This is a genomic window from Faecalibacterium sp. Marseille-P9312, from assembly GCF_902497445.1.
Taxonomy (GTDB): domain Bacteria; phylum Bacillota; class Clostridia; order Oscillospirales; family Ruminococcaceae; genus Faecalibacterium; species Faecalibacterium longum.
Genome location: NZ_CABVEW010000004.1, coordinates 57,672 through 114,098, shown reverse-complemented (window position 1 = coordinate 114,098; position 56,427 = coordinate 57,672). Strand labels below are relative to the sequence as shown.

The window sequence follows — 56,427 nt, the reverse complement described above, 5'->3', positions numbered from 1 at the left end:
GCGGAGGAAGTTCTCAAGGAAGGGCTCGACGCCGAAGTTGGTCAGCGCAGAGCCGAAGAACACGGGGCTCAGCTCGCCGCGCAGCACGCGGTCGAGGTCAAATTCCTCGGCAGCACCGTCCAGAAGCTCAATTTCGTCCACCAGCTGCTGGTGCAGGTAGGGGGTCAGCAGTTCGTCCAGTGCGGCATCGCCCAGCTCAGCCTCGGTCTCCTCGACCTTCTTGACGCCGTTGGCGCGGCCGTCGCTGGAGAAAGCAAGCACTTTGCGGGTGTTGCGGTCGAACACGCCCTTGAACTCCTTGCCGCAGCCGATGGGCCAGTTCATGGGGTAGGTCTTGATGCCCAGAATCTCCTCGATGTTCTCCATCAGCTCGAAGGGGTCGCGGGCCTCGCGGTCCATCTTGTTGATGAAGGTGAAGATGGGGATATGGCGCAGGGTGCAGACCTTGAACAGCTTGATGGTCTGGGCCTCGACGCCCTTTGCGGCGTCGATGACCATGACAGCCGAGTCGGCTGCCATCAGGGTGCGGTAGGTGTCCTCCGAGAAGTCCTGATGGCCCGGGGTGTCCAGAATGTTCACGCACTTGCCTGCGTAGTTGAACTGCAGCACCGAAGAGGTGACAGAGATGCCGCGCTGCTTCTCGATGTCCATCCAGTCGGACACGGCGTGCTTTGCGCTCTGCTTGCCTTTGACAGAGCCTGCCTGATTGATGGCTCCGCCGTACAGCAGCAGCTTTTCGGTCAGCGTCGTTTTGCCGGCGTCGGGGTGGCTGATGATAGCAAACGTCCGGCGGCGCTCGATTTCTTCACGATTAGTCATAAAAGTTTCGTTCTCCTGAGATGCGGCCCCGCGAAGGGCCGGGTGGATGTATCAGCAAACAATAGGGTCTGTTTACATGGGAAACTCTCCTATAAAATTACATACAACGCTTATTTTAACAGAAAATCCACATGGATGCAAGAGTTTTTGCTATTTTTTCAGAATAAGGCAGGGCAGGGGCGCGGTGTCGGCCCAGTTGGCAAAATCGCACACCAGTACGGTATATTTTTCCAGCGGGAGAGCCCGCAGCCAGCCGAGGATGCTCTGCTTTTCGTCCGTGCCGATGACGCGGCCGCTGTAGAGGATGGCGCTGAGCACGCCGCCGGTGCGCAGCGCCGCGAGGGCGGCTTCCAGCGCAGGGATGCTGCTGTCTGCTGTGGAGAAGACGCTGTGGTCGGCCCCGGGCAGCCAGCCGAAGTTGAACATCACGATGTCCGCCGTGCCGGGCCGGACATACTGTAAGAGGTTCGCGTGGCTGTCGCAGATAAGCTCTGCCGTAAGGCCCTGCTTTTTGAGCCGGGCGCGGGTGGAGGCGATGGCCTCGGGCTGGATGTCGAAGCCCAGCACCCGGCCTTCCGGGCTGGAAAGGCGGCAGAGGAACGCCGTGTCGCCGCCGTTGCCGCAGGTGGCGTCGATGCAGAGCTTCGGGTGGGGGAGATGGGCGGCAAGATAGTCCTGCACGAAGCGCACCGCCGTCAGATCGGGGGTGCGGCGGCGGACGAGCCGCCCATCCTCAGGCGCAAAGCCGAATTTCTGCCAGAACAGCCCTTCGCCCTCGTCGGCGGGCAGGGGCGCGGTGAACACCGTCGCAGCCTCCCGGTCATAACCGCCGAACCGGCGCAATATCTCTTTTAACAGGTAGGAGCCGTAGCCCTTCCGCCGCCACTGGGGCAGGACGGACAGGGCTGTGATGTCCGCGCCTTTTGGGGTGGGCGTGACGCCGCACCGGCCGATGATGTCGGCCTCTTTATAAAGGGCAAAGCCCGTTTGCGTGACGCTGATTTTCATAGAAACTCCTTAGACTTTATTTCACACATTCTTCACTGGGGAAACGATTGATTTTCACAATTAGCAGATAGAATAAAACCGTGCCGGAGAGGAGCGGAAAAGCTCTTCCCCCGGCCGAAGTTGTTTTCATAGCCGGAGAGTGCCGAATGGGCGAGGATTTTTGCCGGCAGGCAAGGCGCTTTCCCGAAGCAATCCTAGGCGGATTGCAAGGGAAAGCAACGCAGTATGCGGGCAAAAAGACCGCTCAGACGGTGCGCAACGGTTATGAAAACAACTTCTAATCCCTTAGAAAGGAAGTAATCACGATGGATGAAAACAAATGGGAATATGACTATTCCTCTTCCAATAATCCTGCCGGTGATACCGGCTACCCCAATGTGGGGTCCAGCGGCATGAACACCGCAAACACTGCTTCTACCTTCAGCGAGAACACCCAGCCTTCCGGCGGCACAACGCCGCCCCCCGCAGGCCCGCAGAACACAGCCCCTGCCGCGCCGAAGAAGCCTGAGAAGTCTAAGAAGAATGCAGGCAAGGCTGTAAAGGGCATCGTCGCTCTGGTGCTGGCCGCAGCCATGGGCTTTATGGGCGGCTTTGTGGGCGCACGCTTCGGCGGAAATAACAAGGTCATCATCCAGCAGGTGGAGCGGTCCGACAGCTCTTCGGCAGACTCTGAGAGCGCGGCCGAAGGCACGACTGTTTCCAGCGGCATGACCACCGCACAGGTGGCCAAGACCGTCAGCCCCAGCGTCGTGGTCATCACCACCGAGCAGGTGGTCTACTCCCAGTGGTCCTGGTACGGCCAGAGCCAGGTGGAGAGCGGCGCCGGCAGCGGCGTCATCATCAGCTCGGATGGCTACATCCTCACCTGTGACCATGTCGTGAGCGGCGCGTCCAACATTACCGTCACCATCGGCGACAAGGACTACCCTGCCACCGTCGTGGGCGAGGATTCCACCAGCGACATCGCCGTCATCAAGATCGATGCCGACGGCCTGACTCCCGCCATCGTGGGCGACAGCGACAAGCTGGCCGTGGGCGACAACGTGCTGGCCGTGGGCAACCCGCTGGGTGAGCTGGGCGGCACCGTCACCAGCGGCATCGTCAGCGCCCTGAACCGCAGCGTCTCCATCCAGAGCTCCAGCTCTGTCAACACCATGTCCCTCATTCAGATGGATGCTTCTGTCAGCCCCGGCAACTCCGGCGGCGGCCTGTTCAACATGAACGGCGAGCTGATCGGCATCGTCAACGCAAAGTCTTCCAGCTCTGACGCTGAGGGTCTGGGCTTCGCCATCCCCATCAACGACGCCATCAAGGTGGCGCAGGACCTGCTGGAGAACGGCTACGTCACGGGCCGTCCCTACATGGGCATCACTTATCTGGCTGTCACCGACGCACAGACGGCGGCACAGCTGGGCGTCAACGCCTACGGCATCTACGTCGTGGACGTCGTGTCCGGCGGCCCTGCCGATAAGGCTGGCCTCAAGGCCGGCGACCGCATCGTCAGCATCGACAACACTGAGGTGGCCCAGAAGACCGACCTTGGCACCCTGATGCAGGAGCACTCTGCCGGTGACACCCTGTCCATCACCGTCGCCCGCGACGGTCAGATGCAGACTGTCAGCCTGACGCTGGGCGAAAAGAACGCCTCCAACAGCGGCAATGGCACCAACGGCGCATCTCGTCAGGAGAAGTCTGCCGAGTCTGCACCTCAGCAGGACCCGCAGGGCTAAATCAGGACATGATTGGGCGGCTCGCCGCGTAAAGCGGCGGGCCGCTTTTTTATTATACCTGGCCGAAAATCGTTGCACTGTATGGCAGCAGTGTCACTTCGCCGCCGCAGACCCGGCTGGGGCCTTTCCAGAGCGCAGACGATACGCCGTCGCTCAGCAATTTCCACTGGCCGTCGGGCAGGTGGACCCGCTTTTCTTCCTCCGTGGGATTGTAAAAGACGCAGAGCGCCCGCCATGCCGCGCCGTCGCCGGGTGCGGCGGGCAAAGTCCAGCCCACGAGGGGATGTTCCAGCGAGAAAAATCGGATAGCCGCCGGGCTGGCCGCGTCCGAGGCGCTCAGGCGGGGGAACTGCGCCCGCAGGCCCAGAAGCCCCCGGTAATAGTCCACCAGTCCGTGGAACTGCGCGGCCCGCTTCCAGTCCAGACGGTTGAGGGAGGGCGAAGAGCGGTAGGTGTTGCCCTGACCTTTTTTGGTGCGGGCGAACTCCTCGCCGGCCTGCAGGAAGGGCATCCCCATGCAGGTGAGATAGATGCCCGCCGCCAGCCGGTTCTGGGCCAGCGCCGCCGAGTCGGCGGCAGTGTACTCGGGACGGGCGTACCGGACGAGCATCAGCTTATCCCAGAGAGTGAAATTGTCGTGGGCAGAGACATAACTGACGATCTGAGGGGGCGAAGGGGGGGGCAGCTTGTCGCTGCGGCCCCACGCGGCCACGGCCCCGCCGATGTCCCAGAAGCTGCCCGGCCTGCCCTCGACGTAACCCGGCTCCCGGGCGTCAAAACAGCCGCCCTTGATGACGTCGCGGGTGTTGTCGCAGAAGATGCCGATGCGCTCGGACAGCATGGCGAGGTTCGCCTTATTGGCCTCGTACCGGTGGAGTTGGCTTCCGCCGCCCTGCCACGGCTCACCGTACATCAGGATGCTTCTGCCGCCCGGCAGAGCGTCCAGCGCGGCCCGCAGTTCGTTCATGGTGTCCACGTCATAGAGGCCCATGAGGTCGAAGCGGAAGCCGTCGATGTGATATTCCTGCGCCCAGTAGAGCACCGAGTCGATGAGGTATTTCCGGGCCATGGGCCGCTCGCTGGCAAACTCGTTGCCGCAGCCGCTGCCGTTGGAGAAGCTGCCGTCTGGGTTCTGCCGGAAGAAATAATAAGGCACCGTGCTGTTCAGCGGGTTCTCATTGCGGTACATATGATTGTACACCACGTCCATGATGACGCCGATGCCCGCCGCGTGGAGAGAAGCGATCATCTCCTTGCACTCCCGTACCCGGACTTCGCCTTTCGCGGGGTCGGTGGAGTAGCTGCCCTCGGGGACGTTGTAGTTGGTGGGGTCGTAGCCCCAGTTGTACTGCCGGGTGAGGGGGCGGCTCTCGTCCACACTGCCGAAGTCGAAGATGGGCATCAGCTGCACATAGCCCACTCCCAGCCGCTTGAGGTAGTCGAGGCAGGTGGGGAAGGTGCCGGCGGAAGAAAGGGTGGTCCCCTTCTGGGTAAAGGCCATAAATTTGCCCCGCCATGCATTCCGAACGCCGCAGGCCGGGTCTTGCGAGAAGTCACGGACGCTGACCTCCCACACCGTCCGGCGGGAGGCCGGGACGATGACCCGGTGGTCGTGGCTCCAGTCGGGCGGGTCGATGCGGGGCGCGTCTAAAATCATGCTCCGCAGGCCGTTGACGCCTGCCGTCCGGGCGTAGGGGTCGCCCGTCTCGTATGCTGTGCCGTCCACCTCGACGGTAAAGGTATAGTAATGTCCGTGCTGGTCGCCGGGCAGATAGACCGACCAGACGCCCTGCCCGTTCTGTTCCAGCGGCAGGGTCCCCATGCAGGCCCCGCCGTCGCCCCGGCGGTAGAGGTTGACCGATACCTTCTGCGCCGTGGGCGCCCAGAGCCGGAGCCGGGTGCCGGAGGGGTTATATTCCGGCCCCAGCGGGCCGCTGTAGCTTGTCTGCCGTGCAAAGGCGCTGCTCTCAAACAGCGTTTTCCACTCTGCGGGCGTTTTCATTTCGTTCCATTCCCTTCGCATATCAAATCAATATAAAATTAGTGTACCCGCCTGCCCGTGGATTTTCAAGACTTTTCTTGCAAAAGGGGGCAAAGTACACTATACTGGGAAAAAACGCAGGACGGAGGCAGGCAGATGGCATACACCGACGATTGGGAGAACTTGATGAACGGAGTGTTCGGCCCGGGAGGAAAACTGCGCTTTGATACGCAGAAAACGCCGCCGGAAAAGCCCGGCCTGCCCGATATGAACGCAGCCCTGCTCGAGCAGCAGAAAAAGCTGGACGAAATGCTGAAAAAACAGAACGCCGAGCTGCGCAGAGACACCACACAGGAGGCGCTGGCCCAGAGCCGGAAGATGCTCGAGGATATGGAGGCCGACGGCCTGCTGGCCAAAGGCACCACCGAAGTCAGACAGGAGCATCTGGGCAGCTTTGAAGGGCTGGCCGCTGAGGTGAAAAAGACGGTGCTGGGGCAGGACGCCTTCGTGGACGGCGTCGTGCGGGCGATGCGCCGGCCTTTCGTGCTGGGGACGGAGGCCCCCACGGCCCGGAACGTCATCCTGCTCTGCGGTGCGCCCGGCACGGGGCGGCATTTCACTCTGACGGAGACGGCCCGCTGCATGGCCGTCCGGGGTCTTTTGCAGAGCGATAAGCTGGCCGTTATGGATCTGGCGCTTTACCCCAACTCAGGGGCTGAAAAGCTCTTTTTGCAGGATCTGTATGCCGCCCTCCACGCGCCGGGCGAGATCCTGGTCTTTGAGCACTACGAGAGCTGCTACCCGGGCTTTTTGAGGACGCTGGCAGACCTCGCCGTCAAGGGCAGTGCGCCCCTGTCCAGCCGGTATCTTGTCAACAAGGAGGGCATCCTCGTGGACGCCGGAACGGCGCTTGCCCCCGGGGCTGTGAGCCGCATCACCCCCTGCGGCAAGTACCTCGTTTTCTTCTCCCAGAAGGGCCGGGAGGCGCTGGCTGACAAGTTCGGTGCGGCCTTCGTCTCGGCGCTGGGCGATGTCTGTGAGACCAGCGCCTTTGCGCGGGAAGCCCTCGCCGCGCTGGCAGCCCAGCAGCTCAACGCGCTGGCCGCAAAAGTGAAGACCCGCCTCGGCCTGACTCTGTCGGCGGGCGCGGATGTGCGGGACTATGTGGCGGCCCAGTGCAGCCCGAAGCAGGGTGCGGAGGGGCTGACCGCCTGCTGCGATAAGATATTCCGCGCTCTGAGCGAATACTGTCTGCAAACAGATGCCGCGCTTACCGGAACGATCACACTGACTGCCCGGGAGGACGGCCTGGACTTTGCCCTCAACGACGCCGGACCCCAGAAGCTCTTCGACCTGCTGCCCGCCGCCTATACCGGCGCAGTGGAAGAAATCAGGAAAGAGCTGAACGACCTCGTGGGCCTTGCACCGGTGAAGGAATACGTCTTCGGTCTTGCCGATAACATTCAGGTGCAGCAGCGCCGTGCGGCGGCGGGCCTCAAGACCGCCAGCCTCTCGATGCACATGATCTTCACCGGCAACCCCGGCACCGGCAAGACCACCATCGCCCGGCTCGTGGCAAAGTACCTCAAAGCCATCGGCGCCCTCAAGGGCGGGCAGCTGGTGGAGGTGAGCCGGGGAGACCTCGTGGGCCGCTACACCGGCCACACCGCCCCCCTGACCAACAGCGTCATCCAGAGCGCGCTGGGCGGCGTCCTTTTCATCGACGAGGCCTACAGCCTCTACCGGGGCGAGCAGGACAGCTTCGGTCTCGAGGCCATCGACACGCTGGTGAAGGGGATGGAAGACCACCGCGACGAGCTGGTGGTCATCCTTGCGGGCTACACCGGGGAGATGGAGACGTTCCTGACCGCCAACAGCGGCCTTGCCAGCCGCTTCCCGAACAAGATAGAGTTCCCGGACTACACCGCCGATGAGCTGCTGAACATCACGAACGTGCTGGCAAGGGGCAAGGGCTACAGGCTGGCCGAGAGCTGCACGGAACCGCTGCGGGGCTACTACGAGCGCCGGCAGGCAGAGGACGCCCGCACGGCGGGCAACGGACGTCTCGCCCGCAACACGCTGGAAAAGGCCATCTTCAACCAGAGCCGCCGCCTCGTGGCAGAGCCTGCGGCGGAGCTGGATGTCATCCTGCCCAGTGATCTGGAGCTCTGATGATAAAAACAAACGCTGGCACGAGCGTGCCAGCGTTTGTTTTTTACAGATTTTCCATCCGCAGCAGGTAGTAGAGCACCTCGATAAGGACGTTCGGCGAGAGCAGCGATGCCGCATGGCTGCCCTCGATGAGCCGCTGTTCGCGGTTGGAAGCCGTCATCACATAGTCGGCCAGCTGGGCCAGCGGGCCGTGGCTGTCGCAGGTGATGAGCAGCACCGGTACATTCCGCCCTTTGGCGGCAGCGGACACCTCTTCCAGCCTGGCGCTCTGCCCGGAGGCCGAGAGCACGATGAGGATGTCTTTGGGGGTCAGCGTCTGAGCAAAGGCAAGGTTCTTCTCGTGGACTGCGCTGGAAACGCACCGCTTGCCCAGGTGGCTGAACCGGATGGAGGCATCGAAGGCCACCGGCAGGCCGCCGCCCTCAGAGACCACCTCCATGACCTCGCAGCTGCGTAGCAGAGAGAGGATCTGCCGCAGCTGGCGGGTATCAATGGCCTGAATGGTGGCCCGCAGCTCCTCTTCGCGGTTTGCCAGAATGTTCAGAAGTGCCTGATGCAGCTCGTCCTGCCCTTCGTCCCGCATACGCTGGGCTTCCTGCTGCTCCATGGCGTCCCGTGCCAGCGCCAGCTGGAATTTGCGGTAGTTCTCGAATCCCAGTTTGTGGCACAGCCGGGTGATGGTGGCCTCGGACGAACAGCTCAGCCGGGCCAGTTCTGCTGACGTACACATCGACGCCCGCTTTACATCTGCAAGGATGCAGTCCGCAATGCGCCTCTCGGCGCTGTAAAGCTGGATGCCGGAACATAGCAGAGTTACTACGCTTCCGGGGGCTTCGCACATAAGTGATCCCTCCTCGCATTATGCGCAAGACACAATTTATTCTTGAGTTCTACTTGAGATTGTAGCAGTTTGAACGAAGAAAATCAATTCAAATTCCCATAAATTTTCAGTGTTGACGGAAATTGACTTTTTCTGCCGATTTTTGTATCCTGCACGGTTTTGCCGCAGGAAGCGCAAAAAATGCCCCTCCGCAGAGTGCGGAGAGGCATCGGGAACCAAATATTCAGCGCAGCTTAGTGCAGAAAGGCGTTTCAGCAGCCTTCCTTCTCAGCCAGCTTGCGGCCCATCAGCACGCCCATGACGGAGGCCATCATCAGGCCGCGGGTCCAGCCGGAAGAGTCGCCGAGGCAGTGCAGGCCCTTGATGTTGGTGTCGAGGTTCGAGTCCATCTTGACCTTGTTGGAGTAGAACTTCAGCTCAGGGCTGTACAGCAGGGTCTCGTTGGCGGCGAAGCCGGGGACGACCATGTCCAGCATCTTGATGAACTCGATGATGTTGGTCATGGCGCGGTAGGGCATGGCGGCGGTGATGTCGCCGGCCACGGCGTCCTTCAGGGTGGGCTTGACGTTGGACTGGGCCAGCTCCTTCGCCCAGGTGCGCTTGCCGTCGAGGATGTCGCCGTAGCGCTGCACCATGATGTGGCCTGCGCCCAGCATATTGGTCAGCTCGCCCACCTTCTGGGCGTAGGCGATGGGCTGGTTGAAGGGCTCGGTGAAGTTGTGGGAGACGAGGATGGCGAGGTTGGTGTTTTCGCTCTTCTTCTCCTTGAAGCTGTGGCCATTGACCACGGCCAGGTCGTTGTCATAGTTCTCCTGTGCCACGAAGCCGCCGGGGTTCTGGCAGAAGGTGCGGACCTTGTTCTTCCAGGGCTTCGGGTAGCCGATGAGCTTGGACTCATACAGCACCTTGTTCACCTTTTCCATGACCTCGTTGCGGCACTCGACGCGGACACCGATGTCCACGGTGCCGGGCTTGTGGGCGATATGGTGCTCTGCACAAATTTTCTCAAGCCAGTCTGCGCCGCGGCGGCCGGTGCCGATGACCACGGTGTCGCCGTAGACGGCGCGGGGCTCCCCGTTGCCCTGACGCAGCAGCACGCCCTTGCACTCCTCGTCTTCGAGGATGATGTTCTCGCACTCGGTGGAGAAGAGCATCTCCACGCCGTTGTCAGCCAGATAGTTCTGGATGGCGAGATAGAGCTGCTGTGCCTTCTCGGTGCCGAGATGGCGGATGGGGCAGTCCACCAGCTTCAGACCGGCGTGGATGGCGTTCTTGCGGATCTCCTTGATGTCCTCGCCGGTGTAGATGCCCTCCACATGGGGGTCAGCGCCGAACTCGAGGTAGATCTTGTCGGTGTAGTCGATGAGCTCCTGCGCAAATTCTTCGCCGATGAGGCTGGGTAGGTCGCCGCCGACCTCATAGGAGAGGCTCAGCTTGCCGTCGGAGAAGGCGCCTGCACCGGAGAAGCCGGTGGTGATGGCGCAGGTGGGACGGCAGTTGACGCAGTGGCCGATCTCGGCCTTGGGGCAGTGGCGCTTTTCCACCGGCTTGCCTTTTTCCACCAGCAGGATGTGCTTCTTGCTGCCGCGGCGCAGCAGCTCCACAGCGGTGAAGATGCCAGCAGGGCCGGCACCAACGATGATGAGATCGTACTTTTCCATAACTCTTTTTATCCTTTATGTTGAATTGATTTTGGGTTTCGTTTTTCAGCAGAGGGTTAGTCTGCGGTCAGCGTCCTTGCCCTCTCCGTCTGCTCCCGCTGGTCGCATCCACCTCTCCCAAAGGGAGAGGCAAAAATCTTCCGGCAGGCCAGAGGCTCTCCCTTTGGGAGAGCTGTCACCGAAGGTGACTGAGAGGGCAAGCCCGCTAACGTTATTTGTTCTCCTGCTCCACCTCGGCGCTCTCATCCACATAGTCGAGCTCCACAGCGGTGGACTCCACATCTGCGTGGGAGACATCCGGGGCGATGACGCCGTCGCCGTTCAGATCCTGGCCGGTGATGGCTTCCAGCATGGACTGGGTCTCCGGATGCAGCTTTATAAAGCGCCGGACGGCCAGCATGGTGTACAGGGCGCTCAGCAGGTTCAGCGCACCTTCCAGGATGAGGATGAGGCCGATGGCCATCACCAGCGTCTCCATGGTGCCGAAGGGGTCCACCACCATCACGATGCCCAGCGCGACGCTGAGCACGGCCAGCAGCAGAAAGATCTTCCAGCTCGAATACTCGCACCGGCGCAGCTCGAGAGCGTTCTGGATGCGGCCCAGACTGTCAAAGATGACGAACAGGCCGAACACGATGGGCAGCACCCGCACCACCACATCGCTGCGGATGATGAGGAATGCGCCCAGCGCCAGACAGACCAGCCCCGAGATGAGGGTGAGCTGGCTCTGGAACACGCCGCGCTCTACGACAAAATACCGCACCAGCTGCACTGCCGCGCAGGCCAGCACTACGCCGCCCAGCGCGCAGCAGACCACGTTGAGGGCCGTGCCAGGCACCATCAGCAGGAAGATGCCCAGCGCCAGATAGAGCAGGCTCATGAGGATAAGGTTCCACTTCAGCTTTTTTGCCATAGAGTTCACGTTCCTTTCAGGTTATACGGCCGCGTCCTGCTTTTCGGAGAGCGGGACGATGACGGTACGGTTGATGCGGGCCATGAAAACGAGGCTCAGCGCAAGGCTGACCACCTCCGCGATGATGAAGGCCCACCAGACCATGTTCACCTCGCCGGTGCGGCTCAGCAGCCATGCAGCGGGGATGAGCACCACCAGCTGACGGCAGATGGAGACGGTCAGGCTGAACACGCCGTTGCCCAGCGCCTGGAACACCGAGCTCAGCACGATGCCGGCACCCGCCAGCAGGAAGTGGGGGCAGATGATGCGCAGCGCCGGGACGCCGATGGCCAGCATGGCGTCGCTGGCGGCGAAGAGACCCAGCAGCTTATCCGGCAGGAACTGGAAGATGCAGAAGCCCACCAGCATGATGCACTCGGCATAGAAGACTGCGAGGCGGATGGTCTTTTTGACCCGCTCCGGCTTCCGTGCGCCGTAGTTGTAGCTGATGATGGGGACCATGCCGTTGTTCATGCCGAAGATGGGCATGAACACGAAGCTCTGCAGCTTGAAGTAGACGCCGAAGACGGCGACAGCCGTGGCCGAGAAGGCCATCAGGATCTGATTCATGAAGAAGGTCATCACGCTGCCCACGCACTGCATGGCGATGCTGGGCAGGCCGACGGTGTAGATGCGGCCGATGGCCTTGGCGCTGGGCCGGAAGCCCCGGAAGCTGATCTGGATGTCGGGGTTCTTATTGAGATTAAAGTACAGCGTCATGCCCGCGCCGCAGAACTGGCCGATGACGGTGGCCGCGGCAGCGCCGGTGGTGCCGGACAGGGCCTCGCCGCAGTAGCCGAAGATGAAGATGGGGTCGAGAACGATGTTCACGACAGCGCCCACCAGCTGGCTTATCATGCTCAGATGGGTGCGGCCGGTGGCGGCCAGCAGCTTCTCGCCCATGGTCTGGGTAAAGAGGCCGAGGCTGAGCACGCAGCAGAGCTGCAGATACTGGATGCCCTGCCGGGCGATGTCCATGTCCGAAGTCTGTGCGTAGAAGTAGGGTTTCATGCAGGTGAGGCCGATGACGAGGAAGACGGCGTAACTGCACAGGGACAGGAAGATGCCGTTCTCGGCGGTCTTATTGGCCCGTTCCTGGTTCTTTTCGCCGAGGCTTTTGGACAGCAGGGCGTTGACGCCCACGCCGGTGCCGACGCCCACGGCGATCATGACGTTCTGCAAAGAGAACGCCAGCGAAACGGCGGTCAGGGCGCTCTCGCTGACGTGGGACACGAAAATCGAGTCCACCACGTTGTAGAGGGCCTGCACCAGCATGGATACCATCATCGGCACGCTGAGCTTGATGAGCAGAGGATTGATGTCCATGGTACCCATGATGTTTTCCCGCTCACCGGCGGGAGAGGATAAGGGTTGCTTGTTTTCCACGATTTCTCCTTTTGATGTTGATAACTTGGGGATGCAGAGTTCTTCTATGCCGCAAACGTGGGCAGAGCGCAAAAGCACCCCACCCACGCAGCATCATTATTTATTTTGCCCTTTCCGGGGCGGCGGGCATCAGCCCTCCATGGCCTTCTCCTTGGCCTCTGCGGCGGCAAGGATCATCTTCACGCAGGCGTCATGGCCCAGTGCGGCGTTGATGGCGAGGTCATAGTTGTGGGCATCGCCCCAGCGGTTCTGGGTGTAGTAGTTGTAGTAGGCGGCACGGTTGCGGTCGGTCTTGTCGATCTCGTCCTTGATGCCCTTTTCGTCCTTGGCCTGCAGCATGTTGTTCTCCTTGCCGTAAGCCAGACGCCACTCCTTGGGGGCGTAGACGAAGATGCGCAGCACGTCCTTGCGGTCGCGCAGGACATAGTCGCCGCAGCGGCCCACGATGACGCAGGGGCCTTCGTCGGCCAGCTGCTTGATGATGCGGCTCTGCAGGATGAAGACCTGGTCGCCCAGCGGAAGGTCATTGCCCATCGTATACAGGCTGTACAGCAGGCTGTGGGTGTGCCGCTTCTCGCTGGCGGCCACGGCCTCCTCGGACAGTCCGGAATTCTTGGCGGCCATCGTGATCAGTTCCTTGTCGTAGAGCTTGATGCCCAGTGCGCGTGCCACGTCCTTGGCGATGTAGCGTCCGCCGGTGCAGTACTCACGGCCCAAAGTGATGATCGTCTTTGCCATAATATGTTCCTCCCATGTTGATGATTTATCCCAAAAAGCTCTTGGCTGTGCTGCCTCTCAGGAGACAGAAGGCGCGGTGCTTTGGTTTGCTTCCGATAGCGGCAGCGCGGGCGGCGGAGGCGCAGGCAGGCGCACCTCTGCAAACTGCATGGTGCCGGTATGGTCCACGATGTAAACGCTGCACCGCCCGCCTGCGGCGGTCTGCTCGGGCGGGAAACGGAAGCCGCCGGTCCGTGTCCGCTCCATCCGCCGGAAGGTGCGGTGGGCTGTGGTGGCGTGGGCTACTCCGTCGTGGGGGCTGCAGGCCGCCCAGCCGGAAAATTCGGCCGGGAGCAGCCGCCGCTGGCCTTTCTGGGCCAGATACCAGCAGTCATCCTCGGCACTGTACACAAAGTCGCAGGAGACCCGCCGGGGGCGGTTGGCCTCGGTGTCCCGGGGCTTGGGGCGGAGAGCGATGGCCCGCCCGGTGAAGTAGCGGGCAAAATCCGTCACCGCCATCGTGCAGTTCACGGCCCCGTCGCTGTCGGCGGTGGGGTCGTTGAGCAGGACATAATCGGCGAGGACCGCGTCGTCGTGGCCGAAGCCCCGCAGACCCATCCAGACCCCGATGGGGTCCCGCTGGCCCCGGATGCGGCGCTCGATGCGCACGGCCACAGAACAGCCGTCGTGTATCTGCTCCCGCAGGTCCTGCAGGTCCATCCACGCCTGCCAGCAGGGAAAACCGCAGCAGCCCGCTGCCGCAGCGGCGAAAGCGCCGTTGCTGGTGCTGCCGGTGGTCTTGTCTTCCATGACGTAGGCCACCTCTTCGGGCAGGATGTCCTCGCCCCAGCGGTTCATCAGGGCCGCCATCACCAGCGGCAGGTCCATGTCCCGGCCAAAGCTGGGGTCATGGGCCGAGAGGCAGTATTCCGGTAAGTACAGGCGGCGGTTGATGGGGTGGCCGCTCTGCTTATCCCACGCAAGGGGGCGGACCGCCGCCGCCAGCAGCCGGAGCGCCGGGGTGACTTTATCGTCGTTGGTCGAAAGATTGACCTGAAGCTGGACGCCGGTGCCGCCGCCGGGCAGCGCCACCGTCACGGTGTCGCCCATCAGGAAGATGAGGCCGTCGTCGCTGTGGGTGCTGATGCTGGCCCGGGGGTAATCCGGCGCCCACTTGCCAAAGCTCATCCAGCCCGTCCAGCTGCCGCCTGCGTAGACGCGGCAGCGCACCTCCACCATCGTGTTCTGGGGCGCATGGGCGTTCCAGCTGACGTTCAGGTTGCAGAAGGCCGGCATGGCGAACTCGGGCGTCGTGTAGCTGCCGTATTGCAGGTACCGCCCGGCCACGCTGTCCAGCACGACGCTGCCGTTGTCCAGCGCTACATTATCGAGCTGTCCGCGGGAAAATGTCTCCGTGCCCTGCAGCACCAGATTGTTCCGCTGTTCCATTGCACGCATCCCCTTTCCGCGTCGATGTGTCGTTTATTCCTCGTCGTCGCTGCGCTCCTCGGCCATCTCAGCTTCATATTCGGCGTCGTGGAGCCTGCGGATGTTCTCCTCGATGTGGAACACCCGGTCAAGGTCGCCGTAGACGATCTGGCTGGTGATCTCCACCTGGAACCAGAAGCCGAACACCAGCATGAGCAGCAGGCCCAGCGGCATACAGAGGATGACGAGGCCCCAGAACAGTACCGTCACGAGAGACGCAGCCAGTGCGTGGGGCAGGAAAGCGATCATGCAGTTGACGCTGTTCTTGAGCGTCTGGCCGAAAGGCTGGTCCAGCAGGACCACCTGGGGCCACATGTAGGAGAACAGCATGTGGAAGATGACGAGGTTGAGCACCGTGGCCACCCACATGCCTACGCCGACGTTGGTACCGTGGTAGAGCAGGTTGAAGCAGAAGTACACGAGGAAGACCTGCACCGTGACCACGACGCAGTAGAGCACGCCCGGCAGGATGCTGGCTTTGAAGTTCTGCTTGAAAGCCTTGCGGTAGGTGGTCCACCAGTAACCGGCCTCATCGCGCAGAGCGCGCAGGACGGTGTCGTACATGCCTGCCAGCACCGGACCGGCCAGGATGCCGCCCACGGCGGCACTGAGCACCATGACGGGCAGACTGTTCATCAGGAAGCCGATGTACACCAGACAGATGACGGGCAGAAAGCCCAGACAGGTGAGCAGGTTTGCAAGGAACATCCCGCTCATATCCCGGCCCACCAGTTCGAAGAAGCGGCCTACGCCGGTCTTGCGGGGGGCGTCCTTTTCGACGCCCGGCCCGGACTTGAAATCGTTTGCAGAAGGGAACAGACTCATGTTGTGTGAATATCCTCTCTCGCTGTCCCGAAAGACGGCTTACATTGCACAGCACGGTTTTGGCAGGAAACGCCATTGTGCTGGCTTTCTGATTATAAATATACCCGGATTTTGTGGATTTTGCAAGCCGCAAAGCCCTTTAAATGTAAAAAAAGTATTTCCTCTCCCTTTTTGGGGCGGAGTGTGATACAATAGAAACGGCTTTTTGAGCCAGAAGGAGGTATCGCTCTGTGAGCATTTTCCGCACCATTGCGTTATTCGTTTATCTGTTCGGGTACATGATCGTCCATTACAGCGTGCTGTGCAAAGCCGAGCGTGCGCTGGCCGCAGGCGACACCGAGATGGTGCGCCAGCTGGTAAAAAAGCACATCCCCCATTGGAGCAAAGGCATCCTGAACGTCACCGGCGTCCGGCTCAGCGTCGAGGGACTGGACAACATCCCGAAGGATGGCCCCTGCGTCTTTGTGGCGAACCACCGCAGTTATTATGACATTCCGCTGCTGCTGGCCGGCCTCGATGAGCCCTATGGCATCCTCGCCAAGGAAGAGCTGGGAAAAATTCCTCTGCTCAACCGCTGGATGAAGCTGCTGGGCTGCGTTTTCGTCCAGCGCGACGATGTCCGCGCCTCGGTGCGCGCGTTGAACGACGCCACCGCCATCGTGGAGAGCGGCCGGAGCTTCATCATCTTCCCCGAAGGCACCCGCTACAAGGGCGAAGAGGGCGGTGCCGGTGAGTTCAAGGCCGGTGCCTTCCGCATCGCGGTCAAGACCGGCGCGCCGGTGGTGCCGGTGGCCATCTCCGGCGCACGGGGCCTGTTCGAGGCCCACGGCAACCGTGCCACCCCCGGCACGGTATACGTCCGGGTGCTGCCGCCCATCCAGACGGCAGGCATGAGCCGGGCCGAGCAGAAGCAGCTGCCCGACGCCGTCCGCCAGACCATTCTGGCAGAGCTTTAAGACTTTGGAGGACACTGCCTCATGGCAAGCTACCGTTACGAGCGCGACATCGACCCGAAAGACATTGCCCCCCGCAAGGAAAGACAGTACACCCGCAAGGAGCGCTGGGCCAACTGGTGGGACTATAACCTGAAATGGGTCATCATCATCGGCATCGCCGCGGCCTTTGCGGCCTACAACTTCATCGGACAGTATTTTTTCGTCACCAAGCCCGATTATAACGTGGCCGTGGTGGCCCCCTACTATCTGCCCGAGGACACCGTGAACGCTTTGCAGGATGCACTGGCCGCCTACGGCGAAGACCGCAACGGCGACGGCAAGGTGGTCGTGACCCTCAACGTCTACACCCTCGACTACTCCGACACGGAGACCCAGACCGAGAGCGCTGCCTACCTGACCATGGCCGGAACTACCAAGCTGGCCGCCGACGTACAGGGCGGCCTCAGCTCTGTCTTTCTGCTCTGGGACCCGGCGGGCTTTGAGGAGAGCACCGGCTCGCTGCGGTATCTCGACGGCACTCTGCCCGCCGCCGACAGCGACGAGGACTGGTGGAACATGGTGTACAAGTGGGACGACTGCCCGGTCCTGGCTGGCCTCGACCTCGGTGACTACGGCCCCGACACCACCCAGAGCAGGAGTGGTTCTAGTCAGGAGTATATGTCCCAGTTCTATGTGGGAATGCGGGGCGCGTGGAACAGCGGCACTGCGGATAACCTCGCCGGAGGCGAAGAATTCTGGCAGAAGCTGACCGAAGGCGCTGTCTCCACGACAGCCCCGGAGGACTGAGCCATGCGGTACCGTGTTCTCTCCAGGGGGAAGGCAAAGCATCTCAGCATCCCTGAAAAGCCTGCCAAAAAAACTGCATCTCTGAAGGCTGCCGACCTCGACAACCCCTATGGCCGGGTGTTCGGCACCCCCCGCAGCAGGGAAGACCTGCGCAAATAAGCAAGAACGCCCTCTCCGTCATTGCCGGAGGGGGCGTTCTTTGTTTATCGGCCAAAGAGCCGCTGCGTTTCCTGCAAAAAGAAGCGGGCCGGGGTGGAGGGCGTGACGTTCTGGGGATAGACGACACAGAAGGTCCAGGACGCTTCATATTTGTCTTCCAGATAGAAATAAGCGAGCTCTTTCTGTACATTGAAAAGGGGGATATAGCTTTCCGGCGCAAAGGTGATGCCGAGGTCGTTGGACGCAAAGCAGAGGGCGCTCTGGACGCTGCTGGTCTCCAGCCGGATCTTCGGCACGATGCCTGCATGGCGGAGGATGCGGTCGGAGATCTGCCGGACGCGCTGCTGCGGGTGGGCGAGGATGAACTGCTGCTCTGCGGCCAGCGCTGGGTCGAGAAAGAGGTGCGCAAAGCCGGGTTTGGAGTAGGCTTTGCGGGTGAGGGGATTGTCTTTCGCCATCGCTATGACATAGCGGTCGTCGCTGACGCGGGTATAGCCTGCGTGCTCGCAGAGCAGAGGCAGATGCATGAGGGCCAGATCCAGCTCGTTGTTGTCGATGAGCTTTTCCAGCGTGAGGGAAGTCCCCTCTGTGATGGCAAGCTGGATGTTCGGATAGCGGTTCTGGAAAGAAAAAAGCACCTCGGGCAGAACGATGGAACCGATATGGGGAGAAGTCCCGAGGCGGAGGATGCCTTTGCGCTCGGCCTGTATCTCGCACAGCTCCTGGTCGAAGCTGCGGCCCAGCGCGATGGACTGACGGGCAAACTCGATGTATTTCTGGCCCGCGTAGGTGGGGACGAGCCCCCGCTTGGTGCGCTCGAAAAGCTGGGTCTGAAGCTGTGTTTCCAGCCGTGTGAGGAAAATGCTGAGCGCAGGCTGGGTGATATAGAGCTTTTCGGCGGCTTTCGAGAGGCTTTTTTCCTGATAGATGGTCAGAACATATTCAAAATCTCGGTATTCCATGAGACAGCTCCATTCTGCCAGAGAGGGCGTTGCGTCGCTTTTATCATAGCGCAAAACGGGAAAAATGAAAAGCAGAACTGGCCGGTGCTCTGCATCGGCCAGTTCCGGGAAGAGGAAGGAGCGAGAATGCGTTTCAGACGACGATGGTGCCGATGAGGCAGCCGAAGACGATCATGATGAGGCCGATGATCCAGTGGGGGAGGAAGTTGGTCTTCATGACGTCCTTCAGGGACATACCGGACACAGCCAGACCGAGGTAGGTGGAGGCGATGACCGGAGCCATCGTGAAGCAGGAGTCGGCGCCGACGCCGAACGCGATGGCGACGCTGGTGGCCGGGATGCCATAGTTGCCGCAGACCTCGATCAGCACGGGCAGGATGCCGTAGTACAGCGGGTCAGGAGAGACGGCCAGACCGATGAAGCCGCCCAGGAAGGCGAAGACGAGATGCAGATGCTTGGCCAGTGCGGCGGGCAGGATGTTGGTGATGAACTCTGCCATGGCGACGATCATGCCGGTGTTGTTCAGGATGCCGACCATGACACCGGCGGCCAGAACGGTGGCGACCAGAGAGATGGCTTTGGGAGCGTGTGCGGCGAGACGGGCTTCCTGCTCTTTGGGGTCAGGGAAGTTGACGACGAGGGCGAACACGCAGCCCAGCATGAAGATGAAGTAGTTGGGAAGCTTAGTGGTGAAGAGGAGCACGAAGACGACGACAGTCAGCAGGACGTTGTACCAGAGCAGCTTGGGGCGAAGGAGCTTTGCGGCGGCTTCGTCCACGACGTCGATCTTACCGGCACCGCGCTTGACTTCGACACGGGCCATGATGACGGCCAGACCGACACAGCAGACGAGGCCGCAGATCTGCAGAGGCAGATACATATGCCACAGCTCGTTGGAATCCATTGCCAGTGTGATGGACTGACGATTGAGCACGCCGCCCCAGGGCACGAGGTTCATGACGGTGATGGTGGCCGTGCAGACCATCATGATGGTGCTGATGCGGATGTTCAGCTTTTTGCACAGGGGAGCCATTGCGGGGATGACGATGAGGTAGGTCGTGGGGCTGTTGCCGTCCAGATGGCCCAGGATGGAGACGAGGACGACGACCAGAAGGATGCCCAACACCCGGCCGTTGGCGATCTTGATGAGCTTTTTGACCAGCTTATCAAACATACCGACATCGGTCATGATGCCAAAGTAGGTGATGACGAAGACGAACAGGGCGGCCATGCCCCAGGTGGTGGAGACGCCGGATTTGATGTAATCGGTGATGTCTGCGATGCCGAAGCCGTTGATGAGTGCACCGATGATGGGAAGGACGACGAAGAGGGTCACGGGGATGGCCTTTCCCTTCAGCAGGAAGTACATCAGCAGGCCTATCATGACGAAACCTGTGAGCGCGAGCAGCATTGTTTTTTCCTCCTTTTTCGTGTGGTGTTTTTATTTTTGGCGGAAGAGCGCGTCGGCTTTCCGCACAAAGTCAGCGAGACAGGCGTTGAACTTTTCCGCCTCGTACAGAAACATCAGGTGGCCGCTCTTGTAGAACTTGTGGACCTCACTGTAGCCCCGCACTTCGGCAGCAAAGCGGTCTACCATGTCCAGACCGTAGGCTTTGGACTGTGCGCCGAATACGGCGTAAGGAACGGTAATCTTTTTCAGATTGCTGAAATTATCGGTCAGGCAGAAGTCGTAGTGCAGTTCCAGCGCCGTCCAGGGCATCGTCTTTTTGCACTCGGCCTCGAACCAGGCCCGGATCTCATCGTCCATTCCCTCCGCACAGGAAACGCGGGCGATGAATTTGTCGTAGAAGAGCTTGGGGTCGTAGTAAAGAGGCAGGTAGGTGTCGAACCAGTTCTGCAGGTTATAGTCACGGCCGCGGTGGTGGTTCCAGTCGGCGTCCGAGAACGGATACAGCGAGCCGTCCATCGTCACGAGGCCGTTGAGCTTGTACTGCTCAAATTCGGCTGCATAGCTGACAACGATGGAGGAGGCCAGCGACCAGCCCAACAGGACGACGTGCTCCAGACCGAGATGGTCGATGAGCTCCTTGATGTCCTGCGCATTGCGGCGGATGGTGTTGCCCTGGCAGGTCTTGGAGGAGTTGCCCTGTCCGCGGGGGTCCATCGTGATGACGCGGAACTCTTTGGAGAGGACCTCAGCGTTTTTTTCGAAAAATTTGGTGGTGCATAAAAATCCGGGGACCATCACGATAGGAAGCCCGGAACCTCGGTCTTCGAAATAAATGTGGATGCCGTCCGAGGTGGTGAAAAAATTATCTGCGGTGATTTTCACTGAAATTGCCTCCTTTCCGTTGACAATTTCATTATAACTTGCCACAGTATAAAGTCAAATTTATGATTTTTATGTCAGATATTAGCGCAGAGTAATAGGAGGGCGCAGGGCATAAAACACAGCGCAGGCCCCGGAAACAGGAGGGTCTCCCTGTTGCAATCTCTTCGCGTTGACGGCCCTGGATTTGAAATATTATCTACCCTCAAAGAGAGCCGGGCTTGTTGTTTCCTTGTCCGGGTTATGGTATACTTACTAAGTATCATCACTGTAAGAACTGAAATTTTACCCAAAGGATGTGGAAAGATGGACACACTGGAACAAGCCCGCGCCGAGATCGACGCGGTGGACGCGCAGCTGGCCGCCCTGTTTGAGCGGCGGATGGCCGCTGTGCTCAGCGTCGCCCAATACAAACAGGCCCACGGCCTGCCGATCTTTGACGCCGCGCGGGAGGCGGTGGTGCTGGAAAAGGCTGCGGCCCGCATCCAGAACGCTGCCCTCCGGCTTTACTATAAAGACCATGTCCAGAACATGATGGATGTCGCCAAGCAGTACGAAGCCGAGGTGCTGGGCCAGAACCGCGCCGCCTATCAGGGCGTGGAAGGCGCTTTCGCCCACATCGCGCTGCGGGCGCTCTTCCCCCACGCGGAGGCCGTCAGCTGCCCGACGTGGGACGAGGTGTTCGATGCCGTCAGCCGGGGCGACACCGCCCACGGCGTTGTGCCGTTTGAAAACAGCCACGCAGGCGATGTCTCCGCTGTCCTCGACTTGTGCTACAACCACCCCGAGCTGTGGGTGGTGGACGTCTACGACCTGCCTATCTCCCAGAACCTGCTCGTCCTGCCCGGCACCCAGCTGGCCCAGCTCAAGCACGTTTACAGCCATCAGCAGGCCATCGCCCAGAGTGAGACGTTCTTAAAGCAGTTCCATCTGCCCGCCACGGCCATGCCCAACACGGCCATGGCCGCAAAGTTCGTAGCCGAGTCGGGCGACCCGTCCAAAGCTGCCATCGCCAGCGCCGAGACAGCCGCCCTCTACGGGCTGGAAGTCCTCGTCCCCAGCATCAACACCGACGGCGACAACACCACCCGCTTCATCGTCCTCAGCCGCGAAAAGCCCACCGCGGGCAACCGCTTCTCGCTGCTGTTCACACTGGACAACAAACCCGGCAAGCTGGCTGAGGTCATCCAGGTCATCGGCCGCTTCGGCTACGACATGGAGTCCATCAAGAGCCGTCCGCTGCCCCATGTCCCCTTTGATTATTATTTTTACGTCGAGCTGGTGGGCGACCCCTCCGCCGACGAGACCGCCGCGCTGCTGCGTGAGCTGGACCATACCTGCCGCACGGTGCGGCTGTTAGGAGTGTATACAAAATGAGTGGATTTATCGGCACCAAGCTCACCATGAATCTGGGTGAGCGCAGCTATGACATCATCCTGAAAAACGGCGCACTGGAAAATCTGTACCAGTTTGCCCGCCTCGACCGCCGGGTGGCGGTGGTGACGGACGCAGGCGTTCCCGCCGAGTACGCACAGCGTGTGGCCGACCAGTGCCGCGACGCGAAGATCATCACCGTGCCGCAGGGCGAGGCCAGCAAGAGCATGAAGATCCTCGAAAGCGTCCTGCGCCAGATGCTGGAGTTCAACATGGGCCGCGGCGACCTCGTCATCGCCGTGGGCGGCGGCGTCGTGGGCGATCTGGCGGGTTTTGCCGCTTCCATCTATATGCGCGGCATCGACTTCATCAACTGCCCCACCACCACCCTCTCGATGATCGATTCCTCCATCGGCGGCAAGACCGCTGTGGATCTGGGGGAGACGAAGAACATCGTCGGTTCCTTCTGGCAGCCCAAGCTGGTCATCGTAGACCCCAGCACCCTCGCCACCCTGCCCCGCCGCCAGTACATCAACGGTCTGGCCGAGTCGGTGAAGGCCAGCCTGCTGGCCGACCCGGAACTGTTCGCCATCTTTGAAAAGGGCGACATCGACGAGCAGATCGGCGAAATTATTTACCGCAGCCTCCGTTTCAAAAAGAGCATCGTTGAGCAGGACGAGACGGAGCATGGGGTGCGCAAGGCCCTCAATTTCGGCCACACCATCGGCCACGGCATCGAGGCCGTCAAGGGCGTCAAGGGGCGCCGCACCGTGGGCCTCTACCACGGCGAGTGCGTGGCTCTGGGGATGCTGCCGATGATCGAGTCCAAGGCACTGCAGAAGCGCGTCCGTGCGGTCTACCGCCGTCTGGGCCTGCCCCTGCGTACCGCCTACAACAAGGACAAGGTCTACGCCGAGATGCTCCACGACAAAAAGGCACAGGGCGGCCAGATCACCGTCATCAAGGTGCCGGGCCTGGGCTGCTGGCGCGCGGAGACCATCCCGGTGGAGGGTCTGCGCCCCCTGCTGGGCATGGAGGACTAAAGCCATGAAAAACACCTTTGGCAGCGCATTGGCGCTGACCATCTTCGGCGAGAGCCACGGCAGGGCCATCGGCGGTGTGCTGGACGGCATGGCCGCTGGTGTGCCGGTGGATGAGGAATTCATTGCCGCCTGCATGGATAAGCGCCGCGCCCGTGGCGACGGGCTTTCGACGCCCCGCGTGGAGGCTGATAACGTACAGCTGCTCTCCGGCGTCGTGAACGGTCACACCACCGGCACGGCCATCGCCCTGATGATCGAGAACCAGAACACCCGCAGCGGCGACTACGCCAAGACGGCTGACCTTCTCCGCCCAGGCCACGCGGACTATACCGCCTACGCCAAATACCACGGCTTTCAGGACGCCCGGGGCGGTGGACACTTTTCGGGCCGCATCACTGCCGCGCTGGTGGCAGGCGGTGCCATCGTGCTGGGTGCGCTGAACCGCGCCGGCATCGACATCACCACCCACATCGCCCGCTGTGCCGGCATTTCCGATACGCCCTTTGCGCTGGACGATGCCGCCGCACTGGCCGCTCAGGTGAGCGTGCTGGAAAGCAGGGACGAGGGCTTCGCCCTGCTGGATGCTTCTGTCGAAGAGCCGATGAAAACGGCCATCCGTGCCGCCGGTTCGGAGGGCGACAGCGTGGGCGGCATCCTTGAAACAGCCATTCTCGGCCTGCCCGCCGGTGTGGGCGAGCCGTATTTTGACAGCGTGGAGAGCCTTATTTCCCACATGGCGTTTTCGGTGCCTGCCGTGAAGGGCATTGAGTTCGGCACCGGCTTCGGCTTCGCCGACCTGAAAGGCTCTGAGGTCAACGATGCCTTCCGCATGAAGGGCGATTCGGTGGTCACGGCCACCAACCACAACGCGGGCATCAACGGCGGCATCACCAACGGAATGCCTGTCGTCTTCCGCACCGCTGTCAAGCCGACGCCCAGCATCTACAAAGAGCAGGAGACGGTGGATTACATTGCAAAGCAGGATGCGCCCCTCTCCATTCAGGGCCGTCATGACCCCTGCATCGTGCCTCGGGCCGCCATCGTCCAGACCTGCGCCGCCGCGCTGGCTGTGGGCGATTTGATGACCGCCCGCTACGGCACCGCATGGATGGAGCGGCCCACCGGCTACCGCAGGGAGGGACTGTGATGGAATACGGACTCATCGGCTCGAAACTGGGCCATTCCTACTCGAAGATCATCCATGAGATGCTCTGCGGCTACCACTACGACCTCTGCCCGCTTCCCACCGAAGAGGAAGCCCGGGCTTTCCTGACCAGGAGGCAGTTCAAGGCCATCAATGTCACCATCCCCTATAAGCGGCTGGTGATGGAATACTGCACCTACATCGACCCCCGTGCCAAGGCCATCGGAGCGGTGAACACTGTGGTCAACAAGAACGGCCTGCTCTACGGCTACAACACCGATCATCTCGGCTTTGCCCACCTGTGCGACGCCCACGGCGTCGATTTTGCGGGCAAAACCGTCCTCATCCTCGGCACCGGCGGCACCCACAACACCACCAGCGCCGTCGCCCGCGACAAGGGTGCGGCCAGAGTGCTCACCGTCAGCCGGACGCCGGACGCCGCCAAAGGCCAGCTCTCCTATGAAGAAGCCGTTGCCAGCGGCGCACAGATCGTCATCAACACCACCCCCGCCGGAATGTACCCCAACGTGGGCGTGTGCAGTCTGGACGTGGCAAAAATGCCCGGGCTGGAAGCTGTGCTGGACGTGGTGTATAACCCCGATAAGACGGAGCTCATCCTCCGGGCCGAGGAGGCCGGGGTCCCGGTGGCTGTGGGCGGCCTCGAGATGCTGGTGGCGCAGGCCGTGTATGCCGCCGAATACTTCCTCAGCCGGAAGTTCGACGACGCGGCAGGGGAGATCGGCCGCATCACTGCCGCACTCCGCCGTGATATGCTCAACGTGGCCCTCATCGGAATGCCCTCCAGCGGAAAATCCACGGTGGGCCGTGCATTGGCCGAGAGGCTGGGCAAAAAGTTCATCGACCTCGACGAGGAGATCGTCAAGGCCGATGGCCGCAGCATCCCCGACATCTTTGCCGCCGAGGGCGAGGACGGCTTCCGTGCGAAGGAAGCCGCCCAGACCGCCCGCTTTGCCAAAGAGGGCCGACAGCTGCTCTCCTGCGGCGGCGGCATCATCAAGCGGGGCGAGAATCTGCGGGCGCTGCATCAGAACGGCGTCGTGCTCTTCCTCGACCGGCCCCTGGATGCGCTGACGGTGGGCGGCGGACGTCCGCTCTCGTCCAGCACCGAGGCGCTGAAAAAGATGGAGGCGGAGCGCCGCCCCCTGTATCTCGCGGCGGCAGACGCCGTTATCCCGAACAGCGGCACGGTGGAGGACGCCGTGACCGCCGCAATGGAGGCACTGGATGAAATTTTTAGTCATTAACGGCCCCAACCTCAACATGATGCACTTCACCGAGCCGGGTGTGGCCGGTCAACTGGATTATAACGGTCTGCTGGATTACCTCGAGCTGTGCTGCACCCAGATGGGCATGGAAGTGGAATTTTTCCAGTCCAACCACGAGGGCGACCTCATCGACGAGATCCAGTCTGCCGCAGGCCGGGCCGACGGCATCATCCTGAACCCGGGCGGCTACGCCCACTACAGCGTCGCCATCCTCGACGCGCTGCGCCTCTGCGGCGTGCCTGCCGTGGAAGTGCTGCTCAGCGAGCCCGACGAGCACGAGCCCTTCCGCAAGACGGACATCGTCTCGTTCGGCTGTCAGGGCCACTTCATCGGCGAGGGCATCAACGGCTATCTCCACGCTGCCGCCTATCTGGCCCAGCTGCTGCGGCTGGACGGCAGTGCGCACACCCATTTAGTGATGTAAAAATCGACTCTCTTCCGCTGGAAAGCGGAGCAAAGAGGGCGTGGAAAAGAAGGATAGAAAGGAAAAATTTTATGATCATCTCCACCAAAAAGGGTGCCCCGAAGGAAGAACTCGAGAAAATCGTTGACCGCTTCGAAAAGCAGGGCCTCGACGTCACCCTCATCACCGGCAAGGACTACAATGTCTTCGGCCTCGTGGGCGATACCACCAAGATCGACGAGCGCGACGTCCTCGCCAACCCCTGGATCGACAACGTGACCCGTGTTTCCGCGCCCTATAAGCGTGCCAACCGCCTCTTCCACCCGGCAGATTCCGTCATCGACTGCGGCGGCGTCAAGATCGGCGGCAAGGAGAAGATCGCTGTCATGGCCGGCCCCTGCAGCATCGAGAGCGAAGAGCAGGCCCTCCGCATCGCACAGGGGGTCAAGGCCGGCGGCGCGACCCTCTTCCGCGGCGGCGCTTACAAGCCCCGCACCTCTCCCTACTCCTTCCAGGGCCTCGAGACCGAGGGCATCCTTGACATGGTAAAGGCCCGCGAGGCCACCGGTATGCCCATCGTCTCCGAGCTGATGAGCGAGGACCGCATCCCCGAGTTCGAGGAGTATGTGGACGTGGTGCAGATCGGCGCCCGCAATATGCAGAACTTCCAGCTGCTCAAGGCCGTGGGCAAGATGCACAAGCCCGTCCTGCTCAAGCGCGGCCTCTGCAACACCATCGAAGAGTGGATCATGAGCGCCGAGTACATCATGGCCGGCGGCAACGAGCAGGTCATCCTCTGTGAGCGCGGCATCCGCACCTTCGAGAAGTACACCCGCAACACCCTCGACCTCTCCGCTGTGCCGATCATCCACGAGAAGACCCATCTGCCCGTCATCGTGGACCCCAGCCACGCCACCGGCAAGGCAAACCTTGTGGAGCCCATGATGATCGCCGCTGTCGCCGCCGGTGCCGACGGCCTTGAGGTGGAAGTCCACTACGACCCCCGCCACGCATGGAGCGATGGCGCACAGTGCCTGACCCCCGACGCCTTTGCGCAGGCTATGGCAAAGTGCCGTCAGGTCGCATGGGCTATTGACCGGGATATGTGATATGAATGCTACGATAAAACAAGCCCCCGGCGGCATCGGCGGCACCATCACCGCGCCGCCCAGCAAGAGCATGGCGCACCGCGCGGTGCTCTGCTCGGCACTGGCCGAGGGTGCTTCCCACATCGAAAACCTTGAATTCAGCAAGGATATTTCTGCCACTCTCTCCGCCGCCGGGCAGCTCTGCGCCAAAGTGCGCACCGGTGCGGATCGTGCCGTCGTGGAGGGTCTGGGGAGCTTTCTGCCTGTCAGCGCTCCGGTGGACTGCTGTGAGAGTGGAAGCACCCTGCGCTTTCTCATCCCCATTGCCAGCCTCACCGGGCAGAAAGTGACCTTTGTTGGCCGCGGACGGCTGATGGAGCGCCCTCAGACAGTATACGAGAAGTTGTATCAGAAGCAGTTTCTCCGCTTTGAACAGTCTTCGGCGGGCCTGACCGTCGAAGGAACTCTGAAAAGCAGCGAATATGAGCTGGCGGGCGACGTGTCCAGCCAGTTCATCAGCGGATTGCTGTTTGCCCTGCCGCTGCTGGCAGGCGACAGCACCCTCCACCTTATCCCGCCGGTAGAGAGCCGCAGTTATATCGAGATGACCCGGGCGGCCCAGCGCCGTTTCGGCGTCGAGAGCCGCTGGCAGGACGAAAACACCCTCTTCATCCCGGGCGGGCAGAAATACCGGCCTTGCGATTACACGGTGGAGGGCGATTACAGCCAGGCGGCCTTCCCGGCGGTGCTGGGAGCGGTGCAGGGCGGCGTGACCCTCAAAGGATTATCCGCCGACACCCTGCAGGGCGATGCCGCGATCCTCGACATTCTGCGCCGCTGTGGTGCAAGCTTTCGCACCACCGATGCAGGCATCGTGTTCGAGAAAGCACCTCTCCACGGTGTGGACATTGACCTTGCCGACTGCCCTGACCTCGGCCCCGTGCTGATGGTCCTGGGCCTGCTTTGCGAAGGGACCACCACCATCCGCAACGCGGAACGTCTCCGTATCAAGGAGAGCGACCGCATTGCAGCCATGGAAGCCGAACTGCGGGCCTGCGGCGGCGTCCTCGAGAGCGAGGCCGGCACCATCACCATCCACGGCTGTGCAGACAGGCTCCACGCCCCCGCCGCGCCGCTTCACGGCCACAACGACCACCGTGTGGTGATGAGCCTTGCGGTGCTGGCGCTGGCCGCCGGGCTGGAACTCTCCATCGACGACGCCGAGGCCGTACAGAAGAGCTGGCCCCATTTCTTTGAAGCCATCAAGCCGTTAGGCGCGGAGGTAGAATATGCTGGATAAAACAAAGCGTTATCTTATCGTGGGCCTCGGACTGCTGGGCGGCAAATACGCCCTCGAGCTTTCCAAAGCCGGATTCCATGTAGACGGCATCAACCGCAGCGAGGGCCACTTACAGTACGCCCTCGACCACGGCTATATCGCCAGCGGAAAGACCCACGATTTCGAGGACCTCGTCTCGCAGGCCGACCACATCATCTTCGGCCTCTACCCCACGGCCCTCATCGACTGGTTCAAGACCTACGGCCATCTCATCAAGCCCGGCTGCATCTTTACCGATGTCTCCGGCGTCAAGACCGGCCTTGTGGAGCCGGTGCAGGCCATGTGTCCGGAGGGTGTGGAGTTCATCGCCAGCCACCCGATGGCAGGCCGTGAGACTTCCAGCGTCGAGCACGCCGCCGAGGTCAGCTTTGCCCCGGCCAACTTCATCATCACCCCCACCGAGAAGAACACCCCCGAGGCCGTCCAGTGGGCAAAAGAGCTGGCCGAGGTGCTGGGCTTCCGCCACATCTGCACCCTGACGGTGCAGGAGCACGACAAGATGATCGGCTACGTCAGCCAGCTCTGCCACGCCATCGCCGTCAGTCTCATGTGTGCAAACGACAACTCTTCTCTCTGCGAGTACACGGGCGACTCCTTCCGCGATCTGACCCGCATCGCCCGCATCAACGAGAAGATGTGGGCGGAGCTGTTCCTCTGGAACAAGGAGAACCTCATCGCCGAGATCGACCAGTTTGATTCCGCTCTGGACCAGCTGCGGGACGCCCTCGTGGCCGATGACCGGGACAAGCTGGAAGAGATGTTCCGTCTGTCCACCCAGCGCCGCGCCGCATTCGACAAAAAGGACTCGTGACCGTAAAGGAGGCCGCCCATGCCCAAGCAGGAGGGACAAAAATCCAAACTGTTGACGCTGCTGCATATCTTTGAGCAGCAGACCGACGAGGAGCATCTGCTGAACGTGCCTCAGCTGGTGGAGCTGCTGGCCCGGCAGGGCATCCTCTGCGAGCGAAAGAGCGTCTACAGCGACATCGACGCGCTGAACGCGCTGGGCTATGACATCCGGCTGCGCCGGGGCCGCAGCGGCGGCTATTGGATGGCGACACGGCCTTTCGAGCTGGCGGAGCTGAAGCTTCTGGTGGACGCTGTCCAGTCCAGCCGGGTCATCTCGAAAGCGTCCAGTGATAAGCTCATCCATAAGCTGGAAGGGCTGGCCTCCCAGTATGAGGGCAGTCAGCTCCAGCGTCAGGTCTATGTCGATGGCCGCCCCAAGAGCGCCAACAAAGACCTGCCCTACAGCGTGGACGCCCTCTTTACGGCCATCAACACCGGCAGGATGGTGCGCTTCCGCTACAAAAAGGCGGGACGCCCCGCGCCTTACACCATCAGCCCCTGGCAGATGGCGTGGGAGAACGGCTGCTACTACCTCATCGCCTATCAGGACGAGAAGGAGCCGGTGGGCATCCGCCATTACCGGGTGGATAAAATGGCCGGCGTCACGGTGCTGGACGAGCCCCGCCGCGGCAAAGAGCAGTTCGCGGATCTCGACCTGCCCGCCTACCTGAAAAAGCACTTCCAGATGTTCGGCGGGCCGGAGTATAGAGTCACCCTGCGGTGTACTTCCGACCTCGAATCAGCCATGCGGGAGCGCTTCGGCGCTTCGCCCATCTTCGTGCCGGAAGGGAAGGAGCATTTCCATTTCGACGTCCCCGTCTGCGTCAGCGACCAGTTCTACGGCTGGGTCTGCGGCTTCGGCGGCAAGATAGAAATCGTCTCGCCTGCCGAGGTGCGGGACGGCCTGCGGGCGCTGAACGAGCGGCTGGTAAAAATGCATCAATAATGAAACAAAAGGCCCTGAATCGTCAGATTCAGGGCCTTTTGTTGTATAAATTTTATTTGAAATTACTTTGCGTTGAACACATACCTGTCCATCCGGTGGAACGCCTCTTCAATGCGGGCGCGGGGCGAGGCCAGATTGATGCGCAGATGGCAGGGGCCGTGGAACATCACGCCGTCCTGCACGGCAGCACCGACGGCCCAGCAGGCTTTCTCCACATCCTGAATGGTCTTGCCGTGGGCGGCGCACCAGTCGGTGCAGTCCACAAAGAGCATATAGGTGCCTTCGGGCTTTGTCACATGGACACCCTCGAAGTGCTTTGCGATGTAGTCGCAGGCGAAATCCACATTGCCGGTCAGCGTCTCACAGAGCTCGTCGGCCCACTCATAGCCCTCGGGGCGGTAGGCACCGATGAGGGCGTGCATCGAGAGGACGTTCATGGAGTTGTAGTGGCAGAGGGAGGATTCCTTCTTGATGCGGTCACGCCACCACGGGTCATAAACGATGTGATAGCTTCCGATGAGACCGGCGAGGTTGAAGGTCTTGGAGGGGGCGTAGAGGGCGGCAGTGCGCATCCGGGCGTCCTCACTGATGGACTGGGTGGGGATGTGCTTGTGGCCGGAGAGGATGATGTCCGACCAGATCTCGTCGGAAACGACGTAGACATTATACTTTTTGTACAACTCCATGGCCTTTTCCAGCTCCCACCGCTCCCAGACGCGGCCGCAGGGGTTGTGGGGGCTGCACAGGATGGCGGCATGGATGTGCTCTTCGGCGAGGTGCTTTTCCATGTCGGCGTAGTCCATCCGCCAGATGCCATTTTCGTCCTGCACCAGCGGGGAGTGGACGATGTCATAGCCGTTGTCGGTCAGGCAGCGGGTGAAGCCGATGTAGGTGGGGCTGTGGACCAGCACCTTGTCGCCCCGGGAGCAGACGCAGTTCAGTGCGCTGATGACGCCGCCCAGCACGCCGTTCTCGTAGCCGATGGCCTCGGCGGTCAGACCCGTGACGTCGTTGCGGGTCTCCTGCCAGCGGATGATGGAGCCATAGTATTCGGGCGTCGGGTCAAAATAGCCGAAAGCCGGGTGCTGGACCCGCTCGATGACGGCCTGCTGGATGGTGGGCAGGCAGACGAAGTTCGTGTCCGCCACCCACATGGGGATGGCATCGAAGCCGGGCTGCGGTGCGTCGGGCGCAAAGCCTTTGCCCAGCCCGTCCACGGCGATGGAGTCCCGGCCATGGCGGTCGGGCAGGGTGGTGAAATCGTACTTCATGGAAGTTCCTCCTATGGATGCAAAAAAGGCTTTCCCCAAAGGGAAAGCCATAGGTGCAGAAGATCAGCCCTCGATGAGCTCGACGGTCTTCATCTTGACGGGGGTCTTGGGCTTGTCGTTCCAGTCGGTGGGGACGGATGCGATCTTGTCCACGACGTCCATGCCGGCGACGACCTTGCCGAAAGCGGCGTACTGGCCGTCCAGATGGGGTGCGTCCTTATGCATGATGAAGAACTGGCTGCCGGCACTGTTGGGGTTCATGCTGCGGGCCATGCTGATGACGCCGCGGACGTGCTTGATGGGGTTGTTGACGCCGTTGGCGGCAAACTCGCCCTTGATGTTCCAGCCGGGGCCGCCGGTGCCGTTGCCCAGCGGGCAGCCGCCCTGGATCATGAAGTTGGGGATGACGCGGTGGAAGGTCAGGCCGTTGTAGAAGCCCTGACCGACCAGCTTCTTGAAATTCTCACAGGTGATGGGGGCGGCTTCCTCGTTCAGCTCGATGTCGATGATGCCGCCGTCTTCCATAGTAATGCGAACCATAGTTTTAACAATGCTCCTTTTATCATAGCCCGTTTCGGGGTGGGTGCGGCAGATGCTCTGCCGAAGCTCCCCTTTAGTATACCATACCTTTTGCAGAGCGCAACGGCGCAGATGCAACCTTTTTGTAAAGAATCACCGCATTTCTACCATATCCTGCCAGAAACGCTTGGGACAGTGGGTCATCCGGCCCTTTTCGTTGTGGCGGGCCTTGATCTCCAGCGTGTCGTAGAACTGCTTCCAGAGGGCCTGAAACTCCTGTTCCCGGGCGCTGGGCGGGGGCAGCTCCAGCGGCGCGGCCAGCTCCAGAAGCTGGGCCTTGTGCTCCTGATAAAGCAATACCGCCTGATGGACTGCGTCGTATATCATGAAGTTCTCTTCCGGAAAGCGGGAGCAGAAATGTCCCCGCAGCAGAGGCAGGATATAGTTTTTGGGGTGGATGACCGCACCCAGCATCCCGTCGTGCTCCTCGAAGCGGACGAAGCCCTGAAACTTGTCCACCTCCCAGTCGAGACTCTTTTTCATCTCGTAGAGCGGGGCCACATCCGGGTGGCCCATCCGCTTGACCGTGCCGGGGCCGAGAGCGAAGGCCAGATGCAGGAAGCGGATGAGCAGCAATTCCTTATCTTCCTGCCCGGAGAGGAAATCCCGGCTGACGAGATATTCCGTCTCCCGGCCCAGTTTCCGACCAAGGGCCGAAAAGACCCGTTGCGCTCTGGAAGAGTCCGTCTCGATGTCCCGGACGGGGTAGAGGGTGGCCGTCTCCCGCTGGGGCGTCCAGACGGCGAAGGGAATCTCATGCTGGGCGAAACTCTCGAATACACAGCACAGAAAGCCCTCAAAGCTGCCATCGTAGAGGTAGACCACATCGGCGTCGTGGAGCTTCCGGGGCGGCATCACAGTGCTCTCGCCAGACATTGCACCGCCTCCTCCCGCACCATCCGCTGGGCCGCCCGGGGCGGCACGCCCTGCTCCACCAGCCGGTCAACGGCGGGCGGTGCGAACATACTCAGCTGCTCGGCCCCGGCGCTGAAGACGTTGGGGTCGATGAGCGCCCGGGTGATGCGCTCCCGTCCGGCGCTGCCCCGGCCCGGGTGCGCCCCGGAAAAGCCCCGGCAGGTGATGAAATACTGCGCCCGCTTGAGCACGACGCCCATCCGCTTCAGCTCGTCGAGGCCGAGGGCTGACAGCCGCCGGGCGTCCCGGATGCGGCGGGCGCTCTTGGGGCCGATGCCCGGCACCCGCAGCAGCATCTCGAAGGGGGCGCGGTTCACGTCCACCGGGAACAGCCCGTAGTGCTGGACGGCCCAGTTGCATTTTGGGTCGAGATAGGGGTTGAAGCTCTGGTTGTCCTTATCCAGTATCTCGTCGGCCTTGAACTGGTAGAACCGCAGCAGCCAGTCGGCCTGATAGAGCCGGTGTTCCCGCAGGAGCGGCGGCTTCGTGTCCAGCGCGGGCAGGCGGGTGTCATCCGATACCGGGATATAGGCCGAGTAGAACACCCGCTTGAGGCCGTATTTCTGGTACATCCCCTCGGACAGCTGCAAAATGTGGTAGTCCGTCTCGGGCGACGCACCGACGATCATCTGGGTGCTCTGGCCGGCGGGAGCGAACTTGGGCGCGTGGCGGTAGAGGGTCAGCTCCTGCCGGCTCTCTTCACCTGCCACCGAGATCTGCTTCATGGGCCGGAAGATGGAGTGACGGCCCTTGTCGGGGGCGAGAAGATGGAGGCTCTGTTCGCTGGGCAGCTCGACGTTGACGCTGAGGCGGTCGGCGAGGTAGCCCATCTGCTGGATGAGCTCGGGGCTGGTGCCGGGGATGGTCTTGGCATGGATGTAGCCGCCGAAGTGATATTCGTTCCGCAGCAGCCGCAGAACGGTGAGCATCCGCTCGGTGGTGTAGTCGGGGGTCCCCAGCACGGCGCTGGAGAGGAAAAGTCCCTCGATGTAGTTGCGGCGGTAGAACTCAATGGTCAGTTCTGCCAGCTCCCGGGGCGAAAAAGTGGCCCGGGGAACGTCGTTGGACTTCCGATTGACGCAATAGCTGCAGTCGAAGGCGCAGCAGTTGCTCATCAGGACTTTCAGCAGGCTGACGCAGCGGCCATCAGCGGTAAAGGCGTGGCAGCAGCCCGGCGCATAGCAGCTGCCGATGGTGCCGCGCTTCGCCGGATGGGACGCGCCGCTGGATGTGCAGGCTACGTCATATTTTGCGCTGTCGGCCAAGATGGTGAGCTTGTCCATCAGGGACTGTTCCATAGAAAGATACCTCCCAGAAGGGTATATCTCCCCCTTACCCCCACAGCTGCTGATCGGAAGCGCCGTGGGGCAGGGGAGAGACTCACCACTTGGCCTTCGTCTCGACCACGCGGCCCGCGATGTGCAGGCGGTTCAGGTCCTCACCCTTGATGACCAGCTCGTTGTAAGCGGGGTTGAAGGGCTGCAGAACGACGCAGTTGCCCCGCTGGATATACCGCTTGAGGGTGCCTTCGCCCTCGTCGCCGTAGACCAGAACGCCCAGGTCACCGTTTTCCAGCGTGTCCTGCTTGTGGACAAGGGCGAGGTCGCCGTCCTGGATGCGGGGCTCCATGCTGTCGCCGCGCACGACGAGGTAGAAGTAATTGGAGGGGTCCTTGACGCGGGCATACTCCTGCCCGTAGTCCTCCTCAAAGGCCAGTGCGCCGTACCCGGCCTTCACGGTGCCGATGACCGGGATGAGGCTCTCGGCGTAGTTGCCGAAGAAACGCTCCTCGGGGGTGGTCACGTTGGACACCGGACGGTAGAGCCCCAACAGGAAATCAGCTGTGGTGCTCAAAATCTCAGCGATGCGGGCCACCGTGGCGGGGTCGGGGGAGGATTTGCCGCTTTCCCACTTGCCGACGGCCTGCTGGGTCACCCCCAGTTTGGATGCCAGCTCAGCCTGACTGATCCCCTTCTGCTTGCGGCACTGCTTCAAAAGCTCTGAAAACGACATGGTCGTACACTCCTTTACTCCGAGGTCAATATTTTATGCTTTTATTGTACAACAAAAAGATGTTTTTGTAAAGAGAAAAGTGAGCGGCCAGCCAAAAAAAGGTTGTCGCGTGAGAGGGATTTGCAGGACTGGACGAAAAACTTTCAATTTGGGCTTGACAGAAGGCCGGAAATCTGGTAAATTAAATAGGCATTCGGTACGGCGTGTGCGAGTGCCCACGAGGAGAGATGTCCGAGTGGTTTAAGGAAGCAGTCTTGAAAACTGCCGTACGGCAACGTACCGTGGGTTCGAATCCCACTCTCTCCGCCATTTTTTGAATAAGTGTAACGCACTTTGCTCTGGAGTAGTACTCAAGAGGCCGAAGAGGCGCCCCTGCTAAGGGCGTAGGTCGTCTAAACAACGGCGCGAGGGTTCAAATCCCTCCTACTCCGCCAAGAAAAAGCTCGATGGTTCGTTGAAACCACCGGGCTTTTTCCATTATTGCACCCTTTTGTGAATTTTTGGGGCGGATGATTTACTTTTGCACCCGGATTTCTTATAATGGGATAAAACGGAAATGCCGCCTTGACGAGTTGCGCTTGCTGATTTTTTCTGCAGCCTTTTGGCAAGGCTTTGAAAAATCAGAGCGCGGCCCCAGCCTCGCCTTCCTGCTTCCGCCGCAGGCGGCGGTCGGCTCGGCTGCTGTTCAAGTCCGCTGGCCCAAAATAACAAAAAGAACCCCAGCCTAAGCCGGGGTTCTTTTTGTTATGGGCCAGGCAGGACTTGAACCCGCGACCAAGCGGTTATGAGCCGCCAGCTCTGACCAACTGAGCTACTGGCCCACGAAGACGGCGGTCTGCCGCACATGGACTAACTATAAGTATACCAAAAAATCAGAAAAAAGCAAATCCCTTTGCCGGAATTATTTTGTGCGGCGGGCGTCGAACTTGCGCAGCATGAACTCGTCCAGCATCGCGGGCTGGAACAGCGGCTCTTTGTAGCCAAAAGCTTCCCGGATGAAGATGAGGGTCACGATGGTCTGGCGGCCCGGGTCGAACCGGAGGGTGTAGAGGGTGTCCAGCGGCTGTTGGGTGGGCTGATGGAGCGTCAGGTGGAGGGTGAAGCCGCCGTCGTTCTCCCGGCGGCACTCGTAGGCAAAGACATCGTCCGGGCTGTGCTGGTCCAGCCGGTCGAAGCAGTCGTCCAGCGGCAGGTCGGTGCGGAACTCGGACAGGCCGCTGGGGCCGTACTGGCTGCGGCGGCTCTGGTCTTTCTTAGACAGCAGAAATACGATAAAGCCCAGAATGGCCGCGAGAAGAAGGATGGAAAAAACAGCGTTCATGTGCGCCTCCCGATGGAATTTGTGTCGAGTTTTCCTTATTGTAACACAACACGCCCCGAAATGTGTTATAATATTTGAAAAATTCCAAAAACTGATGGGGAGCCTGCGCCCTTTCTGCGGGCGGGAGGGACGATATGAAACTCAAATTCACGCGAAAGACTTGGTATTTCCTGCTGCTGGCTTCCGCAGCGGCCTCCATGCTCAACGGCTTTGCCGTCCTGAGCGGCACCAGCTTCGGCCTCATCGAGCAGATCGCATTCGCCGCGGCGGGCATCGCGGCCCTCTTCCTCGCAGCGGAAAAAGGCTCGGCAAGCTGGGAAAAACGCAACTTCACCGGCGTGTTCGTGCTGCTGATGGTGAGCTACATGGTCAACGGCTGGGCGGGCTACCTCTGCTCTGCGCTGGCGTGGCCGCTGCTGCTCAGCACCGAGTATAAGCGCGGCATGGCCGTCCAGCGCCAGCTGCAGCTGGTGGGTGCCGCCGAAGCGCTCCACCTGTTCTTCCTGCTGATGGCGAAATACGGCGGCATGGCCGCGCTGGGCTTCTGGACGAACCTGCTCTGGGTGCTGCTGGCCTGCGCCCGGGGCTGGGCGGCATTGAGTCTTTATAAGATGCAGGAGGACGCATGACCCAGCGGCGGAGAAGACGCCGCGCCCGGCGGGGCCGGTTCGGGCGGCGGGCGTTCCTGGCCGGGGCCGGCTGTGCCGCTCTGGCCGGGGCAGCGGTGCTGCTGGGCCGGGGCCAGACGGCCTCGGCGTCGTCGGTGCCGACGACGGACGAAGCAGAGCCAAACGCCGCCCTGCCCACGGGTGAATGGCGGGCCGTCTGGGTGAGCTATCTGGAATGGGCCGGGATGGACTTTTCCTCCGAAGAAGCCTTCCGTGCCGGTGCGGCGGAGCTGATGGACAACTGTCTGTCCATCGGGCTGAACACCGTCATCGCGCAGGTGCGGCCTTTCGGGGATGCGCTTTATAGGAGCACCCTCTTCCCGTGGAGCCATCTCTGCACCGGCGAGCAGGGGCAGGACCCCGGCTTCGACCCGCTGGACGTCCTCATCACCGAAGCACACAGCCGGGGCCTTTCGCTGGAAGCGTGGGTCAACCCCTACCGCCTCCGCTCCTCGGCGAAGATGCCGCCCGCGCTGGCGGAAAATAACCTTGCCAATGTACATCCCGAGTGGGTCTGCGCCGTGGGTGAGGGGCTGTACCTGAACCCGGCTATCCCGGAAGCCGCAGACTATGTGGTGCAGGGCGTGGCCGAGCTGGTGCAGAACTACGCTGTGGACGGCATCCACTTCGACGACTATTTTTACCCCACGACAGACGCTGCGCTGGACGCGGCCCAGTTCGCCGCCAGCGGCGCGGGGGATCTGGCCGCATGGCGGCGGCAGAACGTCACTGCGCTGGTGAAAGCGGCCCACGATGCCGTCAAAGCCGCCGACGCCACCCTCCGTTTCGGCGTCAGCCCCCAGGGGAACCCCGACAACGACCTAGGACAGCAGTACAGCGACGTGAAAGCATGGCTGGCCGCCGAGGGCGAAAACGCCGTGGTGGACTACCTCTGCCCGCAGATATACTGGGGCTGCGGCTATACCCTCCAGTCGGGCAGCACCCGCTTCGCCTTCGAGAACATCGTGCCGGAGTGGCTGGCCATGCCCCGGGCGGCATCCACGGCCCTCTACTTCGGGCTGGGGGCCTATCGCATCGGCGAGGGGGACGGCGGTGCCAACGAGGACAGCCGGAGCCAGTGGTGTACGGGCAGCGCTCTTGCCCGGCAGGTGGAACGTCTGCACAGCCTCGGCGCGGGCGGCTGGGCGCTCTACCGGTACGATTCGCTGTTCCGGTCAGCCCGGCCGGAGCTTGCCGACGCCGAACGTGCGGCGCTGGCCGCTCTGACTACAGCCTGAACTCTTGTATGGAAAAGCAAAATGCGGTATACTATATAAATCGTCTAAAACCTCGTGTTAAAACAAAATTTGAGGATAAAAGATCATGAAAAAGATAAAGCGAATCGCCCTGCTCGTCGTGGCGGTGCTGGTACTGTTTGTGGCTGCGTCCGGCGTCAAGACTGTGCTGGACATGAAGAACAGCGCGGACAATGAGGTGCAGGAAGAGGACAGCACCCGCTGGGCCGAACCGACCAGCGACCCGCTGAACATCGAGGGCATTGCTGACGCCTCGGCCAAGTATGCCTCGGCGGCGGTGAACGGGAGCCTGAACCTCGTGTTCAACGGCATCTGGAGCCGCCAGACCGATTACTTCACCGTCCCGGGCGGCAGCCTGACCATCACCGGCTACGGCACCGCCGAGGGCACCCAGCGGTACAAGGTGTCCGTCTGGCAGAAGGTGGCCGGCGGCGCACAGTACGTCAACGGAAGCACCTATTATATCAAGACCGATGGTCAGAACTACCGCTGCGTCATCTCCGGGCTGGACCCGGCGGCCAGCTACCGCCTGACCATCTCCTACGATTCCAGCCGCTACTACCTCTATGGAGGACTCAAAGTGGAGGGCATCGCAGGATGAAGACACAGACCAAACATTCGCTCATGCTGATGCTCTGTGCCTTTATCTGGGGTACGGCTTTCGTCGCCCAGAGCGCAGGCTCCGGCATGGGGGCCTATTCCTTCCTCGCAGGGCGCAGCTGGCTGGCTGTCCTCGTGCTGATCCCCACCGTGTTCGCTTTCGACGCCGTGCGCAAAAAACAGGGCCAGCCCTACGGCTGGCCGAAAGAGAAGTCGGAGCGAAAGACCCTGCTGGCGGCGGGCCTCGTCTGCGGCACCTTCCTGTTCGCGGCCTCTGCGGCTCAGCAGATCGGCATCACCATCAACCCGTCCACGGCCAAGGCCGCGTTCCTGACGGCCATGTACGTCGTGCTGGTGCCGGTGTTCGGCCTCTTTCTGGGCCGGAAGGGCAGCGCTCAGCTCTGGGTCAGCATGGTCATCGCCGTGGCGGGCCTGTATATGCTCTGCATGAAGAACGGCTTCGGCGGCATTGAGACCAGCGACTGGATACTTCTCAGCTGCGCCGTGCTGTTCAGCTTCCAGATCATGTCCATCGACCACTTTTCGCCGCTTGTGGACGGTGTGCGGCTGAGTCTCATCCAGTTCATCGTGGTGGCTGTGGAGAGCTCTGCGGCGGCGCTGATCTTCGAGACGCCCACGCTGGCGGAGTACGGCGCAAACTTTCTGCCGGTGGTCTACTGCGGCGTCATGTCCAGCGGCGCGGGCTATACGCTTCAAATCCTGGGCCAGAAAGAGCTGAACCCCGCTATCGCCAGCCTTATCATGTGTTTGGAAAGTGTATTCAGCGCGCTGGGCGGCTGGCTGCTGCTGGGCCAGAACCTTTCGATGCGGGAGAGCGCAGGCTGCGCCCTCATCTTCGCCGCCGTCGTGCTGTCTCAGCTGCCCCTTGCGGAGCTGCGCAGATGCAAAAAGAGCGCGTGATGCTGCGGGCGGCCGGGGGCATCCCCTATGAGCTGACGCGGGGGCGGGTCAAGCGGCTCAACCTCCACGTCCGGCGGGACGGCACCGTGGCCCTCAGCATCCCCCTGCGCACGACGCTGGAAGCGGCTGACGCCTACGTCATCGCCGAGGCGGAGTGGATACGGGCTGCACAGGCCCGGCAGGCCGCCCGCGAAAAGCGGCAGGAGGAACTGCCTGACAAGGCGGCCGCCCTGGCCCACTTCACGGCCATGAGCGACAAGGTCTACCCGGCCTTTGCCGGGGTGCTGGGCGGGCAGAAGCCCACCATCAAAGTGCGCAGCATGACCAGCCGCTGGGGCGTCTGCCACATGGCGAAGCGCCAGATCACCTTCGCGCTCCAGCTCTACAATATGCCCGAGGCGGCACAGATCTATGTGGTAGTGCATGAGTACTGCCACTTTTTGCAGCCCAACCACAGCCCGGCTTTCTGGGCCGAAGTGGCGAAGCTGATGCCGGACTGGAAAGCCCGAAGAGACTTATTAAAAGGATAACGGCCTTGCCCTCTCCGTCACCTTCGGTGACACCTCTCCCAAAGGGAGAGGCAAAAAGGCTCCCCCTTTGGGGGAGCTGGCAGACCCGAAAGGGTCTGACTGAGAGGGCAAGCCAGTAAAAAATAGAGGAGAAAATCTTTTGGAAAGCGAAAAGACCTCCGGCGGCGATAAATATTCGAAGCTCGCCGGCAATACCATCATCTTTGCCATCAGCAGCTTTTCGTCCAAGCTGCTGACGCTCATCGTTCAGCCGTTCCTGACGTACGCGATGGCAGAGATCTCCGACCTTGGCCTGTCGAAGATTTTGAGCCAGTACGCCAATCTGCTCATCCCCTTTGTGTCGATGGGCATGTCCAACGCCATCATCCGCTTCGGCCTCGACAAGGGCAACAGCGAAAAGCAGGTGTTCACCAACGGCCTGCTCACCATCCTCGGCGGCTTCGGCATCCTCGTGCTCTGCTGGCCGGTGGCGCAGTTTTTGCCCGATATGGCCCAGTACGGCCTGCTCATTTATATTTACGTCCTGATGAGCTGCCTGCGCACCCTCTGCACCCAGTTCGTGCGCAGCCGCCAGTGGAACAAGCTGGTGGCCGTGGACGGCGTGCTCTGCACCGTGGCGACCATGGCGTTTTATGTGCTCTATCTGGTGGGTTTCAAGTGGGGGGCCAACGGCTATCTGCTGGCCATTATCAGCGGCGACCTCGTGAGCGTGCTCTTCCTGATGTTCACCGGCAAGCTCTGGGATTTCATCGAGCTGAAGGGCATCAACAAGACCCTCTGGAAGCAGATGCTCCACTTCTCGCTGCCCATGATACCGGCCCAGATAAGCTTCTGGATCATCAACGCCTCCGATCTGTTCTTTGTGCGTGAGATGTGCGACGGCCTCGACGGCCACAGCGGCGACGCATGGAGCGGCCTGCTCTCCACCGGCTACTTCCTGCCCACCATCCTCACGACGCTGGGCCTTATCTTCTACGACGCATGGCAGCTGTCGGCTGTCACCGAAGAAGAGGGGAGAGCCAAGTTCTTTACCCAGATCTTCCGCACCTATTCCAGCGTGCTGTTCTGCTGTGCAGCGGGCATCATCTGGCTCTGCCGCCCGGTCATGCACGTCATGAAGTCCAATTACTATTACGCATGGCACTTCGTGCCGTTCCTCGTGCTGGCGTCTACCTGCAGCTGCTTCAACCAGTTCATGAACAGCGTCTATGTCGTGAATAAGAAGTCCCAGCGTAGCATGGTCACCATGATGGCCGGTGCCGTCAGCAACTGCCTCATGAACTACCTCTTCATCAAGTGGTGGGGTCCTGTGGGTGCGACCTATGCGTCCTTCCTCGGCCTCGGTCTGGTGTTCACTCTCCGCGCCATTGATGCCCACGGCATGATCGGGATGCATGTCCACCCGGGCCGTGTCCTCGTCAACGCCGCCGCGCTGGTGTTCGAGGCTTTCGTACTGCTGGCCGATACGCCGCTGTACGGCCTCTGGACGGGCATCATTACCGCCCTCATCATCCTGTACAACTTCTCCGGCGTCTGGGCCATGGCCCGCATCCTGCTGCCTAAAATTCTGGGCCGCCGGGGCAAGGCCCTTGTGGCTGTCGTGGACGGCTGGGCAGCCAAAAAGTAAAGAAGAAAAACAAAAAAACGGGGCTGTTGCACAACAGCCCCGTTATGTTTATCAGATCTGTCTGTCCAGCCAGTCCGCGATGTCCGCAAACACTTCGGCTTTGTTCGTCTCCACCAGCAGCTCGTGGCGGGCGCCGGGGTAGAATTTCGACTCGATGTTCCCGACACCGGCGTCCCGGAGGCTCTGGATGGCCCGCCGGACTCCGGCGGTGCGCTCGCCCACAGGGTCGGCGTCACCGGCGAGGAAGAGAAGGGGCAGGTCCTTCGGCACCCCGGCCAGAACGGCGGGGTCGTACAGCCGCAGGATGCCTGTGAACATGCTGTAGTAGGCGTTCAGGGTGAAGGTGAACATGCAGCGCTCGTCGGCGCGGTACTTGTCCACTTCGGCCTGGTCGCGGTTGAGCCAGTCCTGAGGCGTGCGGCCCTCGAGGCCCCTGTTGTAGCCGAGGAAGGAGAGGTTCGCCACCAGCTTGCTGCGGTGCTCCCAGCCGAAAAAGACGGCCAGCACCCGGCAGAGCGCCCGGGCCGTGGCGACCAGCGCTTTGGGCTGGAAGCCGGTGCCCATGATGATGGCTCCGTCAAGCTCACCGCCCCACTCGCAAAGGTACTGCCGGGCGTAGAACGAGCCCATGCTGTGGCCCAGCAGAAAATAGGGGACGCCGGGATAGAGCTGCTTCGTCAGCGCAGTGACAGCGTGGAGGTCGTCGAGGACGGCGCGGTTGCCGTCGGGCTGGGCGAAATAGCCGTAATCCGCCCTGGTGCGGATGGAGCCGCCGTGGCCCAGATGGTCGTGGCCGGTGACAAGGATGCCCCGGGCGGCCAGATATTCGGCCAGAGGCTTGTACCGGTCGATAAACTCCACCATGCCGTGGGAGAGCTGCAGGATGGCCCGCACCTCACCCTCCGGCACACAGCGGAATGCATGGAGCGTCCGGCCCGGTACGCAGGAGGGCAGGGTGAAGTCGGTCATCTGACTCATGTGATTCTCCTTTTCCGTTTACAGCGCAGCGATCTTGGCCCGGCAGGCGGGGCAGATGCAGTAACCCTCATACTGGGCCATGTCGGCCGCCAGCTCACCGCAGAAATCGCAGCTTCCGGCGGGACGGTGCTTTTTGAGGATGATCTGATCGCCCTCCACGAAGATCTCGAGCTTCGAGTCCTTGTCGATGTGCATATTGGTGCGCAGCTCCTTGGGGAGGACGATGCGGCCCAGAGAATCGATGCCCCGAACGATGCCAGTTGTTTTCATATTCATTTCTCCTTTTCAGTGTGTCCGGAAAGATGGCAGAATGAGCGTCGTTTACACCGACACAACGCAAAAAATGTTCCTGTGCAGGAAAAACAGGAAAATTCTGTCAACTTCGTGCCTGTTCAGTATACAAAAAGTTGAGCCATTCGTCAATCTAAACGGGCAGATTCGACAAAAACTTCTCAAAGAAGCAAAGAGTGGCGGCCAAGACTGCTCCTCTTTGCTGTCTCCGTTGACAAACAGGGCCGGAGAGGGTAAACTTAGGCAGAGATATTTGCAATTCATTTGCCTATGATAGATTATAGCAGTTTGCGTTTTTAATGCACAAGCAACATCCGCAAACTGCATATCGCAAATATGCTATTTTGATAGGCACTATTTTTGAGAATTGCGATAAAAGGAGAAATCATTATGCCGAACAATAATATCCGCACCCGTTTTGCTCCCTCGCCTACGGGTTATATGCACGTTGGCAACCTGCGCACGGCCCTGTACACCTATCTGATGGCCAAGCACGATGACGGCACCTTCATCCTCCGCATCGAGGACACCGACCAGGGCCGCTACGTGGAGGGCGCTGTGGATGTCATCTACAACACCCTGCGGGAGACCGGCCTGCTGTGGGACGAAGGCCCGGACATCGGCGGCCCCGTCGGCCCCTACGTCCAGAGCGAGCGCATGGGCATGTTCAAGCAGTATGCCGAGCAGCTGGTGGCTGAGGGCAAGGCCTATTACTGCTTCTGCACCGAGGAGCGTCTGGAAGCCCTCCACGCCGAGCAGCGCGCCCACGGTGAGATGACCCACTACGATGGCTGCTGCCGCGACCTGCCCAGGGAAGAGGTGGAAAAGCGCCTCGCCGCCGGTGAGCCTTACGTCATCCGCCAGAAGATCCCCCGCGAGGGCGTGACCGGCTTCGACGATATGGTCTACGGCCATATCGAGGTCAACAACAGCGAGATGGACGACCAGATCCTCATCAAGACCGACGGTATGCCCACCTACAACTTCGCAAATGTCGTGGACGATCACCTCATGGGCATCACCCACGTCATCCGCGGCAGCGAGTATCTGTCCTCCACCCCGAAGTATAACCTGCTGTACCAGGCTTTCGGCTGGAACATCCCCAACTACATCCACTGCCCGCCGGTCATGAAGGACGCTCAGAACAAGCTGTCCAAGCGAAACGGCGACGCCAGCTATCAGGATCTCGTTGCAAAGGGCTACCTGACCGAGGCGATCCTGAACTACATCTGCCTGCTGGGCTGGAGCCCCAAGGGCGAGTATGCCGAGCAGGAGATCTTCTCGCTGGCTGATCTGGTCAAGATCTGGACGCCGGACGGTATCTCCAAGTCTCCCGCCATCTTCGACCCTCTCAAGCTGCGGGCCATCAACGCCGAGTATATCCGCCGCCTGTCCCCCGAGGAGTTCCTCGCCAAGGCTGAGCCCTGGATCGACAGCGCCGTCCATACCCCCATCAACAAGAAGCTGCTCTGTGCAAACCTGCAGCCCCGCTGCGAGGTCCTGGGCGAGATCCCCGAGCAGCTGGACTTCTTCGACGCCATGCCCGAGTATGACGTGAGCCTCTACGCCAACAAGAAGCAGAAGACCACCCCTGAGTCTGCAAAGGAGGCGCTGGAAGCCCTGCTGCCCGTGCTGAGCGACGAGGCACTGGACTTCAATGACCGTGACGCCGTCTTCGACGCCTGCAAGGCCAAGGCCGAGGAGCTGGGCAAGAAGAATGGCTGGCTGCTCTACCCGCTGGGCATCGCCCTCTCCGGCAAGCAGCGCACCCCCGGCGGCGGCACCGACCTCGCCTGCATGATGGGCCGCGAAACGACCCTCGAGCGGGTGAAGGCCGCTATCGAGAAGCTGAATGGCTGAAATACCTTATAATAAAAAGTGAGGAGGCAGTCTGTATGATGTATCCGTTTATGACGTTGGACGATAACACCGAGGTCGTCCATTCGGAGATGCTCCCGGATGGCCGCGTGAAGGTCTATTTTGAAAAGCCGGATGCAAAGGACTGCTTCCATTCTGCTGTCTGCTATCTTCCGGATTACAAATGGGAAGACATCAACGGCTTTACCCCGGAGGAAATTGCCCGGTATCAGGAGCTTGTGGAATCTACGGCTCATCTGATCCTGCAGTTCTCCAAAGAGGGAGGGGTCGAAAATGCCGCCCCGCGTTCTGCGGAACATCATGGCCATCATTGAGGCGCGAAGTGCCGAGGTGGTCGCAAAATGGACGAGCTTTTTTGGCGAAGCGCACTACTTCTGCTGAGATTTTATCCCATTCCATCACCCCGCCAAAAACTGCGCGCACCCTGCGCTACAGTATACGCAGAAGGCGCGGGAAACAGAACAACACAGCGTGATATTGCAAAAGATCCCCGCCGGAAAGCGGGGATTTTTTCATGCAGGTGTCTTTTCGGACGATACAGCTCACGGACGGGAAAAAGCGGGTGAACGGTGCGCTCCGGGCGCGGGCGGCAGTGCGGCCCGCCCTGCGGCAGGGGAGCGCGTTCCTGCTGGGGCTGGCCGGAGGCTGGGCCGTGCTGTACGGTGCGCTGATGCCTTTCGGGCTGGGGCTGACACTGGGCTTTGCGGAGGACTGCTTCGCCGTGGGAGCCGCTGGGGCCGCACTGGGGGTGCTGGCCCGGAGCTTCGGCACGCTGACCGTGGAGAGCGTCTGCCTGCTCTGCGCACTGGGTGCGGCGGTAGCGGCACGATGGCTCTGGCCCGGCCGATTCGTCCCGGCGGCGGCAGTGGGCTGCGGCACACTGGTGGGAAGCGCAGTCTGCTTCGCGGCGGGGGAGGAAAACGGCGTTCAGACCATCCTGTTCTGCGGCGGCGACGCCCTGCTGGCAGCAGCGGCGGGATACGGCCTGCGGCGCTTCCCGCCCGAAAAACCGGGCATGGGCAGTCTGATCTTGTCTGCCGCTGTGGCCGCCGCACTGGGCGGGATGAGCTTTGGCTTCTTCCTGCCCGGGGTGATGGCCTGTGCGGCGGCAGAGCTGGCCCTCTGCTGCAAGGGCCTGCCGCTGGAGGCATTGGCTTTCAGCGGGGTGACGGGTGCGGCTCTGGCCGCGTCAGACCCTGCCCTTGCGCCTGCCGCCGCCGGGCTTGCCTGTGGGTGTGCCGCTGCGGCGGTGCTTGCCCCGGCGCGACGGGTGGAGGGGCTTGCGGCCTATGCGGGCGGCTGCGTGGCGGGGGTGCTCTGCATCCAGCCGCTGGCGGGGGCGTTCAGCTTTCTGCTCAGTGCCGGGGCGGGTGCGGGGCTCTGCGCCCTGCTGCCTGCGGGCTGGCTGATGCCCGCCCTCAAAGAGGACGACCCGCCCGGCAACGAGCGGCCGCGCCTCTCTGCCGCCGCGACCCGGCTGGAAGCGGTGGCCGAAAGCCTCTCCTCGCTGGCGGAGACGGTGAACGAGGTGTACGACGCTTTTCCACGCCGGTGCGAGGGTTTCCGCTGGGTCATCGACAACATCCACGACGGCCTCTGCGCCAACTGCGGACGGCGGGAAGTCTGCTGGAAGCAGGAGCACGCCTCCACCCTGGAAGGAATGGAGGCCCTGCGCCCCATTCTGGAAGAAAAAGGCCATCTGGAAGCGGCACTTCTGCCCGGTCAGCTGGCGCGGTGCATCCACCCGGCGGCGCTCTGCGCGGCGGGGGACAAGGCGTTTGCACTCTACCGCAGCCGCCGGGAGGCCCGCGTCCACTCCGAGGCCATGCGGACGGCCCTCACTGAGCAGTACAGCGCCGTGGCCGATGCACTGGGCGTCCTCAGTGAACAGCTGGGCCGTCCCGGAAGCCCGGAGCCCTACAAGTCTGGCCGGGTGTCGGCGCTGTTCGCTCAGCTGGGGACGCCGCCGCTGGAATGTGCTGTGACCCTGGACGATTTGGGCCGCACCCGGGCGGCTGTGACGCTGCCCCGCACCCGCTTCAATGAAAAAGAGCTGGCCGCTCTGGCCGTGGAGGTGGGGCGCATCTGCCGCCGCAGCCTCGAGCCGCCGCAGGTGCTCTCCTGCAAGGGGATGACCACCCTGCTCTTTGCCGAAAAGCCGCTGCTCCGGGCCGTATTCGGGACGGCGGGCGCGGCGGCGCGGGGCGAGATCTCCGGCGACGCGGTCCAGCAGTTCTGCAGCGCGGCGGCGGCCCAGATGATACTCTGCGACGGCATGGGGACCGGACGTCCGGCGGCAGTAGACGGCAACCTTGCCGCAGAGCTGACGGCACGCCTGCTCAAAGCGGGCTTTACCGCAGAGCTTGCGGCCCGGCTCGTGAACGTGGCGCTGGCCCTCAAGAGCGACGAGGAGAGCGGCGCGACCCTCGACCTCGTGAGCGTAGACCTCTATACCGGCACAGCCCGGCTCTTCAAGGCCGGTGCGGCCCCGGGCTTTCTCGTGCATGGGGGCAAGGCCCGGGCTGTGGGCGAAGCCAGCCTGCCGATGGGCATCCTCGGCGGCGTCAGCGGACAGAGCCGGGTGGTGCATCTGGCGGCGGGGGACTATGTGGTGCTGGTATCGGACGGTCTCCTGGTGGACGGCCCCGGCTGGGTGATGCAGCAGCTGGAACTCTCCGCTGCCAAGGCAGAACAGCCCGACGTTCTGGCGAAAAAGCTGGTGGAAGCCGCCCGCGCCCGAGCCGTCCAGCGGGGCCGTCCCGACGACATTACCGCCGCTGTCCTCCGGCTCGAAAACAGCTGAGTTGCTTTTTGGGCAGCGAGAGGGTATACTTGTCAGTATCTTGATCGATCATAGGAGAGACATATATGCTGACAGTTACAGTTGCACAGGACGGCAGCGGCGACTTCGCGTCCATCGCGGAGGCGGTGCTGGCCGTACCCTATGAGGAGGAAGCACTGGTGCAGGTCGGCCCCGGCATTTACCGGGAAAAGCTGGTCTGCGAAAAGCGCTGCATCACCCTGCGGGGGGCGGGTGCAGATAAGACAAAACTCGTGTGGGGCGACGGCGGCAAGCTGCCCCACAAGGACGGGCGGCCCACCCATACCTTCCGCAGCTACACCGCCTTTTTCAGCGGCGAAACGCTCTGCGTGGAGGACATGACGATCGAAAACGATGCTGGTCCTGGCGCGAAAGCCGGGCAGGCCGTCGCGGCCTATGTGGACAGCACCCGGGCGGTGTTCCGCCGGGTCAAGCTGCTGGGCAGTCAGGACACGCTCTTCTGCGCCCCGCTGCCCGAAAAGGAGCGGGAGAAGGACGGCTTTCTCGGCCCGCGCAGTCTTGCGCCCCGCAAACCGACCGCCCAGTACTACACCGACTGCGAGATCGCGGGCGACATTGATTTCATCTTCGGCGGCGGCGACGCCCTCTTCGAAAACTGTGTCATCCGCACGGTGGACAACCACATCCCTCACAGCTATGTCACAGCTCCTTCGGGCAAAGCCGATGGACTGGGCTTTGTGTTCTGGAACTGCGATCTCGTGTCGGACTGCCCGGCGGGCAGCGTCTATCTGGGCCGTCCGTGGCGTCCCGAGGGCAAGACGGCGGTGCTGGGCTGCCGCCTCGGCGCCCACATCGCGCCGGAAGGTTTTATCGCATGGAATGACCGCACCGATACCGGCCTTGCCAGCTTTGCGGAAGCCGACAGCACCGGCCCGGGCGCAGCGGAGCGCCCGGCGTGGGTGAAACAGCTTTCCGGGCCGGAGGCGGCGGCACTGCTGGCCCGCGCCCGCACCCTCTGTCGACCGAAAACCAACTGAGGATGTAACAAATGAAAAAACTGCCGAATTTTGTAAAGTGGCTCATCATTGCCGTGGTGCTGGCCGCAATGGCCGCGATGATGGTGGCCGTGAACGACCGCGCCTCCCGGGTGGAGATGCCAATGCCGGACAACAGTCTGGGCATCTATCGCCAGACGCCTGCCACTGGAAAGTGAATCAAAAAAAAAAAAAAAACGAAACGGGACTGCTGGAAAGCGGCCCCGTTTTTGCATGATGCCGCCGCCTTCCGCATATATTGTACGGACAAATCTGAATGGGTGGGAGGCAAGGGTATGTTTGTGGTCACACTGAGTAAGGCAAGCGTCAAGAAGCTGGGCGTGGGGGCGATGTGCTGTGCGCTGGTGGTGTTCAGTGCCATGCTGGGGCGGTACATCAGCACCCGCTCGGTGGCTGTCGCGGCGGCAAGCAATAAAATCGAGAGTGCGCAGGACATCCAGACCTGGTTCACGGGCTACGGACTGGATGTGGACGGCGCGTCCATCACCGCCGATAAGGTCAAGATCCCCCGCAAGTGGGACGACAGCTTTTCGGCCTTTAACGGGGTGGTGCAGCAGAGCGGCATGGACCTGGCCCGCTACAAGGGCAAGACGGTGGAGAAGTGGACGGCGCTCATCCCGGCGGCCAGCCGGGGCGATGTGAGCAGCTACGGCGTGCTGCTGGTCTACAAGAAAAAGGCCGTGGGTGCGTACCTGTTGGAAAAGCCCTCCGGCACCGTCACCGGGCTGAAAGACGCCCAGACCGCGATGGCCCTGCAGGAGGCCGAACAGGTGTCCGGCGAGGACTTCAGCGGGGACTGGGGCGAACGGCACGAGGATGAACTGACCGACGGTCAGGCCCAGCAGACCTCGGGCGAAGATTTCAGCGGCGACTGGGGAGAGCGCCACGACAGCGAGCTGGGCGCGGAGGGTCAGGCCCAGCAGACTTCCGGCGAGCCGGACGCTGCACAGGAGCAGCCCGTGCAGTATACCGACCTGCCGCTGGACGCCGAGGGCTACCCCGTCGAATAACCGTCATTCTGTACAAAAAAGTGCGATGAAACAGAAAAATTGTGCAGTAGTGGTATTTCTGTAGAAAGATTCTGTTCAATGTTACTAAAATTTTTGATAAAAAATCGGCAATATGAAAGGGTGAAAAAAGAACGACTAAGGTTTATAATAAAGATAAACATCCAGCAGCCAGAAAGTTCGAGTGCTGCGTCCCGAGGGGCAGGGTGAGCCGCCCAGGAGGACCGGATGAAGTAAGGAGAAAATGATCATGAAGGAATTCCAGTACACCGTTAAGGATGCCTGCGGCATCCACGCCCGTCCCGCCGGTCTGCTCGTCAAGGTGGCCAAGGGCTTTGCCAGCACCGCTACCCTCGAGAAGGGCGGCAAGACCTGCGACCTGCGCAAGCTGATGGCCCTGATGGGCATGGGCGTCAAGCAGGGCGACACCGTCACCATCAAGGTGGAGGGCGACGATGAAGCCGCCTGCGCCGAAGCTATCCAGAAATTCCTGAGCGAGAACGTCTGATCGCCCAGCGTGATGAGAAGCCCTTGCGGGGAATGTCCTGCGGGGGTTTTTTGTTACGGAACACAAAACAGCAAGAATAAGGAGAAATTGCAATGCAGGTAGGTACCGGTAAAAGCATCCTGAATGGCATTGCCATCGGAAAGCTGAAGATCTATAAGAAAAAAGATACCGTCATCTCTGCCGCCGAAGTGGCCGACACCGCCGCTGAAGAGGCCCGTTTTGAGGACGCCCGCGCCAAGGCCATCGAACAGCAGACCGCTCTGTACGAGAAGGCTCTGGCTGAGGCCGGCGAGGACATCGCCGAGGTGTTCAACATCCACGCCATGATGCTGGATGACGACGACTTCGTGGACGCCATCAAGGAGATCATCAACGGCCAGCACAAGTGCGCTGAGTACGCCGTCAAGACCGCCGGCGACAATCAGGCCGCCGTCTTCGCCGCCATGGATGACCCCTATTTGCAGGCCCGCAGCGCCGACGTCATCGACATTGCACAGGCCATCCTCGACATCCTGCAGGGTGTGGACAATGCTACTTTGCAGGGTACTGAGCCCAGCATCCTCGTGGCTGAGGACCTGGCCCCGTCCGAGACGGTCCGCATGGACAAGAGCCTGCTGCTGGGCTTCATCACCCGGGAGGGCAGCTCCAACAGCCACACCGCCATCCTCGCCCGCAGCATGAACATCCCCGCCCTTATCCAGTGCAAGGACATCCAGGACGACTGGGACGGCAAGATGGCGGTCGTGGACGGCTACAACGCCTGTGTCTACGTTGACCCCACCCCCGACCTGCTCAAGAGCCTGAAAAAGCGCCAGCAGGAAGACCAGAAAAAGCAGGCCCTGCTGCAGGAGCTGAAGGGCAAGCCCAACACCACCCTCGACGGCAAGACCATCAACGTCTTTGCCAACATCGGCGGCATGGGCGACGTGGGCGCTGTGCAGCAGAACGACGCCGGCGGCGTCGGCCTCTTCCGCACCGAGTTCGTCTACCTCAACTGCAAGGACTTCCCGACGGAGGACTACCAGTTCGAGGCATACAAGCAGGTGCTCGAGAGCCTTGCACCCCGCAAGGTGGTCGTCCGCACCTGCGACATCGGCGCAGACAAGACCGTGGACTACATGAAGCTCGACCACGAGGATAACCCCGCTCTGGGCTACCGCGCCATCCGCATCTGCCTGACCCGGAAGGACTTCTTCAAGACCCAGCTGCGCGCCCTGCTCCGCGCTTCCGCTTACGGCAACATGAGCATTATGTTCCCCATGATCACCAGCCTGCGGGAGCTGCAGGACGCCAAGGCCGTGCTGGACGAGTGCCGCACGGAACTGCGGGCTGAGGGCAAGAAGTTCGACGAGAAGATGGAAGTGGGCACCATGATCGAGACGCCCGCCGCTGTCCTCATCGCCGACGAGCTGGCCGAGGAGTGCGACTTCTTCTCCATCGGCACCAACGATCTGACCCAGTACACCTGCGCTCTGGACCGCCAGAACGCAAAGCTGGAGCCCTTCTTCAACCCGCACCACCCCGCTGTGCTCCGGGCCATCAAGATGACCATCGATGCGGGCCACCGCCACGGTATCTGGGTGGGCATCTGCGGCGAGCTGGGCGCGGACACCGCCCTCACCGAGACCTTCCTGCGGATGGGCGTGGACGAGCTGTCCATGAACGCCAAGAGCGTGCTGCCCGTGCGCAAGATCATCCGCAGCATCGACTTGAGCAAGCCTTCCGATAAGTAAGGAGCACTTGACCCCCAAAAACTCCGCCCCCGGCAGGGAACTTCCCCGCCGGGGGCTTTGCATACCCGAAAAATTTTACCGAAATACTTCAAAACCATAAAGTGCAGTGCTATACTGGTAGCATCGAAATACCTGCTGAGAGGGAATTTTATGACACAACTGCTCATCCACCTGTTCGTCCGGCACCCGGACGATACCAAGAACGCCGCCGTCCGCACGGCCTACGGCAATCTGGCCAGCCTCGTGGGCATGGCCTGCAATCTCCTGCTCTGTCTGGGCAAGCTGGCGGCGGGGACGCTGTTCGGCTCCATCGCCATCATGGCCGACGCCCTGAACAACCTTTCGGACGCCTCGTCCAACGTGGTGAGCCTCGTGGGCTTCCGGCTGGCGGCCAAAGGCCCGGACGAAAAGCACCCCTACGGCCACGCCCGGTACGAATATCTGGCGGGCCTTGTGGTCTGCGTCACCATCCTCGCCATCGGGCTTTCGCTGCTGAAAGAATCTGCGCTCAAAGTGCTCCACCCGACGGCAGTGGTGTTCAGCTGGCTCAGTGTGGGGGTGCTGGCGGCGTCCATCCTCGTCAAGCTCTGGATGAGCCGCTTCAACAAGACCATCGGACAGCGCATCAACTCCGAGACTCTGATGGCCACCGCCGCCGACAGCCGGAACGATGTGCTGACCACCAGCGCCGTGCTCCTGTCCACCGTCCTCTCCCACCTGACGGGCTGGGACGTGCTGGACGGTCTCATGGGCGTGGCCGTGGCGGCGTTCATCCTCTGGTCGGGCTGGGGGCTTATGATGGATACCCTCAGCCCCCTGCTGGGCGAGAGCCCCTCACCGGAGCTGGTGGAGCACATCGAGCACACCGTCATGAGCTACCCGGGGGTGCTGGGCGTCCACGATCTGATGGTCCACGACTACGGCCCGGGGCATCAGTTCGCCTCGCTCCACATCGAGTTCCCCGCCGAGGCCGACCCGCTGGAAGCCCACGACATCATCGACAACATCGAGCGGGATTTTCTGAAAAAAGACCACTTACAGGTCACCATCCACTACGACCCCATCGTGACGTCGGACGCCGCCGTAGGCATCCTGCGGAGCCGCTTGATGGAAAAAGCCCGTCAGATGGACCCTCGTCTGTCCATCCATGACCTGCGCATCGTGCCGGGGGACAGCCACACCAACGTGCTGTTCGACCTCGTGTTCCCGGCGGGCTACACCGGCGACAAGGACGCGCGGCTGGCCGAGATGTGCAATTTCGTCAAGGAGCAGGACCCGAGATACTGCTGTATGGTGAAGGTGGAGCAGAGCTATGCCTCCGCTCTGCCGGAAGAGGATCAATAAGAAAAAGAGGGAAAGTATTATGCTGAACGAGACTTACCGCGCCATGCTGGGCCACAAGAGCGTCATCCGCGAGACTTTCATGTACGGCAAACAGCGCGCCGCCGAGATAGGCTATGAGAACGTGTTCGACTACTCGCTGGGCAACCCCAGCGTCCCCTGCCCGGACAAGTTCACCAAAGCCATGCAGACCCTGCTGGCCGAGGAAGAGCCTGTCGCCCTTCACGGCTACTGCCCCAGTCAGGGCGACCCGGGCTTCCGCACCGCCGTTGCGGCCCATCTGGCAAAGACCTTCGGCCTGCCCTATGAGCAGAAGGATATTTTCCCCACCACCGGTGCGGCGGGCGCTATCGCCCACGCCATCCGCGCTGTGACAAAGCCCGGCGACGAGGTGCTGACCTTCGCCCCCTACTTCCCCGAGTACGGCCCTTATGTGGAGGGGACCGGCGCTGTGCTCAAGGTCGTGCCGCCTCAGGCACCGGCTTTCCAGCCGAATCTCGACGCCTTTGAAGAGATGCTGACCGAGAACGTCACCTGCGTCCTCATCAACACCCCGAACAACCCCACCGGCGTCGTCTACTCCGCCGAGACCCTGAGCCGTCTGGCTGACATCCTGACCGAAAAGAGCAAAGTTTTCGGCCACAACATCTTCCTCGTCAGCGACGAGCCCTACCGTGACATCGCCTTCGACGGCAAAAAGGTGCCTTACCCGGCAGCGTTCTACCCCCACACCCTGACCTGCTTCTCCTTCTCCAAGAGCCTGAGCCTGCCCGGCGAACGTCTGGGCTATGTGGCCGTCCGGCCCGGCTGCGAGGGCGAAGACGTGCTGGTGGACATGATGGCTCAGATCTCCCGCTTCACCGGCCACAACTGCCCGCCCAGCATCATCCAGAAAGCCACTGCCGAGTGCCTCGACGTCACCAGTGATCTGTCTGTCTACGAGACGAACATGAACCTGCTGTACGATAAGCTCACCGAGCTGGGCTTTGAGGTGGAGCGCCCCGGCGGCACATTTTATATCTTCCCGAAGGCGCTGGAAGAGGACGCCAACGCCTTCTGCCTCAAGGCCCGGGAGTTCGATCTGCTGCTGGTCCCCAGCGACACCTTCGGCGTCAAGGGCTATGTCCGCTTTGCCTACTGCATCGACACCGAGAAGGTGAAGCGCAGCCTGCCCGCACTGGAAAAGCTGGCCGCAGCCTATAAAAAGTGAATGTGAGGTAGTTCCATGCATCCGCTCCCCGAATATCCCCGCCCGAGTATGCGCCGGGACAGCTACGTCAACCTGAACGGCCCGTGGGACTACGCCATCACCCAGAGCTCGGAGTTCCCGGCAAAGTGGGACGGCGCTATCCTCGTACCCTATTCGCCCGAGGCAAAAGCCTCTGGCGTGGGCCGGACGCTGCAGCCCGGCCAGTGGCTCCACTACCACCGCACCTTCACGCCCCCGGCAGGCGAGGGCGGGCGCGTCCTGCTCCACTTTGGGGCGGTGGACTACGCCTGCGCGGTGGAGGTCAATGGCCGTCTGGCCGGGGGACACCGGGGCGGCTACTGGCCCTTTACGCTGGACATCACCGACCTGCTCCGCCCGCAGGGCCATAACACCCTCTGGGTGGCGGTGCAGGACCCCACCGGCACCGGCACGCAGGCGAGAGGCAAGCAGACCCTCCGGCCCGGCGGGATGTTCTACCCGGCCCAGAGCGGCATCTGGCAGACGGTCTGGCTGGAGCGGGTGCCGGAAAATTACATTGATACGCTGACCGTCACCCCGGACTACGACGCCCGGACCGTGACCGTGAAAGTCCATGCCTCGAAGCCCGGCGGTGCGGCGAACCTCTGGGCCGTGGTGCGGGCCGGCGGCGTGACCATCGCCGAGGACTGGGGCAGCGACGAGGCCGACCGGGACGGCGAAGTGACCCTGAACATCGCCGAAGAGCATTTCTTCCCGTGGAGCCCCGACAGCCCCTTCCTCTATGATTTGACCGTCGGCACGACCCAGGGCGAAGAAGAGGGCTTCGACACCGTCCACAGCTATTTTGCCCTCCGCAAGTGGGAGTGCAAAGAGGATGCAAAGGGCATCCGGCGGTTTTTCCTCAATGACAAGCCCATCCTGCTCAATGGCCTGCTGGACCAGGGCTATTGGCCCGACGGCCTCTACACCCCGCCCTCCGACGCCGCCGTGGAGCACGAACTGCACACCGTGCGGGAGCTGGGCTTCAACCTGCTGCGCAAGCACGCCAAAATCGAGCCGGAGCGCTGGTACTACCACTGCGATAAGCTGGGCATCATCGTCTGGCAGGATATGGTCAACGGCGGCGGGGCCTACCCGATGTGGTACGTCACCTACCTGACCAACGCCTTACAGCCCCTGATGCGCCGCGCCCCGGACGGGAAGCTGCTGTGGGGCTTTCTGGGCCGGGGCAGCGCCCACAGCCGGGAGGAGTACGCCCGGGAGCTGGCCGACACGGTAGCCGCACTGGGTCGGCACCCCTGCATCGGGTGCTGGGTGCCGTTCAACGAGGGGTGGGGCCAGTTCGACGCACGGAAAGCCACCGAGACCCTCCGCGCCCTCGACCCCTCCCGTCCGGTGGACGAGGCCAGCGGCTGGTTCGACCGGGGCGGGGGAGATGTGCATTCCATCCACAACTACTTCTATCCGCTCCGCATCCGCCCGAACGTGCGCACGGTGGCCCTCAGCGAGTACGGCGGCATTGCATGGCCCATGCCCGGCCATGAGCCGCCACGGAAGACCTACGGCTACGGCACGGCCAGAAGCCGGGCAGAGCTGACCGAGCGCTACCGTGATTTGCAGCTCAGGACGATTCTCCCGCAGCTGAAAAAGGGCCTGTCGGCGCTGGTGTACACTCAGCTGACCGACGTGGAGGACGAGGTGAACGGCCTGTTCACCTATGACCGCACGGCCATCAAACCCGATGCCGCCGCCGTCCGCG

53 protein-coding genes and 3 tRNA genes (2 of these 56 running past the window's edge) are annotated in these 56,427 nt (G+C 61.7%); 34 read left to right on the top strand and 22 right to left on the bottom strand.

Translation table 11 applies throughout. The features are described from left to right. Positions 1–819, bottom strand: the 5' portion of a protein-coding gene (locus F3G95_RS04335) for a peptide chain release factor 3 (protein WP_149793977.1). 786 nt of this gene lie to the left of the window's left edge; only the first 819 of its 1,605 coding nucleotides appear in the window; its start codon is at positions 817–819; its stop codon lies off the left edge, out of view. Between the two features lie 150 nt (positions 820–969). After that, entirely contained in the window at positions 970–1,827 is an 858-nt protein-coding gene (locus F3G95_RS04330) for a GNAT family N-acetyltransferase (protein ID WP_149793976.1), read from the bottom strand. Positions 1,828–1,973: 146 nt separating this feature from the next. Here F3G95_RS04330 and F3G95_RS14035 point away from each other — a divergent pair, with 146 nt between their 5' ends. Then, positions 1,974–2,108 carry a hypothetical protein gene (locus F3G95_RS14035; protein WP_015564440.1) on the top strand — a complete coding sequence of 45 codons (135 nt, stop codon included), beginning with the start codon at positions 1,974–1,976 and terminating at the stop codon, positions 2,106–2,108. A gap of 24 nt (positions 2,109–2,132) precedes the next feature. Next, positions 2,133–3,557, top strand: a complete 1,425-nt coding sequence (locus F3G95_RS04325; protein ID WP_149793975.1) for a trypsin-like peptidase domain-containing protein — start codon at positions 2,133–2,135, stop codon at positions 3,555–3,557. A 52-nt stretch (positions 3,558–3,609) separates the two neighbouring features. Here the strand turns inward: F3G95_RS04325 and pulA are convergent, their stop codons facing one another. Further along, positions 3,610–5,559 carry a type I pullulanase gene (gene pulA, locus F3G95_RS04320; RefSeq protein WP_149793974.1) on the bottom strand — a complete coding sequence of 650 codons (1,950 nt, stop codon included), beginning with the start codon at positions 5,557–5,559 and terminating at the stop codon, positions 3,610–3,612. A gap of 135 nt (positions 5,560–5,694) precedes the next feature. On the opposite strand from pulA, the gene F3G95_RS04315 reads away from it, so the two are divergent. After that, positions 5,695–7,710, top strand: a complete 2,016-nt coding sequence (locus F3G95_RS04315; protein WP_149793973.1) for an AAA family ATPase — start codon at positions 5,695–5,697, stop codon at positions 7,708–7,710. 43 nt (positions 7,711–7,753) lie between these two features. Here F3G95_RS04315 and F3G95_RS04310 read toward each other — a convergent pair whose 3' ends face one another. From F3G95_RS04310 to F3G95_RS04280, 7 genes are all read right to left on the bottom strand, one after another. Continuing rightward, positions 7,754–8,551, bottom strand: a complete 798-nt coding sequence (locus F3G95_RS04310; protein ID WP_149793972.1) for a MurR/RpiR family transcriptional regulator — start codon at positions 8,549–8,551, stop codon at positions 7,754–7,756. A gap of 251 nt (positions 8,552–8,802) precedes the next feature. Then, a complete protein-coding gene (locus F3G95_RS04305; protein WP_149793971.1) occupies positions 8,803–10,212 on the bottom strand; it encodes an FAD-dependent protein in 1,410 nt (469 codons plus the stop codon). Positions 10,213–10,423: 211 nt separating this feature from the next. Continuing rightward, a complete protein-coding gene (locus tag F3G95_RS04300) occupies positions 10,424–11,125 on the bottom strand; it encodes a DUF308 domain-containing protein (protein ID WP_149793970.1) in 702 nt (233 codons plus the stop codon). Positions 11,126–11,146: 21 nt separating this feature from the next. Continuing rightward, the gene (locus F3G95_RS04295) at positions 11,147–12,550 is read right to left on the bottom strand and encodes an MATE family efflux transporter (RefSeq protein ID WP_149793969.1); all 1,404 of its coding nucleotides are present in this window, start codon (positions 12,548–12,550) and stop codon (positions 11,147–11,149) included. Between the two features lie 129 nt (positions 12,551–12,679). Beyond that, complete coding sequence (locus F3G95_RS04290; RefSeq protein WP_149793968.1) at positions 12,680–13,288, bottom strand: cytidylate kinase-like family protein; 609 nt, start codon at positions 13,286–13,288, stop codon at positions 12,680–12,682. A 57-nt stretch (positions 13,289–13,345) separates the two neighbouring features. Continuing rightward, positions 13,346–14,716: a hypothetical protein gene (locus tag F3G95_RS04285; protein WP_149793967.1), complete on the bottom strand. Its 1,371-nt coding sequence runs from the start codon at positions 14,714–14,716 to the stop codon at positions 13,346–13,348. Positions 14,717–14,749: 33 nt separating this feature from the next. Beyond that, the gene (locus F3G95_RS04280) at positions 14,750–15,580 is read right to left on the bottom strand and encodes a DUF624 domain-containing protein (protein WP_149793966.1); all 831 of its coding nucleotides are present in this window, start codon (positions 15,578–15,580) and stop codon (positions 14,750–14,752) included. A gap of 230 nt (positions 15,581–15,810) precedes the next feature. Between F3G95_RS04280 and F3G95_RS04275 the strand changes: the two genes are divergently transcribed. Genes F3G95_RS04275 through F3G95_RS13735 form a run of 3 tightly spaced genes read left to right on the top strand, consistent with a single transcriptional unit; the run spans position 15,811 to position 17,481 of the window. Then, positions 15,811–16,536 (top strand): lysophospholipid acyltransferase family protein, encoded by a 726-nt coding sequence (locus F3G95_RS04275; protein ID WP_149793965.1) that lies wholly within the window; start codon positions 15,811–15,813, stop codon positions 16,534–16,536. Between the two features lie 21 nt (positions 16,537–16,557). Further along, positions 16,558–17,322, top strand: coding sequence for a hypothetical protein (locus tag F3G95_RS04270; RefSeq protein ID WP_149793964.1), 765 nt, complete (start codon positions 16,558–16,560; stop codon positions 17,320–17,322). 3 nt (positions 17,323–17,325) lie between these two features. Further along, complete coding sequence (locus F3G95_RS13735) at positions 17,326–17,481, top strand: hypothetical protein (RefSeq protein ID WP_188117507.1); 156 nt, start codon at positions 17,326–17,328, stop codon at positions 17,479–17,481. 44 nt (positions 17,482–17,525) lie between these two features. Here F3G95_RS13735 and F3G95_RS04265 read toward each other — a convergent pair whose 3' ends face one another. The 3 genes from F3G95_RS04265 to F3G95_RS04255 form a co-directional block, all read right to left on the bottom strand. Beyond that, positions 17,526–18,443, bottom strand: coding sequence for a LysR family transcriptional regulator (locus tag F3G95_RS04265; RefSeq protein ID WP_149793963.1), 918 nt, complete (start codon positions 18,441–18,443; stop codon positions 17,526–17,528). Positions 18,444–18,576: 133 nt separating this feature from the next. Next, the gene (locus F3G95_RS04260) at positions 18,577–19,854 is read right to left on the bottom strand and encodes a citrate:proton symporter (RefSeq protein WP_149793962.1); all 1,278 of its coding nucleotides are present in this window, start codon (positions 19,852–19,854) and stop codon (positions 18,577–18,579) included. Between the two features lie 30 nt (positions 19,855–19,884). Then, complete coding sequence (locus tag F3G95_RS04255; protein ID WP_149793961.1) at positions 19,885–20,736, bottom strand: alpha/beta hydrolase; 852 nt, start codon at positions 20,734–20,736, stop codon at positions 19,885–19,887. Positions 20,737–21,039: 303 nt separating this feature from the next. Here F3G95_RS04255 and F3G95_RS04250 point away from each other — a divergent pair, with 303 nt between their 5' ends. The 9 genes from F3G95_RS04250 to F3G95_RS04210 all read left to right on the top strand — a co-directional run bounded on the left by F3G95_RS04250 (position 21,040) and on the right by F3G95_RS04210 (position 30,205). Next, positions 21,040–22,110, top strand: coding sequence for a chorismate mutase (locus F3G95_RS04250; protein WP_149793960.1), 1,071 nt, complete (start codon positions 21,040–21,042; stop codon positions 22,108–22,110). Next, a complete protein-coding gene (gene aroB / locus F3G95_RS04245) occupies positions 22,107–23,150 on the top strand; it encodes a 3-dehydroquinate synthase (protein WP_149793959.1) in 1,044 nt (347 codons plus the stop codon). Before F3G95_RS04250 ends, aroB begins: the two co-directional genes overlap by 4 nt. A 4-nt stretch (positions 23,151–23,154) precedes the next feature. Continuing rightward, entirely contained in the window at positions 23,155–24,297 is a 1,143-nt protein-coding gene (gene aroC / locus F3G95_RS04240) for a chorismate synthase (protein WP_149793958.1), read from the top strand. Further along, a complete protein-coding gene (locus F3G95_RS04235) occupies positions 24,297–25,559 on the top strand; it encodes a shikimate kinase (RefSeq protein WP_149793957.1) in 1,263 nt (420 codons plus the stop codon). The genes aroC and F3G95_RS04235 overlap by 1 nt, the downstream gene beginning before the upstream one ends. After that, entirely contained in the window at positions 25,540–26,004 is a 465-nt protein-coding gene (locus tag F3G95_RS04230; protein WP_149793956.1) for a type II 3-dehydroquinate dehydratase, read from the top strand. Before F3G95_RS04235 ends, F3G95_RS04230 begins: the two co-directional genes overlap by 20 nt. Before the next feature lie 71 nt (positions 26,005–26,075). Next, positions 26,076–27,092: a 3-deoxy-7-phosphoheptulonate synthase gene (gene aroF, locus F3G95_RS04225; RefSeq protein ID WP_149793955.1), complete on the top strand. Its 1,017-nt coding sequence runs from the start codon at positions 26,076–26,078 to the stop codon at positions 27,090–27,092. A 1-nt stretch (position 27,093) separates the two neighbouring features. Beyond that, complete coding sequence (gene aroA, locus F3G95_RS04220; RefSeq protein ID WP_149793954.1) at positions 27,094–28,371, top strand: 3-phosphoshikimate 1-carboxyvinyltransferase; 1,278 nt, start codon at positions 27,094–27,096, stop codon at positions 28,369–28,371. Next, entirely contained in the window at positions 28,361–29,221 is an 861-nt protein-coding gene (locus tag F3G95_RS04215; RefSeq protein WP_015564421.1) for a prephenate dehydrogenase, read from the top strand. The genes aroA and F3G95_RS04215 overlap by 11 nt, the downstream gene beginning before the upstream one ends. A gap of 18 nt (positions 29,222–29,239) precedes the next feature. Continuing rightward, positions 29,240–30,205, top strand: a complete 966-nt coding sequence (locus tag F3G95_RS04210) for a WYL domain-containing protein (RefSeq protein ID WP_149793953.1) — start codon at positions 29,240–29,242, stop codon at positions 30,203–30,205. 62 nt (positions 30,206–30,267) lie between these two features. On the opposite strand, the gene F3G95_RS04205 is transcribed toward F3G95_RS04210, so the two are convergent. The 5 genes from F3G95_RS04205 to F3G95_RS04185 all read right to left on the bottom strand — a co-directional run bounded on the left by F3G95_RS04205 (position 30,268) and on the right by F3G95_RS04185 (position 34,983). Then, on the bottom strand, positions 30,268–31,476 hold the full coding sequence (locus F3G95_RS04205; protein ID WP_149793952.1) for an aminotransferase class I/II-fold pyridoxal phosphate-dependent enzyme: 1,209 nt from the start codon (positions 31,474–31,476) through the stop codon (positions 30,268–30,270). Between the two features lie 63 nt (positions 31,477–31,539). Continuing rightward, positions 31,540–32,016 carry a peptidylprolyl isomerase gene (locus F3G95_RS04200; protein ID WP_149793951.1) on the bottom strand — a complete coding sequence of 159 codons (477 nt, stop codon included), beginning with the start codon at positions 32,014–32,016 and terminating at the stop codon, positions 31,540–31,542. Between the two features lie 132 nt (positions 32,017–32,148). Further along, the gene (locus F3G95_RS04195) at positions 32,149–32,931 is read right to left on the bottom strand and encodes a TIGR03915 family putative DNA repair protein (protein ID WP_149793950.1); all 783 of its coding nucleotides are present in this window, start codon (positions 32,929–32,931) and stop codon (positions 32,149–32,151) included. Then, a complete protein-coding gene (locus F3G95_RS04190; protein WP_149793949.1) occupies positions 32,910–34,268 on the bottom strand; it encodes a putative DNA modification/repair radical SAM protein in 1,359 nt (452 codons plus the stop codon). Before F3G95_RS04190 ends, F3G95_RS04195 begins: the two co-directional genes overlap by 22 nt. A gap of 82 nt (positions 34,269–34,350) precedes the next feature. Next, entirely contained in the window at positions 34,351–34,983 is a 633-nt protein-coding gene (locus F3G95_RS04185) for an XRE family transcriptional regulator (protein ID WP_015564416.1), read from the bottom strand. A 221-nt stretch (positions 34,984–35,204) separates the two neighbouring features. Between F3G95_RS04185 and F3G95_RS04180 the strand changes: the two genes are divergently transcribed. Next, positions 35,205–35,292: transfer RNA gene (locus tag F3G95_RS04180), tRNA-Ser, on the top strand. A gap of 31 nt (positions 35,293–35,323) precedes the next feature. Then, positions 35,324–35,417, top strand: a tRNA-Ser gene (locus F3G95_RS04175). A gap of 313 nt (positions 35,418–35,730) precedes the next feature. On the opposite strand, the gene F3G95_RS04170 is transcribed toward F3G95_RS04175, so the two are convergent. Together F3G95_RS04170 and F3G95_RS04165 are read right to left on the bottom strand one after the other, a co-directional pair. After that, a tRNA-Ile gene (locus F3G95_RS04170) sits at positions 35,731–35,804 on the bottom strand. An 80-nt stretch (positions 35,805–35,884) separates the two neighbouring features. Then, the gene (locus tag F3G95_RS04165; protein ID WP_149793948.1) at positions 35,885–36,304 is read right to left on the bottom strand and encodes a hypothetical protein; all 420 of its coding nucleotides are present in this window, start codon (positions 36,302–36,304) and stop codon (positions 35,885–35,887) included. Positions 36,305–36,438: 134 nt separating this feature from the next. Here F3G95_RS04165 and F3G95_RS04160 point away from each other — a divergent pair, with 134 nt between their 5' ends. The 6 genes from F3G95_RS04160 (at position 36,439) to F3G95_RS04135 (ending at position 41,906) form a co-directional block, all read left to right on the top strand. Continuing rightward, positions 36,439–36,933: a conjugal transfer protein TraD gene (locus F3G95_RS04160; protein WP_149793947.1), complete on the top strand. Its 495-nt coding sequence runs from the start codon at positions 36,439–36,441 to the stop codon at positions 36,931–36,933. Then, positions 36,930–38,210: a family 10 glycosylhydrolase gene (locus F3G95_RS04155; RefSeq protein ID WP_149793946.1), complete on the top strand. Its 1,281-nt coding sequence runs from the start codon at positions 36,930–36,932 to the stop codon at positions 38,208–38,210. The genes F3G95_RS04160 and F3G95_RS04155 overlap by 4 nt, the downstream gene beginning before the upstream one ends. Positions 38,211–38,295: 85 nt before the next feature. Beyond that, positions 38,296–38,829, top strand: coding sequence for a hypothetical protein (locus tag F3G95_RS04150; RefSeq protein ID WP_149793945.1), 534 nt, complete (start codon positions 38,296–38,298; stop codon positions 38,827–38,829). Next, entirely contained in the window at positions 38,826–39,749 is a 924-nt protein-coding gene (locus F3G95_RS04145; RefSeq protein WP_149793944.1) for a DMT family transporter, read from the top strand. Before F3G95_RS04150 ends, F3G95_RS04145 begins: the two co-directional genes overlap by 4 nt. After that, the gene (locus F3G95_RS04140; protein WP_243130263.1) at positions 39,731–40,279 is read left to right on the top strand and encodes a M48 family metallopeptidase; all 549 of its coding nucleotides are present in this window, start codon (positions 39,731–39,733) and stop codon (positions 40,277–40,279) included. The genes F3G95_RS04145 and F3G95_RS04140 overlap by 19 nt, the downstream gene beginning before the upstream one ends. 139 nt (positions 40,280–40,418) lie before the next feature. Next, entirely contained in the window at positions 40,419–41,906 is a 1,488-nt protein-coding gene (locus F3G95_RS04135) for a lipopolysaccharide biosynthesis protein (RefSeq protein ID WP_149793943.1), read from the top strand. A gap of 51 nt (positions 41,907–41,957) precedes the next feature. On the opposite strand, the gene F3G95_RS04130 is transcribed toward F3G95_RS04135, so the two are convergent. After that, positions 41,958–42,884: an alpha/beta fold hydrolase gene (locus F3G95_RS04130; RefSeq protein ID WP_149793942.1), complete on the bottom strand. Its 927-nt coding sequence runs from the start codon at positions 42,882–42,884 to the stop codon at positions 41,958–41,960. 18 nt (positions 42,885–42,902) lie between these two features. Further along, on the bottom strand, positions 42,903–43,154 hold the full coding sequence (locus F3G95_RS04125) for an AbrB/MazE/SpoVT family DNA-binding domain-containing protein (protein WP_015564383.1): 252 nt from the start codon (positions 43,152–43,154) through the stop codon (positions 42,903–42,905). A gap of 462 nt (positions 43,155–43,616) precedes the next feature. Here F3G95_RS04125 and gltX point away from each other — a divergent pair, with 462 nt between their 5' ends. The 11 genes from gltX to F3G95_RS04070 all read left to right on the top strand — a co-directional run. Next, on the top strand, positions 43,617–45,035 hold the full coding sequence (gene gltX, locus F3G95_RS04120) for a glutamate--tRNA ligase (protein WP_243130269.1): 1,419 nt from the start codon (positions 43,617–43,619) through the stop codon (positions 45,033–45,035). Positions 45,036–45,070: 35 nt separating this feature from the next. Then, entirely contained in the window at positions 45,071–45,367 is a 297-nt protein-coding gene (locus F3G95_RS04115) for a hypothetical protein (protein WP_149793940.1), read from the top strand. 200 nt (positions 45,368–45,567) lie between these two features. After that, positions 45,568–47,856 carry a PP2C family protein-serine/threonine phosphatase gene (locus F3G95_RS04105; RefSeq protein WP_149793939.1) on the top strand — a complete coding sequence of 763 codons (2,289 nt, stop codon included), beginning with the start codon at positions 45,568–45,570 and terminating at the stop codon, positions 47,854–47,856. A 65-nt stretch (positions 47,857–47,921) separates the two neighbouring features. Beyond that, complete coding sequence (locus tag F3G95_RS04100; RefSeq protein WP_149793938.1) at positions 47,922–48,872, top strand: pectinesterase family protein; 951 nt, start codon at positions 47,922–47,924, stop codon at positions 48,870–48,872. An 11-nt stretch (positions 48,873–48,883) separates the two neighbouring features. After that, positions 48,884–49,048 (top strand): hypothetical protein, encoded by a 165-nt coding sequence (locus F3G95_RS13730; RefSeq protein ID WP_174235877.1) that lies wholly within the window; start codon positions 48,884–48,886, stop codon positions 49,046–49,048. A 117-nt stretch (positions 49,049–49,165) separates the two neighbouring features. Then, positions 49,166–49,900 carry a DUF4830 domain-containing protein gene (locus tag F3G95_RS04095; protein WP_149793937.1) on the top strand — a complete coding sequence of 245 codons (735 nt, stop codon included), beginning with the start codon at positions 49,166–49,168 and terminating at the stop codon, positions 49,898–49,900. Positions 49,901–50,141: 241 nt separating this feature from the next. Next, positions 50,142–50,405 (top strand): HPr family phosphocarrier protein, encoded by a 264-nt coding sequence (locus F3G95_RS04090; RefSeq protein WP_149793936.1) that lies wholly within the window; start codon positions 50,142–50,144, stop codon positions 50,403–50,405. 92 nt (positions 50,406–50,497) lie between these two features. Then, positions 50,498–52,138 (top strand): phosphoenolpyruvate--protein phosphotransferase, encoded by a 1,641-nt coding sequence (gene ptsP / locus F3G95_RS04085; protein ID WP_149793935.1) that lies wholly within the window; start codon positions 50,498–50,500, stop codon positions 52,136–52,138. A gap of 150 nt (positions 52,139–52,288) precedes the next feature. Continuing rightward, positions 52,289–53,482, top strand: coding sequence for a cation diffusion facilitator family transporter (locus tag F3G95_RS04080; protein ID WP_149793934.1), 1,194 nt, complete (start codon positions 52,289–52,291; stop codon positions 53,480–53,482). 19 nt (positions 53,483–53,501) lie between these two features. Continuing rightward, positions 53,502–54,689, top strand: a complete 1,188-nt coding sequence (locus F3G95_RS04075) for a pyridoxal phosphate-dependent aminotransferase (RefSeq protein WP_149793933.1) — start codon at positions 53,502–53,504, stop codon at positions 54,687–54,689. A gap of 15 nt (positions 54,690–54,704) precedes the next feature. Then, on the top strand, positions 54,705–56,427 hold the 5' portion of the coding sequence (locus F3G95_RS04070; RefSeq protein WP_149793932.1) for a sugar-binding domain-containing protein. 50 nt of this gene lie beyond the right edge of the window; the window shows 1,723 of its 1,773 coding nt (coding positions 1–1,723); it begins with the start codon at positions 54,705–54,707; the stop codon falls past the right edge of the window.

Coding starts and splice junctions, on each gene's coding strand:
- F3G95_RS04160 (WP_149793947.1), top strand. CDS start 36,439: ATGAAACTCAAATTCACGCGAAAGACTTGGTATTTCCTGCTGCTGGCT.
- gltX (WP_243130269.1), top strand. CDS start 43,617: ATGCACGTTGGCAACCTGCGCACGGCCCTGTACACCTATCTGATGGCC.
- F3G95_RS04130 (WP_149793942.1), bottom strand. CDS start 42,884: ATGAGTCAGATGACCGACTTCACCCTGCCCTCCTGCGTACCGGGCCGG.
- F3G95_RS04205 (WP_149793952.1), bottom strand. CDS start 31,476: ATGAAGTACGATTTCACCACCCTGCCCGACCGCCATGGCCGGGACTCC.
- F3G95_RS04280 (WP_149793966.1), bottom strand. CDS start 15,580: ATGAGTCTGTTCCCTTCTGCAAACGATTTCAAGTCCGGGCCGGGCGTC.
- F3G95_RS04125 (WP_015564383.1), bottom strand. CDS start 43,154: ATGAAAACAACTGGCATCGTTCGGGGCATCGATTCTCTGGGCCGCATC.
- F3G95_RS04330 (WP_149793976.1), bottom strand. CDS start 1,827: ATGAAAATCAGCGTCACGCAAACGGGCTTTGCCCTTTATAAAGAGGCC.
- F3G95_RS04215 (WP_015564421.1), top strand. CDS start 28,361: ATGCTGGATAAAACAAAGCGTTATCTTATCGTGGGCCTCGGACTGCTG.
- F3G95_RS04210 (WP_149793953.1), top strand. CDS start 29,240: ATGCCCAAGCAGGAGGGACAAAAATCCAAACTGTTGACGCTGCTGCAT.
- F3G95_RS04095 (WP_149793937.1), top strand. CDS start 49,166: ATGTTTGTGGTCACACTGAGTAAGGCAAGCGTCAAGAAGCTGGGCGTG.
- F3G95_RS04165 (WP_149793948.1), bottom strand. CDS start 36,304: ATGAACGCTGTTTTTTCCATCCTTCTTCTCGCGGCCATTCTGGGCTTT.
- F3G95_RS04155 (WP_149793946.1), top strand. CDS start 36,930: ATGACCCAGCGGCGGAGAAGACGCCGCGCCCGGCGGGGCCGGTTCGGG.
- aroF (WP_149793955.1), top strand. CDS start 26,076: ATGATCATCTCCACCAAAAAGGGTGCCCCGAAGGAAGAACTCGAGAAA.
- F3G95_RS04230 (WP_149793956.1), top strand. CDS start 25,540: ATGAAATTTTTAGTCATTAACGGCCCCAACCTCAACATGATGCACTTC.
- F3G95_RS04265 (WP_149793963.1), bottom strand. CDS start 18,443: ATGGAATACCGAGATTTTGAATATGTTCTGACCATCTATCAGGAAAAA.
- F3G95_RS04325 (WP_149793975.1), top strand. CDS start 2,133: ATGGATGAAAACAAATGGGAATATGACTATTCCTCTTCCAATAATCCT.
- F3G95_RS14035 (WP_015564440.1), top strand. CDS start 1,974: ATGGGCGAGGATTTTTGCCGGCAGGCAAGGCGCTTTCCCGAAGCAATC.
- F3G95_RS04140 (WP_243130263.1), top strand. CDS start 39,731: ATGCAAAAAGAGCGCGTGATGCTGCGGGCGGCCGGGGGCATCCCCTAT.
- F3G95_RS04235 (WP_149793957.1), top strand. CDS start 24,297: ATGGAATACGGACTCATCGGCTCGAAACTGGGCCATTCCTACTCGAAG.
- aroB (WP_149793959.1), top strand. CDS start 22,107: ATGAGTGGATTTATCGGCACCAAGCTCACCATGAATCTGGGTGAGCGC.
- F3G95_RS04315 (WP_149793973.1), top strand. CDS start 5,695: ATGGCATACACCGACGATTGGGAGAACTTGATGAACGGAGTGTTCGGC.
- F3G95_RS04200 (WP_149793951.1), bottom strand. CDS start 32,016: ATGGTTCGCATTACTATGGAAGACGGCGGCATCATCGACATCGAGCTG.
- F3G95_RS04105 (WP_149793939.1), top strand. CDS start 45,568: ATGCAGGTGTCTTTTCGGACGATACAGCTCACGGACGGGAAAAAGCGG.
- F3G95_RS04195 (WP_149793950.1), bottom strand. CDS start 32,931: ATGTCTGGCGAGAGCACTGTGATGCCGCCCCGGAAGCTCCACGACGCC.
- F3G95_RS04260 (WP_149793962.1), bottom strand. CDS start 19,854: ATGCTGCTCGCGCTCACAGGTTTCGTCATGATAGGCCTGCTGATGTAC.
- aroA (WP_149793954.1), top strand. CDS start 27,094: ATGAATGCTACGATAAAACAAGCCCCCGGCGGCATCGGCGGCACCATC.
- F3G95_RS04075 (WP_149793933.1), top strand. CDS start 53,502: ATGCTGAACGAGACTTACCGCGCCATGCTGGGCCACAAGAGCGTCATC.
- ptsP (WP_149793935.1), top strand. CDS start 50,498: ATGCAGGTAGGTACCGGTAAAAGCATCCTGAATGGCATTGCCATCGGA.
- F3G95_RS04190 (WP_149793949.1), bottom strand. CDS start 34,268: ATGGAACAGTCCCTGATGGACAAGCTCACCATCTTGGCCGACAGCGCA.
- F3G95_RS04290 (WP_149793968.1), bottom strand. CDS start 13,288: ATGGCAAAGACGATCATCACTTTGGGCCGTGAGTACTGCACCGGCGGA.
- F3G95_RS13730 (WP_174235877.1), top strand. CDS start 48,884: ATGAAAAAACTGCCGAATTTTGTAAAGTGGCTCATCATTGCCGTGGTG.
- F3G95_RS13735 (WP_188117507.1), top strand. CDS start 17,326: ATGCGGTACCGTGTTCTCTCCAGGGGGAAGGCAAAGCATCTCAGCATC.
- F3G95_RS04285 (WP_149793967.1), bottom strand. CDS start 14,716: ATGGAACAGCGGAACAATCTGGTGCTGCAGGGCACGGAGACATTTTCC.
- pulA (WP_149793974.1), bottom strand. CDS start 5,559: ATGAAAACGCCCGCAGAGTGGAAAACGCTGTTTGAGAGCAGCGCCTTT.
- F3G95_RS04100 (WP_149793938.1), top strand. CDS start 47,922: ATGCTGACAGTTACAGTTGCACAGGACGGCAGCGGCGACTTCGCGTCC.
- F3G95_RS04310 (WP_149793972.1), bottom strand. CDS start 8,551: ATGTGCGAAGCCCCCGGAAGCGTAGTAACTCTGCTATGTTCCGGCATC.
- F3G95_RS04185 (WP_015564416.1), bottom strand. CDS start 34,983: ATGTCGTTTTCAGAGCTTTTGAAGCAGTGCCGCAAGCAGAAGGGGATC.
- F3G95_RS04300 (WP_149793970.1), bottom strand. CDS start 11,125: ATGGCAAAAAAGCTGAAGTGGAACCTTATCCTCATGAGCCTGCTCTAT.
- F3G95_RS04090 (WP_149793936.1), top strand. CDS start 50,142: ATGATCATGAAGGAATTCCAGTACACCGTTAAGGATGCCTGCGGCATC.
- aroC (WP_149793958.1), top strand. CDS start 23,155: ATGAAAAACACCTTTGGCAGCGCATTGGCGCTGACCATCTTCGGCGAG.
- F3G95_RS04305 (WP_149793971.1), bottom strand. CDS start 10,212: ATGGAAAAGTACGATCTCATCATCGTTGGTGCCGGCCCTGCTGGCATC.
- F3G95_RS04145 (WP_149793944.1), top strand. CDS start 38,826: ATGAAGACACAGACCAAACATTCGCTCATGCTGATGCTCTGTGCCTTT.
- F3G95_RS04080 (WP_149793934.1), top strand. CDS start 52,289: ATGACACAACTGCTCATCCACCTGTTCGTCCGGCACCCGGACGATACC.
- F3G95_RS04115 (WP_149793940.1), top strand. CDS start 45,071: ATGATGTATCCGTTTATGACGTTGGACGATAACACCGAGGTCGTCCAT.
- F3G95_RS04250 (WP_149793960.1), top strand. CDS start 21,040: ATGGACACACTGGAACAAGCCCGCGCCGAGATCGACGCGGTGGACGCG.
- F3G95_RS04270 (WP_149793964.1), top strand. CDS start 16,558: ATGGCAAGCTACCGTTACGAGCGCGACATCGACCCGAAAGACATTGCC.
- F3G95_RS04150 (WP_149793945.1), top strand. CDS start 38,296: ATGAAAAAGATAAAGCGAATCGCCCTGCTCGTCGTGGCGGTGCTGGTA.